Below are 57671 nucleotides of genomic sequence, written 5' to 3' on the forward strand. Positions count from 1 at the left end.
TGACCGCGGCCCGCGACTGACGCTGCTGAGAATCAGGGGGACACCGGATAGCGGATACACGGTGTCCCCCTCTTCTTGACCTCTTCCGCTCCGTCAGGACGGAATCCTGCGGTCGCCCACAGGGCTTTCTGCTTCGACGCCGACCGCCGTCCCGGTTAAGGCGAGGGACAGGGAGACTGCCCGACGGTCTTACACCAGCTCCACAGACATCACTTCCCGCCGGCCCGGCGGTAGACCCGGCACCCGGCCGGGTGTGGGCAGCCCAGGCTGTGGCGCCGCGCCGTGCCATCACTCACATGAGGGATTCGGCTCCATGTACAAACTCTTCTTCAATCTGGTGTTCAAACGGATGGACCCGGAACAGGCCCACCACCTGGCCTTCCGCTGGATCCGTCTCGTCGCGCGCGTCCCCGGCTTGCGGACCTTCGTCGCCGCCGTGCTCGCCCCCCGCCACAAGGAACTGCGCACCGAGGCCCTGGGGCTGCGTCTGCACAGCCCCTTCGGCCTCGCCGCCGGCTTCGACAAGAACGCCGTCGGGATCGACGGCATGGCGATGCTCGGCTTCGACCACGTCGAGATCGGCACGGTGACCGGGGAACCGCAGCCGGGCAACCCCAGGAAGCGGCTGTTCCGCCTGGTCGCCGACCGGGCCCTGATCAACCGCATGGGCTTCAACAACGAGGGCTCGCTCGCCGTCGCCGCGCGCCTGGCCTCCCGTACGCCCGTCTTCAGGACGGTCGTCGGCGTCAACATCGGCAAGACCAAGGCCGTCCCCGAGGACGAGGCCGTCGCCGACTACGTGAAGTCCGCCGAGCGGCTGGCGCCGTACGCCGACTACCTGGTCGTCAACGTCTCCTCCCCGAACACGCCCGGACTGCGCGATCTGCAGGCCGTGGACCACCTGCGCCCGCTGCTCGCCGCCGTCCGCGAGGCCGCCGACCGTACGGTGCCCGCCCGCCGGGTGCCGCTGCTGGTGAAGATCGCCCCCGACCTCGCCGACGAGGACGTCGACGCGGTCGCCGACCTCGCCGTGGAACTCGGCCTGGACGGCATCATCGCCACCAACACCACCATCGCCCGCGAGGGCCTCGGCCTGACGTCCTCGCCCGCCCTCGTCCAGGAGACCGGCGGCCTCTCCGGTGCCCCCCTCAAGGCACGCTCCCTGGAGGTGCTGCGCCGCCTCTACGCGCGCGTGGGCGACCGGATCACCCTGGTCGGCGTCGGCGGCGTCGAGAGCGCCGAGGACGCCTGGCAGCGCATTCTGGCCGGTGCCACGCTGGTCCAGGGGTACAGCGCGTTCATCTACGAAGGCCCCTTCTGGGGCCGTGCCATGCACAAGGGGCTCGCCGCGCGGCTGCGCACCAGCCCGTACGCCACGCTCGCCGACGCGGTGGGCGCCGATGTGAGGACGACGGTATGACCGGCACGGAACCCTTCGGCGCGCGGCTGCGCCGCGCGATGGACGAGCGCGGCCCGCTGTGCGTGGGCATCGACCCGCACGCCTCCCTGCTCGCCGAGTGGGGCCTGAACGACGATGTGGCGGGCCTGGAGCGGTTCAGCCGCACCGTCGTCGAGGCGGTCGCCGGCCGGGTGGCCGTGCTGAAGCCGCAGAGCGCCTTCTTCGAGCGCTTCGGCTCGCGCGGTGTCGCCGTCCTGGAGCGGACGGTCCAGGAGGCGCGGGCGGCCGGCGCGCTGGTCGTCATGGACGCCAAGCGCGGTGACATCGGCTCCACCATGGCCGCCTACGCCGAGTCCTTCCTGCACAAGGACGCGCCCCTGTTCTCCGACGCGCTCACCGTCTCGCCGTACCTCGGCTACGGCTCGCTCAGCCCGGCCGTCGCGCTGGCCCGGGAGACCGGCACCGGGCTGTTCGTGCTGGCGCTGACGTCCAACCCGGAGGGCGGCGAGGTCCAGCACGCGATCCGTGCCGACGGGCGCACCGTCGGGGCGACCGTGCTCGGGCACCTGGCCGTCGAGAACGCCGGCGAGGAGCCGCTCGGGTCCTTCGGCGCGGTGGTCGGCGCGACGCTCGGCGACCTCTCCTCGTACGACCTGGACATGGGCGGGCCGATCCTCGCGCCCGGTATCGGCGCGCAGGGGGCCACGGCGGCCGATCTCCCGGCGGTCTTCGGCGGCGCGGTGCGCAACGTGGTGCCGAACGTCAGCCGGGGAGTGTTGCGCCACGGTCCCGACACGGTCGCTCTGCGTGACGCCGCGGAGCGGTTCGCGGAGGAGATCAGGGCCGCCGTGGCAGCGGCCTGAACCGGCCGACGAGGGAATCCATGGTCGCCGGACTCTGGATACATCCTCAAATCCAGGGGATTATGTCTTAAATGTCCGGCCTGACGGAGGCTGACCAGGACTTTTCCGCAGTTCTCGCTGACTCCGGCGGAGTTGGCCGCTAGTCTCCGACGGAGAGTGAACGGGCGACGGTGTCGTTCGTGACTCCCCAGGTGTGGGGCGACTAGGTTCCTCACCGGTCCGTATCCGACAGTTCGACATCCGAGGTGACGTAGGCGTGGCTCTTCCGCCCCTTACCCCTGAACAGCGCGCAGCCGCGCTCGAAAAGGCCGCCGCGGCTCGCCGGGAGCGGGCCGAGGTCAAGAATCGACTCAAGCACTCCGGCGCCTCGCTTCACGAGGTCATCAAGCAGGGTCAGGAGAACGACGTCATCGGCAAGATGAAGGTCTCCGCCCTGCTGGAGTCCCTGCCGGGCGTGGGCAAGGTCCGCGCCAAGCAGATCATGGAGCGGCTGGGCATCTCCGAGAGCCGCCGCGTGCGTGGTCTCGGGTCCAACCAGATCGCCTCCCTGGAGCGCGAGTTCGGCAGCACCGGTTCCTGAGTACGGGGCGTTCCGGGACCGGCGTCCCGGACATCCCGTGATTGCTGGAATAATCGCTGCATGACTGAACGTCCGCGGCTGACCGTGCTCTCCGGCCCCTCCGGGGTCGGCAAGAGCACGGTCGTCGCCCATATGCGCAAGGAACACCCCGAGGTCTGGCTCTCGGTGTCGGCGACGACCCGGGCGCCCCGCCCCGGGGAGCAGCACGGAGTCCACTACTTCTTCGTCACCGACGAGGAGATGGACAAGCTGATCGCCAACGGCGAGCTGCTGGAGTGGGCCGAGTTCGCCGGCAACCGTTACGGCACTCCCCGCGCGGCGGTGCTGGAGCACCTGGAGGCGGGGGTGCCCGTGCTGCTGGAGATCGACCTCCAGGGCGCGCGGCAGGTCCGCGAGTCCATGGCCGAGGCCCAGTCGGTGTTCCTGGCTCCTCCCTCCTGGGAGGAGCTCGTGCGCAGGCTCACGGGCCGGGGCACCGAGTCGCCCGAGGTCATCGAGCGCCGGCTGGAGGCCGCGAAGACCGAACTGGCCGCCGAGCCGGAGTTCGACACCACCCTGGTCAACACCTCCGTCGAGGACGTGGCCCGCGAGCTGCTAGCCTTGATGAACGTCGTGTGATCGTGAGCAATCGTTCACCCATCGCGCCGACTGAATCTTTCCCATCCATCGGAAGGTAGAGCGTGTCCTCTTCCATCTCCGCGCCCGAGGGCATCATCAACCCGCCGATCGACGAGCTCCTCGAGGCCACGGACTCGAAGTACAGCCTCGTGATCTACGCGGCCAAGCGGGCCCGCCAGATCAACGCGTACTACTCGCAGCTCGGCGAGGGTCTGCTCGAGTACGTCGGTCCCCTCGTCGACACCCATGTCCACGAGAAGCCGCTCTCGATCGCCCTGCGCGAGATCAACGCGGGGCTGCTGACCTCCGAGGCCGTCGAAGGCCCCGCTCAGTAATCGGTCGGTACGTCGTATCAGCTGACTGCAGCTGACTTTTCCACAGGCCCGGCAGCACGTTGCCGGGCCTGTGGTGTCTCATGGGGGTGCTCGCACATTTCCGAGGTCCGGGGAGAGACGGTGGACAAGCCGAAGGTCGTTCTGGGGGTCAGCGGCGGCATCGCCGCGTACAAGGCCTGTGAGCTGCTCAGGCGGCTGACGGAGTCGGGACACGACGTCCGGGTCGTCCCCACCGCCTCCGCGCTGCACTTCGTCGGCGCCGCCACGTGGTCCGCGCTCTCCGGCAACCCGGTCTCCACCGAGGTCTGGGACGACGTCCACGAGGTGCCCCACGTCCGCATCGGACAGCACGCCGACCTGGTGGTCGTCGCCCCCGCCACCGCCGACATGCTCGCCAAGGCGGCCCACGGCCTGGCCGACGACCTCCTCACCAACACCCTGCTCACCGCCCGCTGCCCGGTGGTCTTCGCCCCCGCCATGCACACCGAGATGTGGGAGCACCCGGCCACCCGGGAGAACGTGGCCACCCTGCGCCGCCGCGGCGCCGTCGTGATCGAACCGGCCGTCGGCCGTCTCACCGGCGCCGACACCGGCAAGGGCCGGCTGCCCGACCCGGGCGAGATCTTCGAGGTCTGCCGCCGGGTGCTGGCCCGCGGCGTCACCGAGCCCGACCTCGAGGGCCGGCATGTCGTCGTCAGCGCCGGAGGCACCCGCGAGCCCCTCGACCCCGTCCGTTTCCTCGGCAACCGTTCCTCCGGCAAGCAGGGCTACGCCCTCGCCCGCACCGCCGCCGCCCGCGGCGCCCGCGTCACACTGATCGCGGCCAACACCGCCCTGCCCGACCCGGCGGGCGTGGACCTCGTCCGGGTGGGGACCGCCGTGGAGCTGCGCGAGGCCGTCCTCACCGCCGCGGCCGACGCGGACGCCGTGGTCATGGCCGCGGCCGTCGCCGACTTCCGGCCGGCCGCCTACGCCACCGGCAAGATCAAGAAGAAGGACGACCGGGAGCCCGAGCCCATCACCCTGGTACGGAATCCGGACATCCTCGCCGAGATCTCCGGCGACCGGACGCGCGCCGGGCAGGTGATCGTCGGCTTCGCCGCCGAGACCGACGACGTGCTCGCCAACGGCCGCGCCAAACTGAAGCGCAAGGGCTGCGATCTGCTGGTGGTGAACGAGGTGGGGGAACGCAAGACCTTCGGCTCCGAGGAGAACGAGGCCGTGGTGCTGGGCACCGACGGCAGCGAGACCCCCGTCCCGCACGGCCCCAAGGAAGCCCTGGCCGAAACCGTATGGGACCTGGTGGCCGAACGCCTCGGATGAGTGATTCATTTCGTCGTCCGGTTCCCGAAACCTCGTCCTTCGGGGCGTGGCGCCTCTGGTCAACCTCGCTCGGCATGGGCAGAATGCCCGTGCCGCAGGTCACAGCGCTCTCGCGAGACGAGACGGGGGGACCCGTGGCGAAGCGCGACCGATAAACTGTTCCACGGACGGCGTCGGGTGCAGCCCCCGCCGTCCGCCAATGATCAGCCAGCAGCCGCTGCAACCCCAGGGAGCGTTGTGTCCCGTCGTCTGTTCACCTCGGAGTCCGTGACCGAGGGTCACCCCGACAAGATCGCTGACCAGATCAGCGACACCATTCTCGACGCACTCCTCCGTGAGGACCCGACCTCCCGGGTCGCCGTCGAGACCCTGATCACCACCGGTCTGGTGCACGTGGCCGGCGAGGTCACCACCAAGACGTACGCGGACATCGCGACGCTGGTGCGCAACAAGATCCTGGAGATCGGCTACGACTCCTCGAAGAAGGGCTTCGACGGCGCCTCCTGCGGCGTCTCGGTGTCCATCGGCGCGCAGTCCCCGGACATCGCGCAGGGCGTCGACGCCGCCTACGAGGCCCGCGTCGAGGGTGACGAGGACGAGCTGGACCGGCAGGGCGCCGGCGACCAGGGCCTGATGTTCGGCTACGCGACGGACGAGACGCCGACGCTGATGCCGCTGCCGGTCTTCCTCGCGCACCGCCTGTCCAAGCGCCTCTCCGACGTGCGCAAGAACGGGACCATCCCCTACCTGCGCCCCGACGGCAAGACCCAGGTCACCATCGAGTACGACGGTGACAAGGCGGTCCGTCTGGACACCGTGGTCGTCTCCTCGCAGCACGCCTCCGACATCGACCTGGAGTCGCTGCTCGCCCCCGACATCCGCGAGTTCGTCGTGGAGCCGGAGCTGAAGGCGCTCCTGGACGAGGGCATCAAGCTCGACACCGAGAACTACCGGCTGCTGGTGAACCCGACCGGCCGCTTCGAGATCGGCGGCCCGATGGGCGACGCCGGCCTCACCGGCCGCAAGATCATCATCGACACCTACGGCGGCATGGCCCGCCACGGCGGCGGCGCCTTCTCCGGCAAGGACCCCTCCAAGGTGGACCGTTCGGCCGCGTACGCGATGCGCTGGGTCGCCAAGAACGTGGTGGCGGCCGGCCTGGCCGCCCGCTGCGAGGTCCAGGTGGCGTACGCCATCGGCAAGGCGGAGCCGGTCGGCCTGTTCGTCGAGACCTTCGGCACCGCCACGATCGACACCGAGAAGATCGAGAAGGCCATCGACGAGGTCTTCGACCTCCGTCCGGCCGCGATCATCCGGGACCTCGACCTGCTGCGCCCGATCTACGCCCAGACCGCCGCCTACGGCCACTTCGGCCGTGAGCTGCCCGACTTCACCTGGGAGCGCACCGACCGCGTGGACGCCCTGCGCAAGGCGGCGGGGCTGTAGGTCCGGCCGCCCCGCGGTTCTCCCGAGGCCCGGCACCCCTTTTCGAGGGGCCGCCGGGCCTCGGCGCGTACGGAGCCGCTCCGCCGCAAAGGCCCGCGCACTCCACGGGAGCAAGCCCTACGCTGTGAGTGCGGCGACGCCACGGCCCGGTGCGAAGGGCACGGATACTTCCGGGTGACAACCCTCGCAGGTTCGAATCCTGCTGCCGGTCCCGGACCGGTATGGCCGAGTGGTCCAAGGCAGAAGCGCCCTCGGGCGTTCGTGATCCGTACCCGGCTCGTCCTCGGGCCGGCGTCGCTGTCAGTGGCGTTTGGTAAGAATGCAGGCGTGAGCAGCGAGAACGGACAGTCGGACGGCGGTGCGGAGGGCGCGCCGCCCGAGCAGCTCGCGCTCATCCGGGAGAGCGTGCGCAAGGCCAAGGCGCCCCGGGCCAAACCCCGTACCTGGCGCGGCGCCGCGCTCGCCAAGGAGCTGCCCGTCGCCCGGGTCCTCGTCGACAAGGGCGTGCTCCACCTCGACCGCTACTTCGACTACGCCGTGCCCGAGGAGCTGGACGCCGACGCGCAGCCGGGGGTGCGGGTGCGGGTGCGGTTCGGGGCCGGACGGCACCGGGTGCGCGAGGGCCGGCGCGAGGGCGGCGGGCTGATCGACGGGTTCCTCGTCGAGCGGCTCGCCGAGTCCGACTACTCGGGTCCCCTGGCGGCGCTGGCGCAGGTGGTCTCGCCCGAACCGGTGCTGGACGAGGAGCTGCTGGGCCTCGCCCGCGCGGTCGCCGACCGGTACGCGGGCAGCCTCGCCGATGTCCTCCAGCTCGCCGTGCCGCCGCGCAACGCCCGCGCCGAGCAGCGGCCCTCGCCCGACCCGCTGCCGCCGCCCCCGGCGCCCGTACCCGGCTCCTGGGAGCGGTACGAGCAGGGGCCCGCCTTCCTGGAGTCGCTGGCCTCGGGAGGCACCCCACGGGCCGTGTGGAACGCGCTGCCGGGGCCGGGCTGGAGCGAGGAACTGGCCCGGGCCGTCGCCGCGACCCTGGCCTCCGGGCGCGGCGCGCTGGTCGTCCTGCCGGACGGAAGGGCCGTGGCCCGCGCCGACGCGGCACTCACCGGACTGCTGGGGGAGGGCCGGCACGCGGTCCTCACCGCCGACGCCGGACCGGAGAAGCGGTACGCGCGGTGGCTCGCCGTGCGGCGGGGATCCGTACGGGCCGTCATCGGGACGCGGGCGGCGATGTTCGCACCGGTGCGGGACCTCGGACTCGTGGCCGTCTGGGACGACGGCGACGACAGCCACAGCGAGCCGCACGCCCCGCAGCCCCACGCCCGTGAGGTGCTGCTGCTGCGGGCGGCGCAGGACAGGTGCGGCTTCCTGCTGGGCAGCCGGCACTGCACCGTGGAGGCCGCCCAGCTCGTGGAGACCGGCTGGGCCCGGCCGCTGGTCGCCGGGAGGGAGCGGGTGCGGGCCGCCGCGCCGCTGGTGCGGACCGTGGGGGACGGGGACCTCGCGCGTGACGAGGCCGCCCGCGCGGCGCGGCTGCCGAGCCTCGCCTGGCAGGCAGCCAGGGAGGGGCTGCGGCACGGGCCGGTGCTCGTGCAGGTGCCCCGCCGTGGATACGTGCCGCGGATGGCGTGCGCCGGCTGCCGGACCCCCGCGCGGTGCCGGCACTGCTCCGGGCCGCTGCAGGCACAGGGGGCCGACGAGCTGCGGTGCGAGTGGTGCGGGCGCGAGGAGAGCGGCTGGCACTGCCCCGAGTGCGGCGGGTTCCGGCTGCGGGCCCAGGTGGTCGGGGCCCGGCGGACCGCCGAGGAGCTGGGCCGCGCCTTCCCCGCGGTCCCGGTGCGCACCTCCGGGCGCGAGCACGTGCTGGACACGGTGCCCGGGACACCCGCGCTGGTGGTGAGCACCCCCGGCGCGGAGCCGGTGGCCGAGGGCGGATACGCGGCGGCGCTGCTGCTGGACGGGTGGGCCATGCTGGGCCGGCCCGACCTGCGGGCCGGGGAGGACGCGTTGCGCCGCTGGATCGGCGCGGCGGCACTGGTCCGGCCGCAGTCCGAGGGCGGCACGGTGGTCGTGGTCGCCGAGCCGACCCTGCGGCCCGTGCAGGCGCTGGTCCGGTGGGACCCGGTCGGGCACGCGGTACGGGAACTGGCCGAGCGGGGCGAACTGGGATTCCCGCCGGTGTCCCGGATGGCGGCGGTGTCGGGGCCCGGCGAGGCGGTGGCCGAGTTCCTCCGCGCGGTGGAGCTGCCCGCGCGGGCGGAGATCCTGGGCCCGGTGCCCCTGCCGGTCACCCCGGCGGGCCGCCCGCGCCGGCCGGGCGCGCCGCCCCCCGGCGAGCACTGGGACCGGGCACTGGTCCGGGTGCCTCCCGGCAACGGCGCCGCGCTGACCGCCGCGCTGAAGTCGGCCCAGGCGGCACGTATGGCCCGCGGCGGGAACACCCCAGTGTGGGTCCGCGTCGACCCTCCGGACATCGGCTGAGGACACCGGCGGGCCCTTGTCGGGGTGTGCACGCCCTCCCGGGGGCGGGGATGCTCCTGTGTGGGTCCGTGTCGCCGCCTCCGGAGGGTCGGCTGCCGAGGACATCGGCCGGACCCGCCGGGACGTGCCCCGCCCTCCCGGGGGCGGTGCGTCCGGGAGGGCGGAGTGCGGTGCGGCGAGCGGGGGCTCAGCCGTTGCGGGGGGAGGGCAAGGCCGTCGAGCGCGGCTCGTCGCGGAGGGACGGACTGCCGGCCGTGGGCTGGGTCGGCATGGAGTGGGCCGCGGGGCCCGCCGGCACCGTGGTGACGCCGGCGACCGCGTTCACCGCGCGTGCGCCCGGCACCTCCGCGGCGGCCTCGCCGGCCGCCGACGCCTGGGCGGCGGCACGGCGGGCGCCGTAGCGGCGGTGGACCGCCTGCTTGGTGACCCCGAGCGCCGAGCCCACGGCGTCCCACGAGAAGCCCAGGGAACGGTCGAAGTCCACGGCCGCCGTGACCAGGGTCTCGACACTGTCCCGCAGCTCCTGGGCGAGACGGACCGTGGGGGCGGGGGCGCGTCCGTAGACGACGAAGCCCGTGGAGGGCCCGGAGCGGCGCGGGCGGTAGACGTTGCCCAACTGGGCGGTGAGCGTGCGCAACGCGTCCACCTGCCGGCGGACCCGCTCGATGTCCCGCACCAGCAAGTGCAGGCTGGCCCGAGCCTGGGCGTCGTGGGTTGCGTGGTCGGCCATGAACAAGCCTCTCGAACCGGCGTGAAAGGAATCGAGCCCGTGTCGGGGCCCGTGGTCAACTCTTCGCTGACCAACGCGGGAGCGCTCCGCAGGTCACGGGGTGGGGGCGTGGCGGCATATGCGTACGCCCCCGGTGGAGGTGTGCGCCTCGGCCTCCGGCCTCGGCGGGTCTCCCGTCCGCGCACCCCCCGTTTCCGGTGGGCCGAGAGGCGGACGTCTCCCGTGGGGCCGCGTCGCCGTCGGCGGCTTTCCCTTCGTACGTCCCCGCGATGCGTGCCCGTACGTCCCCGTGGCACACGCCCCATAGACTGGTGCGCTGCCGTGTCCGTCCCCGCCCGAGAGGCCCCAAGCACCCCATGAAGCTCGTCTTCGCCGGTACCCCCGAGGTCGCCGTTCCCGCACTGGACGCTCTTCTCGCCTCCGGGCGGCACGAGGTGGCCGCCGTCGTCACGCGGCCCGACGCGCCCGCCGGGCGGGGGCGCAGGCTGGTTGCCTCCCCCGTCGCCGAGCGGGCGGAGGAGGCCGGGATCGAGGTGCTGAAGCCGGTGAGGCCCAGGGACCCCGAGTTCCTGGAGCGGCTCGAGGAGATCGCGCCGGACTGCTGCCCCGTCGTCGCCTACGGCGCCCTCCTGCCCAGGGCCGCCCTCGACATCCCCGCCCGGGGCTGGGTCAACCTGCACTTCTCGCTGCTGCCCGCCTGGCGCGGCGCCGCACCCGTGCAGCACGCCGTCATGGCCGGCGACGAGATCACCGGCGCCGCCACCTTCCTCATCGAGGAGGGCCTCGACTCCGGGCCCGTCTACGGCACCATCACCGAGGAGATCCGCCCCACCGACACCAGCGGCGACCTGCTCACCCGGCTCGCCTTCGCCGGCGCCGGGCTGCTCGCCGCCACCATGGACGGCATCGAGGACGGCACCCTGAAGGCCGTACCGCAGCCCGCCGACGGCGTCAGCCTCGCCCCCAAGGTCACCGTCGAGGACGCCCGCGTCGACTGGAACACCCCGGCGCTGCGTGTCGACCGCGTGGTGCGCGGCTGCACCCCCGCGCCCGGCGCCTGGACCACCTTCCGGGGCGAGCGGCTGAAGATCGTCCAGGCCGCCCCCGTACCGGACCTGACCGACCTCGCGCCCGGGCAGCTGTCCGCCGGCAAGAACAACGTGTACGTGGGCACCGGTTCGTACGCCGTGGAGCTGCTGTGGGTGCAGCCTCAGGGCAAGAAGCCGATGCGGGCGGCGGACTGGGCGCGCGGGGTGCGGATCACCGCCGGGGAGACCGTCGGCGCCTGACGCCCCCGGATCTCCACGACGTAGGCTGGAGAGCGCACTTCACCCCACATCCGGAGCACCTTTTTCGTGAGTGACCAGCCCCGTCGGCCCCGCAGGCCCGCCAAGCCCTACCGCCGGCCCCAGAAGGACCCCGTCCGCATCCTCGCCTTCGAGGCCCTGCGGGCCGTCGACGAGCGGGACGCGTACGCCAACCTCGTCCTGCCCCCGCTGCTGCGCAAGGCGCGCGAGAACGGCGACTTCGACGCGCGCGACGCGGCGCTGGCCACCGAGCTGGTGTACGGCACGCTGCGCCGCCAGGGGACGTACGACGCGATCGTCGCCGCCTGCGTCGACCGGCCGCTGCGCGAGGTGGACCCGCCGGTGCTGGACGTGCTGAACCTCGGCGCGCACCAGTTGCTGGGCACGCGCATCCCGACGCACGCCGCCGTGTCCGCCACGGTCGAACTGGCCCGGGTGGTGCTCGGCGACGGCCGCGCCAAGTTCGTCAACGCCGTCTTGCGTAAGATCGCGCAGGACGACCTCGACGGCTGGCTGGAGCGGGTCGCGCCGCCCTACGACGAGGATCCCGAGGACCACCTCGCCGTGGTGCACTCGCACCCCCGCTGGGTCGTCTCCGCGCTGTGGGACTCCCTCGGCGGCGGACGCGCCGGCATCGAGGAGCTGCTGCGGGCCGACAACGAGCGGCCCGAGGTGACCCTGGTCGCCCGTCCCGGGCGGGCGACCGCCACCGAACTGCTCGACGAGGAGGCCGCGGTCGCCGGCCGCTGGTCGCCGTACGCGGTGCGGCTCACCGAGGGCGGGGAGCCGGGCGCCGTCCCGGCGGTCGCCCAGGGCCGGGCCGGGGTGCAGGACGAGGGCAGCCAGCTCGTCGCGCTCGCGCTCGCGAACGCGCCCGTCGAGGGGCCCGACCGGATGTGGCTGGACGGCTGCGCCGGACCGGGCGGGAAGGCCGCGCTGCTGGGCGCGCTCGCCGCCGAGCGGGGCGCCGTGCTGCTGGCCTCCGAGAAGCAGCCGCACCGGGCCGGCCTGGTGGCGAGGGCGCTCGCCGGGAACCCGGGGCCGTACCAGGTCGTCGCCGCCGACGGGACGCGCCCGCCGTGGCGGCCCGGCAGCTTCGACCGGGTGCTGGTCGACGTGCCGTGCACCGGCCTCGGCGCCCTGCGCCGCCGCCCCGAGGCGCGCTGGCGGCGCCGCCCGGAGGACCTGGACGGCTTCGCCCCCCTCCAGCGCGGTCTGCTGCGCACCGCTCTGGAGTCCGTACGGGTCGGCGGTGTCGTCGGCTACGCCACCTGCTCCCCGCACCTGGCCGAGACCCGGGCCGTGGTCGCCGACCTCCTCAAGCAGTTCCCGGAGGCCGACCTGATCGACGCCCGGCCGCTGCTGCCCGGCGTACCGGATCTCGGCGAGGGCCCCGACGTACAGCTGTGGCCGCATCTGCACGGCACCGACGCGATGTACCTGGCCCTCATCCGCCGCACCGGCTGACGCCCGTCTCCCGGCCGCCACACCACTGGGTCCGCGTCCGGGAACCGGGGCAGGGACGTCGCCGGCACCGACCGCACGACGAAGGCGTCCGGGAGCGCGCCCGGGGTGACCGCGCCACCGGTCGCGGCGACCGGGCCGAGGCACCGGGCGGGGTTCGTTCCGGCGGTCGGTGGTGCCGGACGGGTTCGTCCCGGTGGCCGGCGGCACCGGCACGCCCGGTACGGCGGTCGAACCGGGGCGAGCACGGCCGGCCCGCGCGGGACCGGTGCGGGCAACGCCCGCGGGACATGGCACGCTTGGTGCATGGCCCCGCAGATCAGTCCCAGCATCCTGTCCGCCGACTTCGCCCGCCTCGCCGACGAGGCGAAGGCGGTGGCCGGCGCCGACTGGCTCCACGTCGACGTCATGGACAACCACTTCGTCCCGAACCTCACGCTCGGCGTGCCGGTCGTGGAGTCGCTCGCCCGTGCGACGGACACCCCGCTGGACTGCCATCTGATGATCGAGGCCCCCGACCGGTGGGCGCCCCAGTACGTGGAGGCGGGGGCCGGTTCGGTCACCTTCCACGTGGAGGCGGCCACCGCGCCCGTGCGGCTCGCCCGGGAGATCCGCGCCAAGGGCGCCCGTGCCTCCATGGCGCTGCGGCCGGCGACCCCCGTCGAGCCGTACGAGGACCTGCTCCCCGAGCTCGACATGCTGCTGATCATGACGGTCGAGCCCGGCTTCGGCGGGCAGGCGTTCCTCGACATCATGCTTCCGAAGATCCGCCGTACCCGCGAGCTGATCCGCAAGCACGGTCTGGAGCTCTGGCTCCAGGTCGACGGCGGGGTCTCGGCGTCCACCATCGAGCGGTGCGCCGACGCCGGCGCCGACGTCTTCGTCGCGGGTTCCGCCGTGTACGGGGCGGCGGACCCGGCCGAGGCGGTACGTGCGCTGCGCAACCAGGCCGAGGCCGCGACGGCCAAGGCGTCGTGGGCATGCGACCACTGAGCATCAGGAACATGAACGGCGCCCGGGAGGGCTGATCGACCGCGCCGGATCTGCAAGGATGAACGGCGAATCCAGAGTGTGAACAGCAGTGAGGAGATCGCCGTGTCGGGTATGTCGGCGGGCCGGTCAGCCATGCGGATGGGACCCGCTGAGCTGGTGCAGGCGGCGGCCATGGCCCGCCGCTTCTACCTCGAGGGCAAATCCAAGATCCAGATCGCCGAGGAGTTCGGCGTCAGCCGCTTCAAGGTGGCCCGGGTCCTGGAGACCGCCCTCGAACGGGATCTCGTACGGATCGAGATCCGCGTGCCGGCCGAGCTGGACGCGGAGCGCTCCGACGCGCTCCGCGCCCGGTACGGCCTGAGGCACGCCGTCGTGGTCGAGTCCCCGGCCGAGGCCGAGGAGACACCCGACCCCGAGAACCTGGGAGAGGTGGCCGCCGACCTGCTCGGCGAGCTGGTCAACGAAGGGGATGTGCTGGGCCTGGCCTGGGGCCGCTCCACCATCCACATGGCGGCGGCCCTGGACCGGCTGCCGCCCTGCACGGTGGTGCAGCTCACGGGCGTCTACGACGCCGGGACCGCCGAGCGTGGCTCGGTGGAGGCCGTGCGGCGCGCCGCGCAGGTGTCGGGCGGCGACGCCCACCCCATCTACGCGCCGATGCTGCTGCCGGACGCGGCCACCGCCCAGGCGCTGCGCCACCAGACCGGGATCGCGCGGGCCTTCGAGTACTTCGACAAGGTCACCGTCGCCTGCGTCTCCATCGGTTCCTGGGAGCCGGGCATCTCCACGGTGCACGACATGCTCAGCGACGAGGAGCGGGCGCACTACGCCTCCCTCGGGGTCGCCGCGGAGATGTCCGCGCACCTCTTCGACGCGGAGGGGCGCCGGGTCGGCCGGGACCTGGGGGAGCGGTGCATCACGGTCAAGACCGACCAGCTGCGCCGGGTGCCCGAGGTCGTCGCGATCGCGGGCGGACAGCGCAAGGGGCCCGCGATCGACGCCGTACTGCGCTCCGGTCTGGTCACCAGCCTGGTGACGGACACGTCGGCCGCGGACTACCTGATGACGGCGGGGCCCACCCCGCGGTCCGCCCTCAACCGCGCGGACCCGGACGGCGCCTGACGGCGGGTGAGGCGGGGCGGGCCCGGCGGCACCGGCCGCACGGTGCCGCGCGACAGGCACTGCTCCCGTGTCCCGCCCGCTGTCCGCTCGCTCCGCCGGCCGCCCGCTCGTCCGCCGGTGACGACGGGCCGGCGCCCGCGTGGACCGGCGGCACGGACACCGTCCGGGCGGCCGGCCCGCCCGCCGAGGGATGCCGCACCCCGGAGCTCGTCGACGCGGGCGGCCCCGTCCCGTACGACCGGGAGGGCGCCGTCTCCGGCGGCTTCGGGGGTTCGCGGCCCCGGTACGGACGCGGTTGCTCCCACCGACCGGTTCGGCCGCGACCGGGGCGCCCCGCCGACTCCCTCTCCGGTCGCACCGTCCGGAGAGGGGGAGCCGCGGAGCGGGCGCCGCTGACCGTCGTACGCGGCGGCCGCGTCCCGCGGAGCGGGCGGCCGCGCGGGACGTGTCCGCCGGGGCGGCGTACCGGACGCCGTCGCCCACCGCGCCCCGACCCTTGGAGGATCCTCCGAGCAGGGCTCTGACCAGCCTGGACGATCTGCCCGGGGCGGGCGTTCCGGTCGTCATGGGACAATGAAGTACGTGCTCTTCCCCCTGGCTGACCTGTCCGGGGGCCACCTCTGATCGACTGGGATGTGCAGCACGTGCGTTTCCTCAACGACATCCGGCCCGCGTACGACCTGACGTACGACGACGTCTTCATGGTGCCCAGCCGCTCCGCGGTCGGCTCGCGGCAGAGCGTGGACCTCAGCTCGCCGGACGGCACCGGCACCACCATCCCGCTGGTCGTCGCGAACATGACCGCCATCGCGGGCCGCCGCATGGCCGAGACGGTGGCCCGGCGCGGCGGACTCGTCGTCATCCCGCAGGACATCCCGATCGAGGTGGTCGCCGAGGTCGTCTCCTGGGTCAAGGGCCGCCACCTCGTCCTGGACACCCCGATCGTGCTGGCCCCGCACCAGACCGTCGCCGACGCGCTCGCCCTGCTGCCCAAGCGCGCGCACAACGCCGGTGTCGTCGTCGACGGGGACCACAAGCCGGTCGGCGTGGTCACCGACACCGACCTGTCCGGCGTGGACCGCTTCACCCAGCTCGAAGAGGTCATGTCCAAGGACCTGATCCTCATCGACGCGGACACGGACCCGCGCGAGGCCTTCAACACCCTCGACGGAGCCAACCGCCGCTACGCCCCCGCCGTGGACAAGGACGGCCGTCTGGCGGGCATCCTGACCCGCAAGGGCGCCCTGCGCGCCACCCTGTACACCCCGGCCACCGACGAGCGGGGCAGGCTCCGCATCGCCGCCGCCGTCGGCATCAACGGCGACGTGGCCGGCAAGGCCCGGCAGCTGCTGGACGCCGGCGTCGACACGCTCGTCATCGACACCGCGCACGGGCACCAGGAGTCGATGATCGGCGCGCTGAAGCTGGTCCGCGACCTCGACCCGCGGGTGCCGATCGTCGCCGGCAATGTCGTCGCCGCCGCGGGCGTCCGCGACCTGATCGAGGCCGGCGCCGACATCGTCAAGGTCGGCGTGGGCCCCGGCGCCATGTGCACCACCCGCATGATGACCGGCGTCGGCCGGCCGCAGTTCTCCGCCGTCCTGGAGTGCGCCGCCGAGGCGAGGAAGTACGGCAAGCACGTGTGGGCCGACGGCGGTGTCCGGCACCCGCGCGACGTGGCGATGGCGCTCGCCGCCGGCGCGTCCAACGTGATGATCGGCTCCTGGTTCGCCGGGACCTACGAGTCCCCGGGCGACCTCCAGCACGACGCGGACGGCCGCCCCTACAAGGAGTCCTTCGGCATGGCCTCCGCACGTGCCGTGCGCAACCGCACCTCCGAGGAGTCGGCGTACGACCGTGCCCGCAAGGCGCTGTTCGAGGAGGGCATCTCCACCTCCCGCATGTTCCTCGACCCCGCCCGGCCCGGCGTCGAGGACCTGATCGACTCGATCATCGCGGGCGTCCGCTCCTCCTGCACCTACGCCGGGGCCGGATCGCTCGAGGAGTTCGCCGAGAAGGCCGTCGTCGGCGTCCAGAGCGCCGCCGGCTACGCCGAGGGCAAGCCGCTGCACGCCAGCTGGAGCTGACGGCCCCTCACCACCGCCCGGCCCCCGCCGGCCCCTCACCACCGCCCGGCCCCCGCCGGCCCCGTCCCGGGGGCCGGCGGGGGCCGGTGCGCAACGGTCGAAAGCCCCCGCGCAACGAACATCCGCGTCCCCGCCCGCAACGCAATGATCTTGCGGGGGTGCGCAAGGTTGCTGCATTTCAGGAGCAACGAAGAACCTCGTAGGGTTACGCGCTGTACGTGTGTGGCGGGGACTCCGCTCGACGGGTCCCGGCTGTCGCGGGACGCCGTCGGTCCCCTGCCTCGGAAGACCGGCAGCGACAAAGGAGTCAGCGCGTGCTCGACCAAGGCGCACCCCCGCACAACGGCCGCCCCGCCGCCCCGCCGTCCCCGGGCCCCCTCGCGCGCCTGATGCGCCGCAAGCCCGTGGAACACCTGGTCGCGGAGGGTGGCCAGGGTGAGGGCGGCTCCCTGCGGCGGTCCCTCGGGCTGTGGCAGCTGACCATGATCAGCATCGGTGCCACCCTCGGCACCGGCATCTTCGTCGTCCTCGGCGAGGCCGTTCCCAAGGCCGGTCCGGCCGTCACGCTCTCCTTCGTCATCGCCGGTCTGACGGCCCTCTTCTCCGCCCTCTCCTACGCCGAGCTGGCGGGCACCATCCCGGTCTCCGGTTCCTCCTACTCGTATGCGTACGCAACGATGGGCGAGCTGGTCGCCTGGGTCTGCGGCTGGTGCCTGATGCTGGAGTACGGGGTCTCGGTCGCCGCCGTCGCCGTCGGCTGGGGCGAGTACCTCAACGAACTCCTCGACGGCACCATCGGCGTCACCATCCCGGACGCGCTCTCCGCCCCGCCCGGCGACGGCGGCGTCTTTAACCTTCCCGCGCTGATCGTCGTCCTGCTCGCCATGGCGTTCCTGATGGGCGGCGCCCGCGAGTCCGCCCGCGCCAACACGATCATGGTCGTCGTGAAGATCGGCGCGCTGGTGCTGTTCTGCGCCATCGGCGTCCAGGGCTTCCGCTCCGGCAACTACGAGAACTTCATGCCGCTCGGCATGGCCGGCGTCAGCGCCGCCGGGGCGACGCTCTTCTTCTCGTACATCGGCTTCGACGCCGCCTCCACCGCCGGCGAGGAGGCGAAGAACGCCCAGCGCGACCTGCCCCGCGCGATCCTGCTGTCGCTCGTCATCATCACCGCGCTGTACGTCCTGGTCGCCGCCGTCGCCGTGGGCGCCAAGCCCTGGCGGCAGTTCACCGACTCCGAGGCCACGCTCGCCCAGATCATGCGCGAGGTCACCGGGCAGGGCTTCTGGGGCACCCTGCTGGCGTTCTGCGCCGTCATCGCCATCGCGAGCGTCGTCCTGACCGTGCTCTACGGCCAGACCCGCATCCTGTTCGCCATGGCCCGGGACGGACTGGTGCCCAAGGTGTTCGGCAAGGTCAGCCCGAAGACCGGCACCCCCCGCGCCAACACCCTGATCGTCTCCCTCTTCTGCGGCGTGCTGGCCGCCGCCATCCCGCTCGGCCAGCTCGCCGACGCCACCAGCATCGGCACCCTGTTCGCCTTCGCGCTGGTCAACGTCGCCGTCGTGGTGCTGCGCCGGACGCGTCCGGAGATGCCCCGCACCTTCCGCGTGCCGCTGTCCCCGCTCGTGCCGGCCCTCGGCTTCGCCTTCTGCCTGTGGATGATGGGCAGCCTGTCCACGATCACCTGGGTGGTCTTCGGTGTCTGGATGGCCGCCGGGCTCGTGTTCTACTTCCTGTACGGCCACCGCCGCTCCCGGCTCGCCGCCCCCGCCGCACCAGAAGCGAAGTGAACCACCCGCAGTGCTGAACGATCTCGACGAACGCATCGTGCACGCCCTCGCCGAGGACGCCCGCCGCTCCTACGCGGACATCGGCCAGCTCGTCGGCCTGTCCGCACCCGCCGTGAAACGGCGCGTGGACCGGCTGCGCGCCACCGGGGCCATCACCGGGTTCACCGTACGGGTGGACCCGGCTGCCCTCGGCTGGGAGACGGAGGGGTTCGTCGAGATCTACTGCCGCAGCAACACCTCCCCGGAGACCATCCAGCGGGGACTGGAGCGCTACCAGGAGGTCGTGGCCGCCTCCACCGTCACCGGTGACGCGGACGCGGTCGCCCAGGTCTTCGCCTCCGACATGCGCCACTTCGAGCGGGTCCTGGAACGCATCGCGGGCGAGCCGTTCGTCGAGCGGACGAAGTCCGTGCTGGTGCTGTCCCCGCTGCTGCGCCGGTTCTCGTCGGGATCGCCCGCGTAGGGAGGCCCGTCCCGGCGTACGCTGACTCCATGCGGAGTCAGGATGATTCCGGACATATGCGGACCGTCTCCCCGGCTGATCCGTGCTTCCCCGTGTTCGTCGACTCCACCGGCAGACGCGCGCGGATGCTCCGGCGCACCGGATACGGCGTGGCCGGGCTGGCGGCCGCGTACCTGATGGTGCTGGTACTGAGCCTCATGGGGGCGACCCCGTTCGCCCCGGGCGTCCTGCTGCCGCCCCTGCCCGGAGAGGCCACGGCCCCGTCGGTGCCGGACCGGGAAGGGGGACCGGACGACGGACCCCGGCCGCCCGGCGGTGTACTCGACCCGGGGCGGAGCGACGCCGGCACGGAGGTGGGCCCGGGCTCCCCGCTGGTTCCCCTGTTCACGCCGCCCGACGGTCCGCTCCTCACCCCCGCGGCCCCGCTCGTCCCCGGTGGACCGGTGCCCCCGGTCCCGGCCGAACCGGATTCCCCCACGACCGGCGTTCCGCCGGCACCGCAGGAGCCCGACGCCCCCGCCCCCGACGATCCGTCCGCACCCGGTCCCGGCACCGGAAGCGAAGCCGCCCCTGAACCGCCCCCGGACGGTCCGCCCCCGGGGACGGACGAGCCGCCCGCCCCGGAGCCCCCGCCGGACACCCCCCCGCCCACCCCACCCCCCGGCCCGTCCGAGCCGCCGCAGGCACCCTCCGACTCCCCGGGCGGTGACGCGCCCGTGACCGGGACCCCCTGATGCGCCGCCGGCCGGTCCGTCCCCCGCCGGCGACACCCGGGCCGCGGCGGACCCGGGCGCCCCTGCCGTCCCGGCACCGCTTCCGCGTCGTCGTCCCACTCGTCCTGCTGGCCTTCGTCGTCTCGGTGCTCCTGGTCGAGGGATACACGACCCGGGGCTTTTCCGGGGACCAGGAGGGACGCGCCGGGAAACCGGCCGCCGGCGTCCCCCGGGAGGTCACCGGCGGAGGCCCGGTCGTCGACACCACCCAGGACCCCCCGCACACCTACCGGGCACCGGACAGAACGGTGGTCCTGACCTTCGACGACGGTCCCGACCCCGTCTGGACACCCCGGATCCGGGCCGTCCTCGACCGCCACGGCGCGCCCGGCACCTTCTTCGTCACCGGCCGGCAGGCCGTGCGCCACCCCGGAATCCTGAGGGACCTGATCCGCTCCGGTCACGAGATCGGGGTGCACACCTTCTCCCACCGGGACCTGGCCACCCTGTCCGCGGCCGAGACCGACCGCGAACTGGCGTTGACCCAGCTCGCCCTCGCCGGAGCCGGGGGCGTCAACAGCTCGCTCCTGCGGATGCCCTACTCCTCGACCACCACCGCCCTGGACGGGCCGGCCTGGTCCGTCGCCCGGCGTCTCGGCGAGAAGGGCTACGTGCTGGCGTTCGTCGACCAGGACACCAGGGACTGGCGGCGTCCGGGCGCGCGGGCGATCGCCGACGCGGCCACACCGCACGTGCCGGGCCGGGGAGCGGTCGTCCTCCTGCACGACTCGGGCGGGGACCGGTCGCAGACCGTCCGGGCGCTGGACATCCTGATCCCCCGGCTCCAGGCCCAGGGCTACCGCTTCACCACGGTCGCCGGCCTCGTCGGCACCGACGGCCTCACCAGCCCCGTCGACACGGGAACCCGGTGGAAGGGCCGGGCGTTCGTGGCCGCCGTGGCCGTGTCGGACACGGCGGTGTCGGCCGTGGGCGTGCTGCTGCTGGTCGTCGGGGCGCTCGTCCTCGCACGGTGCGCGCTGATGCTGGTCCTCGCCCACCACCACGTCCACCGTCGCCCGCCCCCCGGCGCCGGCCGGCCCGTCACCCGGCCCGTCAGCGTCGTCGTCCCCGCGTACAACGAGAGACTGTGCATCGCCAAGACGCTCCGCTCGCTCGCCGCGAGCGATCACCTCGTGGAGATCATCGTCGTGGACGACGGTTCCGACGACGGCACCGCCGACGTCGCCGAGTCGCTCGGTCTCCCGGGGACCACGGTGCTCCGCCGGCCGAACGGCGGCAAGGCGTCGGCCCTCGACGCCGGCGTCCGGCGGGCCTCCCACGACCTCGTCGTCATGCTCGACGCCGACACGGTCTTCGCCCCCTCGACCGTCCACCGCCTCGTCCAGCCGTTCGCCGACCCGGCCGTCGGCGCCACCGCCGGCAACGCCAAGGTGGGCAACCGCCGCGGCCTGCTGGGCCGTTGGCAGCACATCGAGTACGTGATGGGCTTCAACCTGGACCGCCGCACCTACGACCTGCTGCGCTGCATGCCGACCGTCCCCGGCGCGGTCGGGGCCTTTCGCGTCACGGCCCTGCGGGACGCCGGGATGATGAGCGGCGACACCCTCGCCGAGGACACCGACATCACCATGGCCCTGCACCGGGCCGGGTGGGAGGTCCGCTACACCGAGGACGCGCTCGCCTGGACCGAGGCGCCGGCCACCCTGCGGCAACTGTGGCGTCAGCGCTACCGCTGGAGCTACGGCACCCTGCAGGCCGCGTGGAAGCACCGGCACGCGCTGGTCGAGCGCGGCCACGCGGGACACTTCGGCCGCCTGGGGCTGCCCCTGCTGGCCGTCTTCCAGATCCTCACCCCGCTCCTCGCCCCGCTGATCGACCTGCTGACCGTCTACGGCCTGGTCTTCGGGAACCCGCTCCGCACGATGCTGGCGTGGGCCGGTGTGCTGGCCGTGCAGACCGTCTGCGCGGCCTACGCCTTCCGCCTCGACGGTGAGAGCCTCCGGCCGCTGTGGACGCTCCCGCTGCAGCAGATCGTCTACCGCCAGCTCATGTACCTGGTGCTCGTCCAGGCCTGCCTCACCGCGGTCAACGGGTACCGGCTGCCCTGGCAACGCCTCAAGCGCAGCGGCGACGTCGTGCTGCCGCCCCGGCTCCCCGCCCGGGAACGGTGAGGTGAGCTCCGACCGCGGAAACACCGGGCGGGACCCCGTACGGCCGGTCTAGCATGAGGTCATGACCTGGCGACATTGATCCACCGGCCGCGCCTCCCGAGGACCGCCTCGGCCGCCGTACGTCCTCGACGTCCGGTGTCCGAACCGCCCCTACGGGAAGGTCTCATGACTCTCACGCCCACGCGTGCCTCCGACGTCCGCGTGCGACGGCTGACGACCACGCTGTACGGCTACGCGTTCCTCGAAGACTTCGTCCTGCTCTACCCGGTGTACGCGCTGCTGTTCAGCGACACCGGCCTGTCCGTCGGGCAGATCTCCTCCCTGTTCGCCCTCTGGTCGGTCACCGGTGTGCTGCTGGAGGTCCCCTCCGGTGCCTGGGCCGACGCCGTCTCGCGCCGGCTGCTGCTGTGGCTCGGCCCGCTGCTCACCGCCACCGGCTTCGCCCTGTGGGTGCTCGTCCCGTCGTACGGCGCCTTCGCCCTCGGCTTCGTGCTGTGGGGCGCCGGCGGGGCGCTCGGCTCCGGTGCGCTGGAGGCGCTGGTCTACGACGAACTGGAACGGCTCGACGCGGCCGGCCGCTACGCCCGGATCATGGGCCGGGCCCGTGCGGCCGGGCTGGTCGCGGTGATGGCGGCGATGGGACTCGCCGGCCCCGTGCTCACCTGGGGCGGTCACACCGCCGTCGGGGCCGCCAGTGTGCTGGTGTGCCTGCTGGCGGCGGCCACGGCGCTCCGGTTCCCCGAGCACCGCTCGCCGAAGACCGGGCACGAGAACTGGACGGCGACCCTGCGGGCCGGGCTCGCCGGGGCCCGCGCCGACCGGTCCGTACGCGGGGCGTTGCTGCTCGTTCCGGCCGTCGGCGCGGTATGGGGCGCCCTCGACGAGTACACGCCCCTGCTGGTGCGGGAGACCGGGGCCGCCGACGGGACCGTTCCCTACCTGCTCCTGCTGATCTGGGCCGGCGCCACCGCCGGAAGCCTGCTGGCCGGTGAGGGCGAGCGGCTCGGCACGGCCGGGCTCGCCGCGCTGCTGGCCGGCTCCGGTCTCGCCCTGGCCGCCGGAGCGGCCGACGGCACCCCCTGGGGGCTGGGGCTCGTCGCCCTCGCCTTCGGCGGCTTCCAAGCGGCGACGGTGCTGGCCGACGCCCGTCTCCAGTGGCGCATCGAGGACACCGGCCGGGCCACCCTCACCTCGGTGGCGGGCCTGGGCACGGAACTGGCGACGGTGGCGGTCTACGGCGGCTACGCGCTGATCGCCTCGGGCGGCGCCCACAGCACCGCTTTCGCGGTGTTCGCGCTGCCCTACCTGGCGACGGCGGCCCTGCTGCTCACCGGGGCCATCAGGACACGCCGTACGTGAGGACCCGCCGTAGCGCCCGCGGCGGGCGGCCGGTCCGGGGCCGTCCGTCCCCGGACCGACGCGGATCACGTTCCTCGAAGGGGCCACAGGCCGCGGACACACCGACCACTGAGGACGACCACCCCCGCCCCGACCCCTTCCTGCCGCAGGCGGCTGTGCCCGCGTAACCGCGGGCGACTGTGCCGCATGCCGCCGCTCCCGCGGGCAGTCGCCTGCCGCGTCAGCCGCGTCAGCCGCGTCAGTCGCGGGCAGTCGTGCCGCTGGGGCGGCACGGGTGGGCGCGACGGCACCCCGCAAGCGCCGGGCCGCGCAACCTCACCCCCCGGGCCGCACCGACGCCGGGGCACCTCACACAGCGCCGCCCTCCGAACCCACCGCGGAAGCGACAAGCACCGCGCAACGAATCGCCGCCACCCCCACCCCGCACGCAACAAACCCCTCACCGACGCGCAACGGCTCCGTCTTGTCCCCCCGAGCCGCCCGCCCGTACGGTCTATCCGACCCCCCGAAACCCCCGCGTACCGGTGAGGAACACGCATGCGCACCGCCCTGCTCCAGAGCTCCGGCCGCCCCGGATCCGTCGTCGAGAACCTCAAGGTCCTCGACGAGGCGGCCGGCCGTGCCGCCGCCGCGGGCGCCGGGCTGCTCGTCACCTCGGAGCTGTTCCTCACGGGGTACGCGATCGGCGACGACCTCGGCCGGCTCGCCGAGCCCGCCGACGGCGACGCGGCGGACGCGATCGCGGAGACCGCCACCCGGCACGGCCTCGCGATCGCCTACGGCTACCCCGAGCGGGACGGCGAGCGCGTCTTCAACTCCGTACAGCTCATCTCCGCCGTCGGCACCCGCCTCGCGAACTACCGCAAGACCCACCTCTACGGCTGCTTCGAGCGGGACCACTTCACCCCGGGAGAGCGAACCGTCGTACAGGCCGAGCTCGACGGCCTCACCATCGGCCTGATGATCTGCTACGACGTCGAGTTCCCGGAGAACGTGCGCGCCCACGCGCTGGCCGGCACCGACCTCCTCCTGGTGCCCACGGCACAGCTGCACCCGTTCCAGTTCGTCGCCGAGTCCGTCGTACCGGTGCGGGCGTTCGAGAACCAGATGTACATCGCGTACGTCAACCGGGTCGGCCAGGAGGGCGAGTTCGAGTTCGTGGGCCTGTCCACGCTCGCCGCCCCCGACGGAATCGCCCGCGCCCGGGCCGGCCGTACCGAGGAACTCGTCGTCGCCGACGCCGACCCCGTCCTCCTCGCCGCCTCCCGTGAGGACAACCCGTATCTGGCCGACCGCCGCCCCGGCCTCTACGGGTCCCTCGTCTGAACCCCGCCCCCACCCCCGCTTCACCCGTGCAAGGAGTCCGTACCCCATGACGTCCACCGTGCCCAACGCGATCGAGCACGCCGACGAGCAGCAGCCGCCGATCACCATGTTCGGCCCGGACTTCCCGTACGCGTACGACGACTTCCTCGCCCACCCGGCGGGCCTCGGACAGATACCGGCGACCGAGCACGGCACCGAGGTCGCCGTCATCGGCGGCGGCCTGTCCGGCATCGTCGCCGCGTACGAGCTGATGAAGATGGGCCTCAAGCCGGTCGTGTACGAGGCGGACCGGATCGGCGGGCGGCTGCGCACCGTCGGCTTCGACGGGTGTGACGACTCCCTGACCGCCGAGATGGGCGCGATGCGCTTCCCGCCGTCCTCCACGGCGCTCCAGCACTACATCGACCTGGTCGGACTGCACACCCGTCCCTTCCCCAATCCCCTCGCCGAGGCGACGCCGTCGACCGTCGTCGACCTCAAGGGCGAGTCGCACTACGCCGAGACCCTCGACGACCTGCCCCAGGTCTACCGGGACGTCGCCGACGCCTGGGGCAAGTGCCTCGAAGAGGGCGCCGACTTCTCCGACATGAACCGCGCCCTGCGCGAGCGCGACGTCCCCCGCATCCGGGAGATCTGGGCGAAGCTGGTCGAGAAGCTCGACAACCAGACCTTCTACGGCTTCCTCTGCGACTCCGAGGCCTTCAAGTCCTTCCGCCACCGCGAGATCTTCGGCCAGGTCGGCTTCGGCACCGGCGGCTGGGACACCGACTTCCCCAACTCCATCCTGGAGATCCTCCGCGTCGTCTACACCGAGGCCGACGACCACCACCGCGGCATCGTCGGCGGCTCCCAGCAGCTGCCCCTGCGCCTGTGGGAGCGCGAGCCGGAGAAGATCGTCCACTGGCCGTACGGCACCTCGCTGAAGTCCCTGCACCAGGACGGCGAACCCCGCCCGGCGGTCACCCGGCTCAACCGCACCGCCGGCAACCGGATCACGGTGACGGACGCCGACGGGGACATCCGCACCTACCGGGCGGCGATCTTCACCGCCCAGTCCTGGATGCTGCTCTCGAAGATCGCCTGCGACGACTCGCTCTTCCCGATCGACCACTGGACCGCGATCGAGCGCACCCACTACATGGAGAGCTCCAAGCTCTTCGTGCCGGTGGACCGGCCGTTCTGGCTGGACAAGGACGAGGAGACCGGCCGGGACGTCATGTCGATGACGCTCACCGACCGCATGACGCGCGGCACGTACCTCCTCGACGACGGCCCCGACAAGCCGGCCGTCATCTGCCTCTCCTACACCTGGTGCGACGACAGCCTGAAGTGGCTGCCGCTGTCCGCGAACGAGCGGATGGAGGTCATGCTGAAGTCGCTCGGCGAGATCTACCCCAAGGTCGACATCCGGAAGCACATCATCGGCAACCCGGTGACCGTCTCCTGGGAGAACGAGCCCTACTTCATGGGCGCGTTCAAGGCCAACCTGCCCGGCCACTACCGCTACCAGCGCCGTCTGTTCACCCACTTCATGCAGGAGGCGCTGCCGGAGGACAAGCGGGGCATCTTCCTCGCCGGCGACGACATCTCCTGGACGGCCGGCTGGGCGGAGGGCGCCGTCCAGACCGCGCTGAACGCCGTCTGGGGCGTCATGCACCACTTCGGCGGCGAGACCGACCCGACCAACCCGGGCCCCGGCGACCTCTACGACGAGATCGCCCCGGTGGAGCTCCCCGAGGACTGAGCCCGCCTCCCCGCCGCGGGGTCAGTCCGGCAGCGGGGTGAGCAGCATGCGGCCGGCGAAGCCCACCGCCGTGTCCAGGCGTTCGGTGAACTCCCCGGCGATGTCCGGCAGTCCGCGCAGTGCCCACAGGGCGCGGGCCGCCGTCCAGGCCGCGTCCCGGGCGCGTTCCAGGCTCCACGCGCCCAGCAGATGGGTCAGCGGGTCGGCGATCCGCAGCAGTTCGGGGCCCGGGGTCAGCTCTTCGCGGATCCGGTCCTCCATCGAGAGGAGGAGTTCGCCCACCTGGTCGAACTCGTCCTCCAGGTCGACGGGTTCGCAGGTGAGCGTACGGCAGGTGTCCACGACGGCGAGGGCGAGATCGTGGCCGATGTGCGCGTTGACGCCCGCGAGGGCGAACTGCAGCGGACGTACGCCGGGGTGCCGGCGGAACTGGAACAGCGGGCGCCAGCAGGCCGGTGGCAGCCGCTCCCGCGACACCGCGTCCACCGCCGCCAGATAGCGCTCCGCGAACCGTACGTCCAGCGCGATCGCCGCCCGCGCGTCCGGGAACCGGCCCGCGTCGATCCGCCAGTCCACGGCCTCCGTGACGGTGAGGTAGACACGGTTGAACACCGCGACCCCGTCCCGCGCGGGCAGGGCCGCGTCGAGCGCGCGCATACGGGAGACGACCCCGTCCACAGGTGTGAGGACTTGTTCGCGTTGCGGCATGAGCGCAGAGTCGCACCTTTAGGGTGGAACCAGTGGCGGCGGGCCCGGCGCTTCCCCGGAACGGGGGAACGTGCCCGTCGTGGGGGAGGGGGAGCAGTACTGTGTCAGGCCCGCGTGCCCAGCGCCTGTCCGCGCGGAGGGCCGAGCGCCGGCGTGTCGTCCGGCGCGGCGCGATGGTCGCGGCGGCCTCCGTGGTGGTCGCGGTCGGCACCGTCACGGGGATGATGTCGGCGGTCGGCGACGGACGCGGCATGGACGAGGCACGCCCCGCGGTGACCTCCTCGTCCCGCCCGGAACCGCTGCACGTCGTGCCGTCACTCCCGCCCTCGCCTTCGCCGTCGGCGACGACGTCCCCTTCTCCCACGGCCGGTCCGGCGGAGAAGGCGAGCCCGAAGGCGTCCGCGTCCGGGACCGGGAAGAAGCGGCGGACCGCCCCCGTGTCCACCCGCCTCTACCGCCACCCCGACTCCCAGGTCCTGGACTGGGTGCGGTCCCACCCCGGCGACCCGCGCCGCGCGGTCATCGAGTCCCGGATAGCCGACCAGCCGGCGGCCGTGTGGTTCGCGGACCACTCCCCGGAGACGATCACCTCCCGGGTGCGTGCCGTGACGTCGGGCGGCGCGGCACGGGGCCGGACACCGGTCCTCGTGCCGTACGCGATCCCCGACCGCGACTGCGGCGGGTACTCCGAGGGCGGGGCACCCGATCTGGCGGCCTACGACGCCTGGATCGACCGGTTCGCCGCCGGACTGGGCGGCGGCGAGGTCATCGTGATCCTGGAGCCCGACGCGATCGCCCAGTCCGAGTGCCTCTCCGTCGGGCGGCGCGCCGACCGCTTCGCCTCGCTGGCCCGGGCCGGCCGGGTGCTGAAGGAAGCCAACCCCCGGGCGCGGGTCTACTTCGACGCCGGGCACTCCGGCTGGCGCGCGCCCACCGAGCAGGCCGCCCTGCTGCGGCAGGCCGGGGCCGCCTCGGCCGCCTCCTCCGACGGCGTCTTCAGCAACGTCTCCAACTTCCATGACACCGCCGACGAGGTCGCCTACGACCGTGCCGTGCTCGACGCCCTCGGCGGACCGCCGGGCCTCGGCGCGGTGATCGACACCAGCCGCAACGGCAACGGCGCCCCGGCGGACGGCGCGTGGTGCGACCCGGCGGGCCGCAAGATCGGCCGGACCCCGACGCTGAGCACCGGGGAGGCCGGCATCGACGCCTACCTGTGGGTGAAGCTGCCGGGGGAGTCCGACGGCTGCAAGGGGGCGCCGGGCACCTTCACCCCGTCGTACGCCTACGACTTGGCGCGCTGATCACCCTCGGTGTCTTCGGTGTCGTAGGAGGACGTGCCCTCGTCGAGCAGCGGCTCCTGCGTCTTGAGGTGGGCGGGCGCGAAGACGCGCAGCGCGTGGTAGCCGGTGATGACGACCAGCGTGCCGAGCGCGATGCCGCTGAGCGAGAAGGTGTCGGTGAACTCCATCGAGACGTTGCCGACGCCGATGATGATGCCCGCGGCGGCCGGCACCAGGTTCAGCGGATTGCGCAGGTCCACCTTGGCGTTGGTCCAGATCTGCGCGCCGAGCAGGCCGATCATGCCGTACAGGATGACGGTGATCCCGCCGAGGACCCCGCCCGGGACGGCCGCCACGACCGCGCCGAACTTCGGGCACACGCCGAACAGCAGGGCGAAGCCGGCGGCGGCCCAGTAGGCGGCCGTGGAGTAGACGCGGGTCGCGGCCATCACGCCGATGTTCTCGGAGTAGGTGGTGTTGGGCGGGCCGCCGACCGCGGTGGACAGCATGGAGCCGACGCCGTCGGCGGAGATGGCCGTGCCGAGCTTGTCGTCGAGGTCGTCGCCGGTCATCTCGCCGACCGCCTTGACGTGCCCGGCGTTCTCGGCGATCAGCGCGATGACCACCGGCAGGGCGACCAGGACCGCCGACCACTCGAAGGACGGGCCGTGCAGGGTCGGCAGCCCGATCCAATCGGCCTGGCCCACGCCGGACAGGTCCAGGCGCCAGTGGTCGGTGACCTTGCCGCTCGCGTCCGCCGAGTGGATCTTCCCGAAGACCCGGTCGAGCGCCCAGGACAGGGCGTATCCGAAGACCAGTCCGAGGAAGATCGCGACGCGGGACCAGAAGCCGCGCAGGCAGACCACGGCGAGCCCGGTGAACAGCATCACGGACAGGGCGGTCCACTGGTCCTGCGGCCAGTAGGTGGAGGCGGTCACCGGTGCCAGGTTGAAGCCGATCAGCATCACCACCGCGCCGGTCACGACCGGCGGCATCGCGGCGTGGATGATCCGCGCCCCGAAGCGTTGTACCGCGAGACCCACCAGGAACAGCGCGGCCCCCACCACGAACACCGCGCCGGTGACGGTGGCGCTGGAGCCGCCCTGGGCCCGGATGACCGCGGCGACGCCGACGAAGGAGAGCGAGCAGCCCAGGTAGCTGGGCACCCGGCCGCGCGTGGCCAGCAGGAAGACGATCGTCGCGACGCCCGACATCATGATCGCGAGGTTGGGGTCGAGGCCCATGAGCACCGGCGCGACGAAGGAGGCGCCGAACATCGCCACGACGTGCTGGGCGCCCAGTCCCGCCGTGCGGGGCCAGGAGAGCCGTTCGTCGGGGCGGACCACCGCGCCGGGGGCCGGGGTGCGTCCGTCGCCGTGCAGTTTCCACCGGACGCCGAGATTCATGAGCTGTCGCTTTCGTCGTACGTGCAGCGTGTCCGGACCATTGTGCGGGCTGGGCAGCGGTGCTTCGTACAGGCGGACGGGCATGGCCGACCCGGCTGAGCGTCTGCTTAGGATGAGGAAGCGCCGCTGTTCGATGTAAGCGGCATTCATCCCGTACGTCCCAGGAGTCCCGCCCGTGACCGCCGAAGCCCCGCTCGCCCCCGCCCTGCTCCACGGCCGGCTGATCCCCGTGACCGTCCACTTCGACGACCTCGACGCGCTGGGACTGCTGCACAACGCCCGCTATCCGCTGCTCGTCGAGCGGGCGTGGACCGAGCTGTGGCAGGAGAAGGGCGTCCGCTTCGACGGCGACTGGGCGGCGGCCGGCGACGCCTGCAACGCGGTCCGGGAGCTGCGCATCGGCTACGAGGCCCCGGTGACCCGCGCCGGTACGTACGCGGTCCACCTGTGGCTGGAGCGGCTCGGCAGGACCGGACTGACGTACGGCTTCCGCTTCTGCTCGCAGGACGGGGCGGTGACCTACGCGCGGGGCAGCCGGGTGCTGGTGCGGCTGGACGCCACGACCCTGCGCCCGGCCCCCTGGAGCGAGACGTTCAGGGACGGGGCTCGGGAACTGCTGCTTCCGGACGCGTGACTTTCGTACGGTCTCCCGCGCGCAGCACGCCCGCGAAGCCCGCGATGCCGCACGACAACACCGTCACCAGGACGAACGACACCATCAGACTGGTCGCCTGGGCCAGCAGGCCGATCGCGCTCGGGGCGACCAGGCCCGAGGTGTAGGTGATGGTCGCGACGCCCGCGATGGCCAGGCTCGGGTTGGAGCCGCTGCGGCCGGCGGCGGCGAAGCACAGCGGCACGACCACCGCGATGCCGAGCCCCATCAGCGCGAACCCGCCCATCGCCACCGCGGGGTGCCCGGCGAACACGATCAGCAGTCCGCCCAGCAGGGCGACGGCGCCGCTCGCGCGGACCGTGCGCACGGCGCCGTAGCGGTCCACCACGTGGTCCCCGGCGATCCGGGCGAGGGCCATGGTGAGCGTGAAACCGGTGGTGCAGGCGGCCGCGAGACCGGCCGAGGTCTCCAGCTGGTCGCGCAGGTAGACCGCCGACCAGTCCAGGCTCGCGCCCTCCGCGAACACCGCGCAGAAGCCGATCGCGCCGATGAGCAGCGCGGAGCGGGGCGGCAGCGCGAACCGCGGCGGCGGCTCCTCGTCCTCGGCGGGCTGCAGGTCGAGCACCCAGGTGCAGGCGGTCACGCCCGCCACCGTCAGGGCGGCGGCCGCGAGCGCGTGGTGCAGCCGGGCGTCCGTGCCCAGGTGGGCGGCGAGCGTGCCGGCCGCCGAGCCGACCAGGGCGCCGGCGCTCCACATGCCGTGCAGCCCCGACATGATCGACTTGTCGAGCCGGTTCTCCACCTCCACACCCAGCGCGTTCATCGCCACGTCGGACATGCCGGCCGTGGCACCGTAGACGAACAGGGCCAGGCAGAGGGTGAGCAGGTTCGGGGCGATCGACGGCAGGATCAGCGCGAGCGTCCACAGCGCGATCAGACCGCGCAGCGCCGTGCGGGCACCGAAGCGGTGGCTGACGCTTCCCGCGAGCGGCATCGCGAGGGACGCCCCGAGCGCGGGGAAGGCGAGCGCGAGGCCCAACTGCCCGGCGCTCACCCCGGCATGGTCCTGGATCCAGGGGACGCGGGTGGCGAACGAGCCGGTGACGGCGCCGTGCACGGCGAACACGGCGGCCACGGCGTACCGCGCCCGCCTCACATCGCGCTGCTGATGGACCACTGCGCTCATCGTCCCGCCCCTCCCGGCCGTCGGTTTCCGTCTGCGCCGCCGTAAACTATCAGGAACCCTGCCTGAAAGATATGGGGTATCCGGGGACGGAGCATGCGCCGGCCGGCCCCGCCGATCTGGAAGGATCCCGGCATGGCCGCATCCCCGAGCACCGCCAGAGCCATCAACGACCGGCTCGCCCTGCGTCTGCTCCAGCAGGAAGGCCCGCTGACCGCAGGGCAGTTGAAGCAGCTGACCGGACTGTCCCGGCCGACCGTCGCCGACCTCGTCGAGCGGCTCACCGCCGCCGGGCTCATCACGGTGGCCGGCGAGGCGGGGGAGCAGCGGCGCGGCCCCAACGCCAAGCTCTACGGCATCGTCGCGGACCGGGCGCACCTGGCCGCGCTGGACGTCCGCACCGAGGGCGTCGCCGTGGTCGTCTCCGACCTCGTCGGCGAGGTGCTGGCCGAGGCCGCCCTGCCCATCACCGGGGAGGCGGGCACCGGACCGGCGGTCGAACAGGCGGTCGCGCTGGTCGAGCGGACGGCGAAGGAGGCGGGCGCCGACCGGCTGCACACCGTCGGGATCGGCGCCCCCGGGCTGATCGACCCCGCGAGCGGCGAACTGCGCGACTCCACGGGCCTGCCCGAGTGGCACCGGCGCCTGGTCGCCGTACTCCAGGAACGGTTCCCCGAGGCCCGGGTCAGCGTGGAGAACGAGACCAACCTCGCCGCGCTGGCCGAGCAGCGCGACGGCGCGGCCCGTGACCGGGACACCTTCGTCCTGCTGTGGCTGGGCCACGGCACCGGCGCCGCCGTGATCCTCGACGGCACCCTGCGCAGGGGTGCCTCCGGCGGTACGGGCGAGATCGGCTTCCTCCCGGTCCCGGGCACCCGCGGTCTGCCCTCGGCCACCGACTGCGCGGGCGGCTACCACTCCCTGGTGGGGGCGGCGGCGGTCGCGGAGCTGGCGGAGGAGTACGGCGTCGTGGCGGAGCCGGGCATCGAGCCGCCGGCGGCGGGCGCGGTACGGACGGCCGTCGCGTCGGCCGGGCCCGCCTCCCCGGAGGCACGCTTCCTCGACACCCTGGCCGACCGGATCGCGGTGGGCGTCGCCTCGGTGGTCGCGCTGCTCGACCCCGGCCACGTGGTCCTGGGCGGCGAGATCGGCCAGGCCGGCGGCGAGGCACTCGCCGCGCGGGTACGGGACCGCCTGGCCGCCCTGTCCCCCCTGCCCGCCGACGTACGGCCCAGCACCCTGGGCGGCGGCGCGGTACTCCGCGGAGCCCTCCTGACGGCCCGCGACCGCGCCCAGGACGAACTGTTCGGCGTACCCGGACACTGAGGCAGCGCCCCGAAGAGCGCGGGACCGTACCGACGTGCGGCCACGGCAGCGCCCTGAAGGGGCGCGGGGCCGTGTTGACGTGCGGCTACCGCCGCGTGGGCGCGACCAGCCACGACGGCGCCACGGACGACAGACGACACCGCACCGCACGTCCGGCAGGACGCCCGGCTCCCGGCCGTCGGACGTCGTCGGCCGGACCGGTGCTCACCCCGTCCGGTCGCGGACGGACGTCCCGCTCACCGGCGGTCGCCGCGCGGCGCTCACCGCGCACCGCTTCGCCAGGTACTCGTCGAACGTGCCCTTGCCGACCGCTCGCTCCGGGGCGAGGTGGCCGCCCGCGCGGAAGGCGTCGTAGGACGCGCCGCGCAGCGGGACCTTCACCACCGCGCGGCGGCGGCCCGTGGCCTTCAGATACGCGCGGGCCAGGGAGTCGAACGTCCGGACCTCCGGACCGCCCATGTCGTCGACGCGGCCAGCCGGCGCGCCCTGGGCCAGCTCGGCCAGGCGGTCCGCGACCTCCGTGACGTCGACCGGCTGGTTCTTCACCCGGGCCGGCAGCAGCAGGACCGGCATCCTGGCCATGACCTGAAGGACCGTGAACACCAGGTCGTGGAACTGGGTGGCGCGCAGCACCGTCCAGCCCAGCCCCGACTCCTCGACCAGCCGCTCCACGGCCAGCTTGGACTTGTAGTAGCCGAACGGCACCCGGTCGACACCGACGATCGAGATGTACACGAGGTGTCCGGCCCCGGCCCCCCGGGCCGCCGCGATCAGGTTCCGCGCGGCCTCCTCGTCGCCACCGCGCGGTGACGACGCGCAGTGCACGATCGTGTCCACGCCCGTGACGGCCTCGTCCAGCGCCGGCCCGCCTTCGCGCAGATCGACGGCGTACGGCTGAGCGTGCCGGCTGAGCCCCCGCACCTCGTGTCCGCCCGCCCGCAGCCGTGCGACGACGTGCCGGCCGAGCGTTCCGGTACCGCCGGTCACCAGGATCGTGCTCATGCTGTTCCGTCCCTCCGGGTATCCGGCGCTCCCCGACGGAGCGCCCCGCGTCTGGGACGGATCGACCACCGCCGGATGTGACATCGGTCCGGGGACCCGCCCCGTACGGAGTCCAGCTTCTCCGGGTCCGGTACTGGGCGCATCCGCGCGTGGTGAGGCCCGGCGGCGGGCAAGGGCCGTCGTCACCGCCGCCGGGCCGGTTCTCCGGGAGGGTCAGCAGGCTCCCTGGTCCCGCCAGACCCCCCATTCGCCGGGCGGCGTCGCGCCCGGTGCCGGCGACTGCCATGCCGGCAGCTTCAGTGACACCCGGTGGAAGTCGCCCTTCAGGCCGCCCACATTGCCGCCCGTGTGGTCGCTGCTGATGACCTCGGTGCCGAAACCGGACCGGTCGGAGGCGTTCCCCGGAGCCGAGGTCGCGTAGTCGAATGGCCGGCGGCGTGCGAGACGGTGGCAGGGGGACGGCACAGGGGGGTTCCTCTCCGGGGAAGGTGGCTCGGACCTTAAGAGGACTAGACCAAAGCGTCAATAGGTATGGGCCAATTGGGCGGGCTGTCAAGGAGGCTTCCCGGCGGGGGAGTTGCTCCTCGCGGGACCCTCGGCGGTCTCCGTGTCACTTCCTGTGAGCCACTCCACACTCCTCGCCCGCATGGAGTGCGGCCGGCCGTGGCAGACTGGCCCCGTACCAGTAGCAGCGCACTCCGGGGTCGGTGAAAGTCCGAACCGGCGGTTACAGTCCGCGACCCGGTCGCCTCCAGCGACCGGTTGACCAGGTGAAATTCCTGGACCGACGGTTAAAGTCCGGATGGGAGGCAGTGCGCGGCGGGCGGGCATCCATGCGCGTCGCCGTACCGGTTCGCCCTCCGGGCGGACTTTGTCCGGCGTCGCCCCGGTGTCGTCGCCTGCGGTTTCTGTCGTCATCGACAGCCCCGGAGTCCGTGCCCGAAGAGGCAGGAGGACCCGGGAAGTGTTCACCGGAATCGTCGAAGAGCTGGGCGAGATCACCGCCGTCGAAACCCTCGACGACGCCTGTCGCTTCCGGCTGCGCGGCCCCGTCGTCACCGAAGGCGTGAAGCACGGCGACTCCATCGCCGTCAACGGTGTCTGCCTCACGGTCGTCGAGCACGAGGGCGACGAGTTCACCGCCGACGTCATGGCGGAGACCCTGAAGCGCTCCAGCCTCGGCGTCCTCGCCGTCGGCTCCCGCGTCAACCTCGAACGCCCCACGGCCGTCGGCTCCCGCCTCGGCGGCCACATCGTCCAAGGGCACGTCGACGGCACCGGCGAGATCCTCGGGCGCGAGCCGTCGGAGAACTGGGAGATCGTGAAGATCTCCCTCCCCGCCGGCCTCTCCCGCTACGTCGTGGAGAAGGGCTCCATCACCGTCGACGGCGTCAGCCTCACCGTCGTCGACGCCGGGCCCGACTTCTTCACCGTCAGCCTGATCCCCACCACGCTCGCCCTGACGACCCTGGGCCTCAAGCAGCCCGGCGACCCGGTCAACCTCGAGGTGGACGTCATCGCCAAGTACGTCGAGCGGATGCTCGGCGACCGCGTCGCCGGTGAGGGGGCTTCCCGGTGAACTGGCTCAACTCCGAGGCCTTCACCCTCTTCGGCCAGCACATCAAATGGTCGGACATGCTCGGCAACGTGATCGGTCTGATCGCCCTCGCGCTCGGCTGGCGCCGCTCCCTGTGGACCTGGCCCGCCCAGTTCGTCTCCGGTCTGATCCTCTTCGCCGCCTTCTCCACCGCCCACCTCTCGGGCAGCGCCGGCAAGCAGGTCGTCGTCATGCTGGTCGCCGCCTGGGGCTTCTGGCAGTGGAACCGCGGCCGGCGACAGGCGCAGGACGGCTCCGTCGCCGTACGGTTCGCGACCAACCCCGAACGGCTTCTCCTCGTGGGCGCCGCGGCCGTCGGCACCCTCGCCGTCGGCGGGCTGTTCACCCTCTACCCGTCCCTGTCCTGGGACCCCTGGCCGGACGCCTACATCTTCGTCGGCACCATCGTCGCCATGTACGCGCAGGCCCGCGGCATGGTCGAGTTCTGGTTCGCCTGGCTGCTCGTCGACCTCGTCGGCGTCCCCCTGAACTTTGCCAACGGCTTCGCCTTCTCCGGCTTCGTCTACGTCATCTACGGCGCGCTCGTCCTGTGGGGACTGCGCGACTGGTGGCTGCGCTCCCGCGACGCGCGGCCCACTCTGGAAGGAGCGCCCGCATGAGCACGGCACCGATCCTGTACAGCACCGACGGCGTCGAGGACCTCCTGCTCGACCCGGTCGAGCAGGCGATCGCCGACATCGCGGCCGGCCGCCCGGTCGTGGTCGTCGACGACGAGGACCGCGAGAACGAGGGCGACCTCGTCGTCGCCGCCGAGAAGGCCACCCCCGAGATCGTCGCCTTCATGATGAGCGAGTGCCGCGGCCTGATCTGCGCCCCCATGGAGGGCGAGGAGCTGGACCGGCTGCGCCTCCCGCAGATGGTCGACGACAACACCGAGTCGATGAAGACCGCGTTCACCGTCTCCGTCGACGCCTCCGCCGCCCACGGCGTGACCACCGGCATCTCCGCCGCCGACCGCGCCACCACGCTCCGACTGCTGGCGAGCGGCACCGCCGAACCCACCGACCTCGTCCGCCCCGGACACGTCTTCCCGCTGCGCGCCCGCCCCGGCGGCGTGCTCGTGCGCAACGGTCACACCGAGGCCGCCGTCGACCTGGCCCGCCTCGCCGGCCTGCGCCCGGCCGGCGCCATCGTCGAGATCGCCGGCGAGGACGGCACCATGCTCCGGCTGCCCGAGCTGATCCCCTTCGCCCGCAAGCACGGCCTGACGATCATCTCCATCGAGGACCTGATCGCCTACCGCCGCTCCGCCGAACCCACCGTCCGCCGCGAGGCCGAGGTCCGTCTGCCGACCTCCCACGGCACCTTCACCGCGTACGGTTACCGCTCCACCGTCGACGGAATCGAGCACGTCGCCCTCGTCCACGGCGACCTCGGCGACGGTGAGGACGTCCTCGTCCGCCTCCACTCCGAATGCCTCACCGGCGACGTCTTCGGCTCCCGGCGCTGCGACTGCGGCCCCCAGCTCGACGCCTCCCTGGAGCGCATCCAGGCCGAGGGCCGCGGAGTCGTGGTCTACCTGCGCGGACACGAGGGACGCGGCATCGGCCTGATGTCCAAGCTGCGCGCCTACGAACTCCAGGAGCGCGGCCGGGACACCCTCGACGCCAACCTCGAACTCGGCCTGCCCGCCGACGCCCGCGACTACGGCGCCGGCGCGCGGATCCTCGCCGACCTCGGTGTCCGCGGCGTCCGCCTGATGACCAACAACCCCGACAAGTCCGACGCGCTCGCCCGCCACGGCATCGAGGTCACCGGACGCGAGCCGATGCCCGTCACCGCGAGCGAGCACAACCTCCGCTACCTGCGCACCAAGCGGGACCGGATGGGCCACGACCTGCCCTGGCTGGACACGCCGACCGTGCCCGCCTGCGGCAACCAGTAACGACAGACAGCGAGGAGAGACGTGAGCGGCAAGGGTGCACCGGAACTGTCCGTACGCGACGTGGGCGACCTGCGGGTCGCCGTCATCGCCGCGCAGTGGCACGAGAAGGTGATGGACGGACTGGTGGACGGCGCCCTGCGCGCCCTGCACGACCTCGGCATCGACGAGCCGACCCTGCTCCGGGTCCCCGGAAGCTGGGAACTCCCCGTCGTCGCCAAGGTCCTGGCCGGCCGCGGCTACGACGCGGTCGTCGCCCTCGGCGTCGTCATCCGGGGCGGCACGCCCCACTTCGACTACGTGTGCCAGGGCGTCACCCAGGGCCTCACCCAGGTCTCGGTCGACACCGGTGTCCCCGTCGGTTTCGGCCTGCTCACCTGTGACGACGAGGAGCAGGCCCTGGACCGCGCCGGGCTGCCCGGCTCCAGCGAGGACAAGGGGCACGAGGCGGTCACCGCCGCGGTGGCCACCGCGGCCTGCTTGCGTTCGGTATCCGAGCCCTGGCGGTGAGCAGCCCCCGTCACCGCGTAGGGTAAGGACCACCATGTCCAAGAAGACGTTCGAGGAGCTGTTCACCGAGCTCCAGCAGAAGGCCGCCCACGGCGACCCCGCCACCTCCCGCACCGCCGAGCTGGTCGACAAGGGCGTCCATGCCATCGGCAAGAAGGTCGTCGAGGAGGCCGCCGAGGTCTGGATGGCCGCCGAGTACGAGGGCAAGGAAGCGGCCGCCGAGGAAATCTCGCAGCTGCTCTACCACGTCCAGGTGATGATGGTCGCCCGCGGCATCTCCCTCGACGACGTCTACGCCCACCTGTGAATCCCCGCGTCCACGACACACCCCCTCACACGAAGGAAGCCGACCTCATGCTGCGCATCGCCGTCCCCAACAAGGGTTCCCTGTCAGGCCCCGCGGGGGAGATGCTGCATGAGGCCGGCTACCGGCAGCGCCGCGAGTCCAAGGAACTGCGGATCGTCGACCCGGCGAACGAGGTCGAGTTCTTCTACCTCCGCCCGCGTGACATCGCCATCTACGTCGCCTCCGGACAGCTCGACATCGGCATCACCGGCCGCGACCTGCTGATCGACTCCGGCGCCGACGCCGAGGAGATCCTCCCCCTCGGCTTCGCCCGCTCCACCTTCCACTACGCCACCAAGCCGGGCACCCTCGGCGGCCTGGCGGACCTGAAGGGCAAGACGATCGCCACCTCCTACGAGGGCATCGTCGCGGGACACCTCGCCGACCACGGCATCGACGCCTCCGTCGTCCACCTCGACGGCGCCGTCGAGACCGCCATCCAGCTCGGTGTCGCCCAGGTCATCGCGGACGTCGTCGAGACCGGCACCTCGCTGCGCAACGCCGGCCTGGAGATCACCGGCGAACCGATCATGAAGTCCGAGGCCGTCGTCATCCTCCCCCGGGCTCGAACACACTCGCCCGGGGGGACCCCCACCACCGGAGCGGACGGCGAGGAGCCCAAGGTGCGGCAGTTCCTGCGCCGCCTCCAGGGAGTCCTGGTCGCCCGGACGTACGTGATGATGGACTACGACTGCCGCGTCGAACAGCTCGAGAAGGCCGTCGCCCTCACCCCGGGCCTGGAGTCCCCCACCGTGTCCCCGCTGCACAACGAGGGCTGGGTCGCCGTCCGCGCGATGGTCCCCGCCAAGGAGGCCCAGCGGATCATGGACGACCTGTACGACATCGGCGCCCGCGCCATCCTCACCACGGCCATCCACGCCTGCCGCCTCTGACCGGACCCGGAGCACCACGATGTCCGACACGACCGCGGGCCGGCTGCCCGACCTGCCCGTCACCTTCCGCCCGGGCCGCACCCGCGCGGTGCTGCTCACGGCCGGTGCCGCGCTCTTCGTGGTCATCACCCTGATCGCGCTGCTGCTGGAGCAGCTCAGCCCGGGGGAGCGGATCAGCTTCGTGTTCACCGCCGCGCTGCTGGCCGGCGTGCTGCTTCTGCTGGCCCGGCCGAAGGTCGTCGCCGACGAGACGGGCGTCACCGTCGTCAACATCGTGAGCCGGCGTCGCCTGGAATGGGCGGAGATCCTTCAGGTGAACCTCCGTTCCGGTGATCCCTGGGTCTTCCTCGACCTCAGCGACGGCACCAGCCTGCCCGCGCTCGGCATCCAGCCGGGCATCGCCAGACAGCGGGCCGTCGCCGACGCGCGGGCCCTGCGGGCGCTCATCGAGGTCCGCTCCACGGCCGGGCCCGAGGCACCCCGGAGCTGACCCGGAGCCATCCCTCGGGGACGGCCCGGGGCCCGGCTCCGGGAGACATCGGGGACGTCCACCTGCCACAGTCGCCCATGTCTTGATTAATCTGGTGGGCACAGGCGCGACGACCGCGCCTGTGCCCCTGCCGCCCCGCCCGGTGCACAGGGGCTCCAGCTATCCGAGGAGTGACCCTCTCCGGCGATGGACGGATCGTCCTGTAGTACCTGCGCCGCCCCCTGCCGACATAGCGCGGACCCGCGTCTCCAGGTCCGCGCGCATGCGGAGGCGGCGGCATCATGACCACCTCCTTGCTGCTTCTGGCAGCCGCTTTCCTGCTGATCCTGGCCAACGGATTCTTCGTGGCCGCCGAGTTCGGCCTGGTCACCGTCGAGCGACCGGACGCCGAGGAGGCCGCCGCGGGCGGCGACCGGCGTGCCCGCCGGGTCGTCGAGTCGCTCAGGGAGCTCTCCTTCCAGCTCTCCGGCACCCAGCTCGGCATCACCATCACCTCCCTCGTCGTCGGCATGCTGGCCGAGCCGGCGCTCGCCGGACTGCTGCACGGCCCCTTCACCGGCATCGGTGTCCCCGAGGGCGCCGTATCCGGTGTCTCCGTGGTCGTCGGCATGCTGCTGGCCTCCGCCGTGCAGATGGTGATCGGCGAACTCGTGCCGAAGAACTGGGCCGTGTCCCGCCCCCTGCAGGTCGCCCGCTTCGTGGCCGGCCCGCAGCACGTGTTCGCCCGGCTCTTCCGCCCGGTCATCGCCGGGCTGAACGCCGTGGCCAACCGTCTGGTGCGGGCCCTGGGCATCGAGCCCACCGAGGAACTGGCCTCCGCCCGCACCCCCGGCGAACTCGTCTCCCTGGCCCGGCACTCCGCCCGGGCCGGCGCCCTGGAACAGGACACGGCGGACCTCTTCGTCCGCACCCTGTCCCTCGGCGGACTGACCGCACAGCACGTCATGACACCGCGTGTGAAGGTCAGCGCCCTGCAGTCCTCGGCGACCGCCGAGGACGTGGTCAACCTGACCCGGGCCACCGGTCTGTCCCGTTTCCCCGTCTACCGGGAGCGGATTGACGAGATCGTCGGCATGGTGCACCTCAAGGACGCCCTCGCGGTGTCCGTGCACGACCGGCTGCGCACCCCCGTGGGCCGCATCGCCCGCCCGGCGCTGCTCGTCCCCGAGACCCTGCCCGTACGACCGCTGCTCACGCGGCTGCGCAGCGAGCAGCCCATCGCGGTCGTCGTCGACGAGTACGGCGGCACGGCCGGCGTCGTCACGCTGGAGGACATCGTCGAGGAGATCGTCGGCGAGGTGCGCGACGAGCACGACGGACAGGACGTCCCCGAACTCGCCCCCGCCCCGCCCGAGGACGGCAACCCCGCCTGGGACGTGGACGGCGGCGCCCGGGTCGACCTCCTGCGGCGCATAGGCATGGAGGTGCCCGAGGGCCCGTACGAGACGGTGGCCGGCCTGGTCGCCGATCTGCTCGGCCGGATCCCGGCCGTCGGCGACCGCGCGGAACTGCCCGGCTGGCGGCTTTCGGTCCGCAGGGTCGGCCACTACCGCGCCGAACGTGTCCGCCTGGTCAGAACGGCCCCGCTGCCGCTGGTGGAGGTGGCCGGATGAGCGTGCTGCAACTCCTCTTCGCCGCGCTGCTCGTGCTCGCCAACGGCTTCTTCGTCGGCGCCGAGTTCGCGCTGGTCTCGGTCCGCCGCAGCCAGGTCGAACCGCTCGGCACGGCCCGCGCCCGTCGGGTGCTGTACGGCCTGGAGCACCTGCCGCAGATGATGGCGGCGGCCCAGTTCGGCATCACCGTCTGCTCGCTGACCCTGGGCGCGGTCGCCGAACCGACGGTCGCCCGTCTGCTGGAGCCGGTCTTCGCGTGGATGCGCCTGCCGCACGGCATGATCCACCCGCTCGGCTATGTCATCGCGCTCGCCGCGGTGGTCTTCTTCCACCTCGTCATCGGCGAGATGGTCCCGAAGAACCTGGCGATGGCGGCCCCCGAGAAGGCCGCGCTGTGGCTGAGCCCCGGCCTGGTCTGGTTCGCCCGCCTGTGCAGGCCGGTCACGATCGCGCTCGGCGCCTGCGCCCAGGCCGTCCTGCGGCTGTTCCGCGTCGAACCGAAGGACGAGGTCGAGGCCGTCTTCACCAGCGAACAGCTCAACCGGCTGGTGGAGGACTCCGGTCAGGCGGGCCTCCTCGACCCCGAGGAGGCCGAGCGCCTGGAGGACGCGCTGGAACTGGGCTCCCGCCCGGTGACGGACGTCCTGCTGGACCGCGAGTCACTGGTGACGGTCACGCCCGCGGTCACCCCCGGGCAGATCGTGGAGCTCACCGCCCGCACCGGGTACTCCCGGTTCCCGGTGGCCGCGGACAGCGGTGCCTTCATGGGCTACCTGCACGTCAAGGACGTACTGGACCTGGAGGACTCCGACCGCGCCGTCCCGCAGCGCCTGTGGCGCCCGATGACGACCCTCCGCCCCGAACTCCCCCTGGACGACGCCCTCACGGTGATGCGCCGCGCGGCGACCCACCTGGCCCAGGTCTCCGACCCCTCCGGCAAGGTCCTGGGACTGGTGGCCCTGGAGGACGTCCTGGAACTCCTGGTGGGCGAGGTACGCGACCCGGCCCACCGAGAGGTGACCCCAGTGCCTCAAGGGCCTGGGAGGTACCCCCAGGGCGGCACGGGTGGGCGATGGGGGTCCCCCCGCTCGAGCGAAGCCGAGAGTGGGGGAGGCACCCCTCCAGCGGGGCGAGCTGACACCCCCCCGCCAGCCCACCCACCGGGGCCTCACAGCCCCGGTGGGTCCGCCGGCCCCCGCCCCGACAGCACCTCCCCGTACGCCTGCATCAAATCCGGCAATCGCAACGTAGCCAGATCATCCCGAGTCAGCGCCCCCGGATACACCGACAACCGCAAATCCCGATAAGCACAGCTCTTCTCGTACAGCGTCCGCAGGAACCGCCCGTTCCCCAGCTCGTCGATCCACCCCTGGTCCACCACGTGCCCGGCGATCGACCGCAGCTCGTCCAGCGCCTCCTCGTCCCACACATCCCCGTTCTCCCCCGCCAGCACCTCCCCGATCGAGGTCAGCTCCAGCGGCCGGTACGAGGGAAAGTCCACCCGGGTCGTGAACCGCGACGACAGCCCGGGGTTCGCGGCGAGCAGCCGGTCCATCCCCTCCGGATACCCGGCAAGGATCACCACCAGGTGATCCCGGTTGTCCTCCGCCCGTTTCAACAGCACCTGCAGCGCCTCGTCCCCGTACGCGTCCCCCTTGCCGTACCCGGAGTTGGACAGCGAGTACGCCTCGTCCACGAACAGCACCCCGCCCAGCGCGGAGTCGATCAGCTCGTTGGCCTTCACCGCGGTCTGCCCCAGATACTCACCGACCAGATCCGCCCGCTGGGCCTCCACCAGATGGTCACCACCGAGCAGCCCGAGGGCGTAGAACACCCGGCCGAGGATGCGGGCCACCGTCGTCTTCCCCGTCCCGGACGGCCCGGAGAAGACGAAGTGGCGTTTCGGCGGCTGCACCGGCAGCCCCTGCCCGGCCCGCAGCCGCGCCATGTTCAACTGTGCCGACAACGCCTTGACCTGCCGCTTCACCGGCTCCAGGCCCACCATGCGCTCCAGTTCGGCGAGCGCCTCCTCCAGTAAGGCGGGGTCCGTGGGCCCGGTGGGCAGCGGTGACGCCCCGGAACCCGTCCGCTCCCGCACAGCCGGAGCGGTGACCGGGGGCAGCGGACCCGGCACGGGCTCGGGCTCGGACAGCCGCAGGTCGCGTCCCTCGGTGCCGAACAGCGGATCGAGCATGTCGGGGCCGTCCATGACGTCCTGCCCGGTCCCGGTGAGCGTGATCGCGGCGAGATCGGCGGAGTCGTCGTACCCGTCGCCCTCGGCGATCGCGGCGAGCCGGGCGGAGGTGTCCATGAAGGCGGGATCGACCCGGTGCACGGCCCGGTACAGGGGGAGTGCGGCAGCGCTGCGGCCGGTCCCCTCGTGGGCGCGGGCCAGCCAGTAGCGCAGCTCCTTGCGCTGCGGCTGTTCGCTGCGGCACCGCATCAACGCCGCCGACAGCAGCGGTTCGGCCTGCCCGTACATCTCCAGCCGCACCCGTGCCATGCCGCCGAACAGGCCGGCCTCGATGCCCAGCAGCGGGTCCTCGACGAGGGAGTCCGTGTACCGGACCAGCTGCTCCCAGTCCTTGACCAGGTAGGCGCGGCAGGCGTGCAGAAAGCGGACCTGCGGATCGGTGTCCACCGGGGGCAGTCCGGCCAGCGCCCGGTCCAGCTCGGGGACGTGGCGTCCGTCCAGCCAGTGGGAGGCGTGCGCCAGCAGCAGATCGCGGGGGCTCTCCAGCACCGGCTGCACCCACCAGCCCAGCCAGTACCAGGAGTTGAGGGTGCGGCGGTGGCGGGCGCGCTGTTCGCCGAAGCGCTCCCGGTGCCGGAACATCCTGAGCAGCGCGGTCGTCGTGTCGACGCGCAGCGCGTGCAGTCCGAGCCAGCCGTCGGCCATCCCCGGGTCGATCCGCACCGCGGCCCGGAACTCCTCCTCCGCCTGCGGATAGGCGCCCATCGTGTAGGCGTCCACGCCCCGCAGCCAGGCGAGGTCGGCCGGGGTTTGCGGGCCCTGCGTGCCGAAGTCCATCACGTCCCCCACGAACCGTGCCCCCGTCGGTGTGCCGGCCGGCCCTCGTCCGTCGGCTCCCGTTGGTCGAACCGCTGTACCGCGGACCGGAGTTGGAAGGTGCGCGAAGTAGCGTCCACAGGTCGCACCGAGGGCATCGTACCCGCGGCGGCGGTACGTCCGTAGGGTGCCGTACCCGCCGAAGGGCGAGGTGGGAGGGGGAGCGCGGACCCTGTGCGGTGACCCAGAGTGATCGTCATATGCCGCTGAGCGTCCGAAAAGCGTGAAGAGGGCAGAACGAAGCCCCCGATCACGGGGGAACAACCGGGGGCTTCGCGTCTGCCGGCGGCTCCGAAGGGCCGCACATTGAGAACGTAAGACCTGTACGCGCCCCCGGTCAAGCGGAGTTGGGGCACTCCGGCAACTTGTCCGGGACCGCTCTTCACAGGTTCACCACAACGCGGGTGAGTCATCACCCTGCGTGAGTGGAGGGGGTGATTCACCCGTCCCGGCGGGCCCGGGAAGCAGCTCGTATCCCTTAGGGCGCTGCCGCACCAGAAGCCCCGCGAAGGGGCGTGAGGGGTCACCCGCGAAGTGCTCGTGTTCCGCGCGGACCCAGCCGTCCCAGAACTCCCGCTGCTCCGCGCCGTCGCGGGCCCGCCCCCGCGACCAGGACTCCTCCGGGGAGAGGTCCATCCACAGCAGCAGCGCCAGATACGGGCGCAGGGCCCGGCGCCCCGCGCCGACGCCCTCCACGACGATCACGGGGGCGGGCGGCAGTGGGCGGGGCGGTCCGAAGCGGCGGGTCCGCCAGTCGTAGGGGGAGTAACGCGCGGTCTCGCCGCGGCCGAGCGGCTCGATCACCTGGCTCAGCAGCCGCCCGGTCCAGTCGAACAGTTCGGCGTGGCTGGCGATGTCGTCGAGCCGCAGCACCGGGGCGCCCTCCAGTGCCTCGGCCAGCCGTACGGCGAACGTCGACTTCCCCGAGCCGGCGTGCCCGTCGACGCCGACGAGCCGGACCGGGCCGCACGAGGGGGTGAGCCGGCGGATGCGGGAGGCGAGATCGTGAATGGCTGGTTCCTGGGGGAGAGGAGGGAGGGCTTACCGGAGCACTCTAGGCCCTCGGGCGGACGGCCTCCGGACGGACGGGCCCTCGGCCGGGCGGGTCCACCGGGGGCCCGCCATTGGTCGAGTCCCATGTCGGCCGGGCGTGGTACGGCCGGGGTGCTGGCAGGATCCGCCCGGCTGCGTTCATAGTGGGCGCACGACCGTTCCAGCCGGCGGACGCACGCCGTCCGTCCGGCCGTGCTGTGGTCCCGTCCCGACTCCGACACCTGGGGGTCCCCCACCCATGAGCAGAGCCGAACTGCCGTCCCGCAGATCCCTCCTGGCCGCGGCGGTCGTCACCGCCGTCGCCGGGAGCGCGGGCCCGGCGTCCGCCGGAACCCCGACGGCCGGCACCCCGGCCGGACACGCCACCGACACCGCCGCCCGCCCCGTCGACAACCGGTTCTGGACCTCGTACACCGACTGGCGCGGCGGCACCGCCGTCGGGACCCGTGCCGTCGCCGGTGTCCGCCCCGGCCTTCTGATCGCGAGGCCCGCCGGCACCACGGACTACACCGACCCGCACACCGGCCGCACGGCCGCCTGGGAGTACGCGACCTGGACCTCGCCCGTGCACCGCCTCGGGGTTCCGGCGACGGAGGTCATCGCCTCCTGGAACGCGCACACCCCCGCGGGAACCTGGCTCCAGACCGAGCTGAAGGGCACCTACTCCGACGGCACGGACACCCCTTGGTACGTCATGGGCCGCTGGGCCGCCGGCGATCAGGACATCCGGCGCACCTCGGTGGACGGCCAGAGCGACGGGAAGAGCACCGTCTGGACGGACACGCTCTCCGTGGACGACGCGGCCTCGGGCCTGCGCGTCGTCGCGTACCGGCTGCGGCTGACCCTCCACCGCCGCCCCGGCACCCGGCTCACCCCGACCGTGTGGCGGCTCGGCGCGATGGGCTCCGACGTCCCCGACCGGTTCACCGTCCCCGCCTCCCGGCCCGGTCTCGCCAAGGAGCTGATCGTCCCGCGCTACTCGCAGGAGATCCACAAGGGCCAGTACCCGGAGTACGACAACGGCGGCGAGGCCTGGTGCAGCCCCACCTCCTCGCAGATGATCATCGAGTACTGGGGCGGCCGGCTCACCGAGGAGCAGCTCTCCTGGGTCGACCCGTCCTACGCCGACCCGCAGATCTGCCACGCGGCCCGGTACACGTACGACCACCAGTACGCCGGCTGCGGCAACTGGCCGTTCAACGCCGCCTACGCGGCCACCTTCGACGGACTGGCGGGCGTGGTCACCCGCCTCGGCTCCCTCACCGACCTGGAGACGCTGGTCGCCGCGGGCATCCCGGCCATCACGTCGCAGTCGTTCCTGGCGCAGGAGCTGACCGGGGCGGGGTACGGCACCTCCGGGCACCTGATGACGGTGATCGGCTTCACCGCCGACGGCGATGTGATCGCCAACGACCCCGCCTCGGACGACAACGCGGCCGTGCGCCGTGTCTACCGGCGGCGCGAGTGGGAGAACATCTGGCTGCGGACCAAGCGGTACAACGCCTCCGGGAAGGTGGTGTCCGGCACCGGAGGGGTCTGCTACCTCTACTTCCCGGCCCGGCCGACCCCGCGGCAGCGCAAGGCGCTCGCGGCGGTGGGCGTGCGCTGAGCCGGCCCGCCGGCGGCCCCGGACGGGCCGGGGCCGCCGGACGCCTGTGACCGACGTCTCGGTCGCACAAGCCGTTCACGGTGGCAAAGTGGACGTCAGTCACAGGGGGAGTCCACCGCACCACGGAGACCGGCGAGAAGACATGACCACGAACGCAGCCACCGTCACCCGCGCCCGCACCGGCGGCCCCCGGGAGGACGGCCCGAAGATCCTCGAACACGCCATGGGATGGACCCTCGTCGTGGTCCTCGCGATGTTCGTGACCCAGCTGGGACTGCTGTAACCCCAGGCCGCGGGGTCACCGGCCCGAGCCTTCAGGACGACCTGACATACTGCGGCGGGATGTCCCACCGCCCGCAGGAAGACCTGGGTCGACATTGAACATCAGCCGGCAGTCCGCCGTACGCCCCGCGGCGCGCGGTACCGAGCGTTCGTCCGCGCGCCGCGCCGAACTCATCGCCATCGGGCGGAGGCTGTTCGCGGACACGTCGTACGACGCGCTCTCGATGGACGACATCGCGCGTCAGGCGCAGGTCGCCAAGGGGCTCATCTACTACTACTTCCACTCCAAGCGCGGCTACTACCTGGCGATCATCGAGGACTCGGTGGCCGGCCTGGTCGGCTTCGCCGCGAGCGGTGCCGGACTGCCGCCCGTGGAGCGGGTGCACCGCACCGTCGACAGCTATCTGCGGTACGCCGAGCACAACCAGGCCGCCTACCGCGCGATCGTCAGCGGCGGCGTCGGCTTCGACACCGAGGTGCACGCCATCCGGGACGGAGTGCGCGAGGCCATCGTCGCGACCATCGCCGAGGGCGCCTACGGCCGTACGGACATCGCGCCGGTGGCGCGGATGGGGCTGCTGGCCTGGGTGTGCAGCGTGGAGGGCGCCGCGCTCGCCTGGATCGACCGCGGTGAACTGTCCCGCGAGACCATGACCGAGCTGCTGGTGAAGACGCTCGGCGGGGCCATGCGCGCCATCGAGGAGCTGGACCCCGCCCACCCGGCCCCGGCGCCCGCCCGCCGCGACACCTGAGACGGGCCCCGGCCCCTGATCGGTTTCCCGTTCCGGGTGCCGCCTCTCGGCGGAATGTTCCGTTCGGCGAGGGCGTGGAAACTTTTTCGAGTGAGCGGTCGTTAACTGGTGACTTGCTGCGGCCGATCGGGCATACTCGCAGCGCACAGCCGCTGGTCAGCAGCTTCCGAGACCCGGAAGTGCGAGCATCGGCCAGGCACCGATACGACCCCGGCGGAGCCGCCCCCACCCAAGGCGCACGCCGATGTGCCCGAACAGGGAGGAGAGCGTCGCCATGCCCGACCGCGCCCCGCAGCCGGTGGACCGGCAACTGCCCACGGACGAGGCCCGGGACCTCATCTCGCTCGTCCGCGACATCGCGCAGCGCGAGGTCGCCCCGCGGGCGGCCGAGGAGGAGGACGCGGGCCGCTTCCCCCGCGAACTGTTCACCCTGCTCTCCGAGTCCGGCCTGCTCGGCCTCCCCTACGACTCCGAGTACGGCGGCGGGGACCAGCCGTACGAGGTCTACCTCCAGGTCCTCGAAGAGCTCGCCGCGGCCCGGCTCACCGTCGGCCTCGGCGTCAGCGTGCACACCCTGGCCTCCTACGCGCTCGCCGCCTTCGGCGCCAAGGAGCAGCAGGCCGAGCATCTGCCCGCGATGCTCGGTGGCGGCCTGCTCGGCGCCTACTGCCTCTCCGAGCCCGCCTCGGGCTCGGACGCGGCCTCGCTGCGCACCAAGGCCGTGCGCGAGGGCGACGACTGGGTGATCACCGGCACCAAGGCGTGGATCACCCACGGCGGCATCGCCGACTTCTACACCGTCATGGCCCGTACCGGCGAGGAGGGCCCGCGCGGCGTCACCGCGTTCCTGGTGCCCGGTGACGCCGAGGGGCTGAGCGCCGCCGTGCCGGAGAAGAAGATGGGGATGAAGGGCTCGCCCACCGCCCAGGTCCATCTCGACGGCGTCCGGGTCCCCGACGCGCGGCGTATCGGCGAGGAGGGGCAGGGCTTCGCGATCGCCCTGTCGGCGCTGGACGGCGGCCGGCTCGGCATCGCCGCCTGCGCGATCGGCCTGGCCCAGGCGGCGCTGGACGAGGCGCTCGGCTACGCGGCCGAGCGGCGGCAGTTCGGCAAGCCGATCGCCGACTTCCAGGGACTGCGCTTCATGCTCGCCGACATGGCCACGCAGATCGAGGCGGGGCGCGCGCTGTATCTGACGGCGGCCCGGCTGCGCGACGCGGGGCGGCCGTTCGCCAAGCAGGCCGCCATGGCCAAGCTGCACTGCACCGACACGGCGATGCGGGTCACCACCGACGCCGTGCAGATCCTCGGCGGCTACGGCTACACCGCGGACTTCCCCGCCGAGCGCTACATGCGTGAGGCCAAGGTCCTGCAGATCGTCGAGGGCACCAATCAGATCCAGCGGATGGTCATCGCCCGCCACCTCGCGGGCCCGGAGACCCGCTGAGCGGGTCGAGCCCCCGCCAGGGCGCGGTGAGCCGGGTCCACTCCGAGTCGTGCCGCCCGGGCAGCGTGCGGCCCCGGTCCGCCCAGGTCCGCATCAGATCGCGGTAGATCGGCGGATCCGGGAGCCGGGGCGGCGCGAGTGCCACCGCCTCCGCGGGCGGCGGCACGAAGACGCGGCGTTGACGCCCGGTCGTCGAGTGCGTGGGGGTCGTCATACCCGGGCAACGCGGGAGCGGCCGGACGGGTCACCGCCCCCCCGGAACAGGACGTGCGTTCGCGGCCGTCCCGCGCGGACGGGGGCGGCGGACCGCGTCGCCCCCGCACCGGTGCGCGCTCAGGCGGCGTGCCGCCGCATCGCCGGGACCCGGATCGGACGCGAGCCCGGACCGCCGACGTGCGAGAAGGGCTGGGTGCGCCAGTCGAGTCCCTGAGGGAGCGTCAACAGCAGGGCCGTGTCCTGCTCCTGGGGAGTGACGGACTCGTCGGCCGGCCGCGCCTCGGCGGCCCGGCGGCCGGTGCCGGCGCAGACCGTGAGCCCGAACGGGTTCCACGGCGAGGCGCACAGCGCGTGCTCCGGCAGGGTGTCCTCGTCCGCGAGCAGGGCGATGGGCTGCGCGCAGTCCGGGCAGACGACCCGGTACATCTCGAAGGTGTCGTAGGCGTCGAGTTCCTCGTCCGGGACGTCGGGTTCGACGTACTCCGGGTCGAGCTCGACGACCGGCTGCTGCCGCTTGGACGTGGTACGACCAAGGCGCTTAAGACTCTGCATTGGGTTCTCCCCCTCGGGCTGGGCCGTGAAGGCACTGCGGCCTCGACCACAGCAAGCACTTCCCGTCCCCCCTTCGGGGTAATCACGGGAACATCACGGAGACCGCCCGAAGGGTGTGTCGTTCGTCACATGCCAGGTGCGGGTGCCCGGTGCGGGGGCTTTGTCCCCCCGGACCGCGCGCGGTGGCCTCCGGCACATCACGAACCAGGCATGACCTGGACGGCTCAGGTGTCCGAGGAGATCAAGCGCACTGTAGGTTCTTGCGCCATGGAGGAGCTGGACCGACAGATCGTGCAGCTGCTCGTCAAGGACGGGCGGATGAGCTACACAGACCTGGGCAAGGCCACGGGCCTGTCCACGTCGGCCGTGCACCAGCGGGTGCGCCGGCTGGAACAGCGTGGCGTCATCCGCGGCTATGCCGCGGTCGTCGACCCGGAGGCCGTCGGCCTGCCCATGACCGCCTTCATCTCGGTCAAACCCTTCGACCCCAGCGCCCCCGACGACATCGCGGACCGCCTCGCCGGAGTCCCCGAGATCGAGGCCTGCCACAGCGTCGCGGGCGACGAGAACTACATCCTCAAGGTGCGCGTGTCCACACCGCACGAACTGGAGGAACTGCTCGCTCGCGTACGCTCGCTGGCAGGCGTCTCCACCCGCACGACGGTGGTCCTCTCCACCCCGTACGAAGCCCGTCCGCCGCGCATCTGAACGCCGCGCCACTCCCAGCCCGTTCGGCTGGGATTCAGCCCCTCCGGGGGTGCCCCCTTCGGGGGAGTTCGAGGAGCGGGGGTCCGGGGCAGCGCCCCCGGAGGGACGGGAAAAGGGAAGGGGCGGCGGGGGCGATCACAATGGACCGGCGGGGAACGGACGGGACGCGTCGCCCCCGGAGACGGCCCTGCATGCGGAGCGCCCCGCACGACGCGCGAAACTGTGGAACATGAGTGAACGCACCGCCCCACCCCGCACCCTCCTGCTCCGCCGCGGCGAGGTCCACAGCCCCGCCGACCCCTTCGCGACCGCGATGGTCGTCGAGCGCGGCCAGGTCGCCTGGGTCGGCTCCGAGGGCGCCGCCGACTCCTTCGCGGACGGCGTCGACGAGGTGATCGACCTCGACGGCGCGCTGGTCACCCCCGCGTTCACCGACGCGCACGTCCACACCACGGCCACCGGCCTCGCCCTCACCGGCCTCGACCTGTCCACCGCCCCCTCGCTGGAGGCCGCACTGGCCCGCGTACGGGAGTTCGCCGCCGCCCGCCCGCACGACCGGGTCCTCCTCGGCCACGGCTGGGACGCCGCCCGCTGGCCCGGCGGCCGTCCCCCGACCCGCGCCGAACTCGACGAGGCCACCGGAGGCCGTCCCCTCTACCTGAGCCGGATCGACGTCCACTCCGCGGTCGTCACCACGGCGCTCCTCGACCTCGTCCCGGTCGTGGTCACCCGCGAGGACCGCCCGCTCACCGGGGACGCCCACCACGCGGTGCGCGCCGCCGCCCTGGCCGCCGTCACGCCGGCCCAGCGCGCCGAGGCCCAGCGCGCCGCCCTCGCCCACGCCGCCTCCCTCGGCATCGGCACGGTCCACGAGTGCGGGGGCCCGGAGATCTCCTCCGAGGACGACTTCACCGGGCTGCTGCGGCTCGCCGCCGAGGAGAGCGGCCCGCGCGTCGTCGGCTACTGGGCCGAACAGGACGTCGCCAAGGCGAAGGAACTGGGGGCGATCGGCGCCGCGGGCGACCTGTTCGCCGACGGTGCCCTCGGCTCGCACACCGCGTGCCTGCACGAGCCGTACGCCGACGCCGCTCACACCGGTACCGCCCACCTGGACGTCGCGGCCGTGGCCGCCCATGTCGTCGCCTGCACCGAGGCGGGCCTCCAGGCAGGCTTCCACGCCATCGGTGACGCCGCCGTGAGCACCGTCGTGGACGGTATGCGGGCCGCCGCCGGCACACTCGGCCTCGCCCGCGTCCGCGCCGCCCGGCACCGCGTCGAGCACGCCGAGATGCTCACCCCCGAGACCGTCGCCGCCTTCGCCGAACTCGGCCTGACCGCCTCCGTCCAGCCCGCCTTCGACGCCCTGTGGGGCGGCGAGGACGGCATGTACGCACGGCGCCTGGGAGCGGAGCGGGCCCGTACCCTCAACCCCTTCGCGGCGCTGCTGCGCGCCGGCGTCCCGCTCGCCTTCGGCTCCGACAGTCCGGTCACCCCCCTCGACCCCTGGGGCACGGTCCGGGCCGCCGCCTTCCACCGCACACCGGAGCACCGCGTCTCCGTGCGCGCCGCGTTCACCGCGCACACGCGCGGCGGCTGGCGGGCGGTCGGACGCGACGACGCGGGCGTCCTGGTGCCCGGCGCGCCCGCCGACTACGCCCTCTGGCACACCGGTGAACTCGTCGTCCAGGCACCCGACGACCGGGTGGCGCGCTGGTCCACCGACCCCCGCTCCGGCACCCCCGGCCTGCCCGACCTCGCCCCCGGCCGTGACCTGCCGGTCTGCCTGCGGACCGTGGTCGGCGGGCGCACGGTGTTCGTACGGCCGGGCGAGTGATCCACGCGGGCGGCGCGGTGACGATCATGTGCCGCGCCCTTCTCCCGCGACCTGCGCCTCCTCCTCGCCGACCAGGTATGCGAACCGCATCGCGCAGGCCGGACGACTGTTGACAGGCGGCCGCGGGAGGCCGGTAGGTTCGGCCGGGTCCACCACCGACGCCCGACCGGAGAACGTCCGGCCACTCGTGTCGGTACCGCTGGGTCAGGGACGGTGCGCCGCACCGGGGCACCGTCCCCGGGAACCAGGCCCAGCGGCGGCACGGTACCGAGGGACGGGCCGACCGGCCGGGGAGGTGCGACCCCCGGATGGGGCCCGGGCGTTCAGTAGACAACGGCTCCAGGCCGATCCGCAGCCGGCGGGTCCCGGGCCGGCCCGAAGGGCGCCGGGCCCCCATCCGCTGTCCCGCGCTCTCTCCCGCACGCCCAAAAAGTATGTTCCTACCCGATCTTCGGTAAACGACACCACCATATGAACGTCCCGTCACGTCGGCGCGGGCCGTGCCCACTATGGTGGGACCCTGCGCACAGGACATGAAGGGGCAGCAGTGAACGACGGCGACGGGACCCTCGCGGCAGGATCCCAGGGGCGGAACTTCGGCCCGCTCGGCACGGCTCTGGTGATCATCCCGACCTACAACGAGGCGGAGAACATCAAGGCGATCGTCGGCCGGGTGCGCGAGGCCGTTCCCGAGGCGCACGTTCTCGTGGCCGACGACAACAGCCCCGACGGCACGGGCAAGCTCGCCGACGAACTGGCCGCCGGGGACGACCACGTCCAGGTGCTGCACCGCAAGGGCAAGGAAGGCCTGGGCGCGGCCTATCTCGCGGGTTTCCGCTGGGGCATGGAGCACGGCTACGGCGTACTGATCGAGATGGACGCCGACGGCTCCCACCAGCCCGAGGAGCTGCCCCGTCTGCTGACCGCCCTCAAGGGCGCCGACCTGGTGCTCGGTTCGCGCTGGGTGCCCGGCGGCCGGGTGGTGAACTGGCCGAAGTCCCGTGAGGTCATCTCGCGCGGGGGCAGCCTCTACTCGCGCGTGGCGCTCGACCTGCCGCTGCGCGACATCACCGGCGGCTTCCGCGCCTTCCGCCGCGAGACGCTGGAGGGCCTGGGCCTCGAGGACGTGGCCTCCCAGGGGTACTGCTTCCAGGTCGACCTGGCCCGCCGCGCGGTGAAGGCCGGCTATCACGTCGTCGAGGTTCCCATCACGTTCGTCGAGCGCGAGCTCGGCGACTCCAAGATGAGCCGCGACATCCTCGTCGAGGCGCTGTGGCGGGTCACGGCGTGGGGTGTGGGGGAGAGGGTCGGCAAGGTCCTCGGACGCGGCGACGACAAACAGCGGCCCGACTTGGACGTCAAGCAGCCCGAGCCGGACGTCAAGCGGTCCGAAGCGTAGGCGTACGACCGTCTGTTCAGCCCGGGGGTCCCGGTGATCCCGCTTATCCCGCGCTGAGCCGGGCCCAGGCACACTGGGAGCATGACGACTGGCGCTCAGACCCCGTATCCCGCCCGGCCCCGGCGCTCCCGGCTGCGCACCTTCCTGCCGCTGGGTGTCGCCGCATGGCTCGTGCTGGAGATCTGGCTGCTCACCATGGTCGCCGGGGCGTCGAACGGACTGGTGGTCTTCCTGATCCTGGTGGCCGGCCTCGTCCTCGGCTCGGCCGTCATCAAGCGGGCCGGTCGGCGGGCCTTCAGGAACCTGACCGAGACGCTGCAACAGCAGCAGGGCGGGATGCTGTCCGAGGCCCGGCCGAACAGCGAGGGCAGCGGCCTGACGATGCTGGGCGGCCTGCTCCTGATCATCCCCGGCGTGATCTCGGACGCGGTGGGGCTGCTCCTGCTGGTGCCGCCGGTGCAGAAGGCCGTGAGCCGTCACGCCGAGCGGACCTTCGAGCGCAAGCTCCGCGAGACCGCGCGGGGCTCCCTCGGAGATGTCTTCCAGCAGGCCCGTATGCGCCGGCCCGACGGCAAGGTCGTCCAGGGCGAGGTCGTCCGGGACGAACCCGGAGGCGCTCCGGGGGACACCCCGCAGGGACCGCGCCCGCCACTGACCCGCTGAGGGCGGCCGGGCCCGCACGCACACAGGACCGCGGGCGCCGTACGAGATGTACGGCGCCCGCGGTCCTGTGTGCCGCTGTGCGTGTGTGGCCTCGCCCAGGTCCCCGGCGGGATCAAGCCGACTTTCGGCTGTCCCTGGGGTGAACCGCGATGTTCATCGCACCGGAGCGCAGAACGGCGAGACGCTCCTCGAGGACCTCTTCGAGTTCCTCTCGGGTGCGCCGCTCCATCAGCATGTCCCAATGCGTACGCGCGGGCTTGGCCTTCTTCTCCTCGGGGCCGTCGCCGTCCACCAGGAGTGCCTGGGCACCACAGACCTTGCACTCCCACTCCGGCGGGATCTCCGCCTCGACCGAGAAGGGCATCTCGAAGCGGTGCCCCTTCTCGCATGCGTACTCCACGGCCTGGCGCGGGGCCAGGTCGATGCCGCGGTCCGTCTCGTAGCTGGTCACCACGAGGCGCGTGCCGCGAAGAGCTCGCTCACTCATGAATCGTGCCTCCCGGGCTTGTCGCCCACAGGACAGGTGTCGCTGTCGTCGTCATCCGGTCAACGTCCGGGCGGCGGTAAAGATTCCCGTCCCGAGTTCCGATCCGGGTCATGCGTCGCCGTCGTAGCCGCAGCCTTGTCAACCAGTGCAGTACCCCCCGACGTCCGGTTTGTCACACCCATAAGGAGATGCGACTCAGCGTTCGGCATCTTTGACGCGCAGTAACGGTACGCCTGGCAGGCCAAACGCGTACACTACAGCCCTTTCGCGCTCAGCGCTAAATCCGTTCGGGAACCGGGTTGCCCGCTTCGCTGATCGCCCGCCGCACCGGCACCCGCGCGAGCAGGACGAATCCCAGGACGAAGAAGCCCACCAGGGAGATGATCGCGTCCCGGTAGCTGCCCGTGAGCTGGTAGGTGAGGCCGAACAGCAGCGGCCCCAGCCAGCTCGTCCCGCGGTCGCTCACCTCGTACGCGGAGAAGTACTCGGCCTCCTTGCCGGGCGGTACGAGATGGGAGAAGAGCGAGCGGGACAGCGCCTGGCTGCCGCCGAGGACCAGACCGATTCCGGCCGCCAGCACGAAGAACCACACAGGGGCTTCAGCGGGCAGGAAGTACCCGGCGGCCAGGGTCAGGGTCCAGGCGGCCAGGGAGCCGAGGATCGCGCGCTTCGCGCCGTACCGCCGGGCCAGCCGGCCCAGTGCCAGCGCGCCCGCCACCGCCAGTACCTGGACCAGCAGCACGGCCGTGATGAGCGTCGACTGTCCGAGCCCCAGTTCCTCGGAGCCGTACACCGAGGCCTGGGTGATCACCGTCTGGATGCCGTCGTTGTAGACCAGGTACGCCAGCAGGAACGCCAGCGTCAGCGGGTGCCGGCGCATGTCGCGGACGGTCGCCGCGAGCTGCCGGAAGCCCGGCAGGGCCGCCTCCCGCGCGGGAGCGCGGCGGTCGCGCAGCCGGCGCAGCGGCACCAGCGCGAAGGCACCCCACCACAGACCGGCCGACGCCAGGCAGACGCGCACCGCCGTCCCCTCGGAGACGCCGAAGCTTTCGTGACCGGTGTAGAGGACGAGGTTCAGGACGAGGACCAGGGACCCGGCCGCGTATCCGAAGGCCCACCCGCGCGAGGAGACCGCGTCGCGCTCCTCGGGCGGGGCGATCTGCGGGAGGTAGGAGTTGTAGAGCATCATCGCGACCGACTGCGCCGCGTTCGCCACCACCAGCAGCAGACCGCCGAGCAGATAGCGTTCGCCGCCGAGGAAGAACATGCCCGTCGTCGCCGCGGCCCCGGTGTACGCGGCGGCCGCGAGCAGCGGCTTCTTGCGGCCGGTGCGGTCGGCGGCGGCCCCCACCAGCGGCATCACCAGCACGGCCAGGATCACCGACAGGGAGACCGAGTAGGCGAAGAAGGAGCCCGCGCGCACCGGTATGCCCAGCGGGTGGACGAACCCGTCCGCGTCCGCCGCGGCCTCGGCGACCGAGGTCAGATAGGGGCCGAGGAACACGGTGAGCACGCTCGTGGAGTACACGGAGCACGCCCAGTCGTAGAAGTACCAGCCGTGCTGCTCGCGCCGCCGGCCGGTGGCCTCGTCCCCCGCCGCTGACCGCACGGTGTCGGTGTCCACCCGTGCCCTCGCTTCCCCGTGAGCGCGCGGAGGCGGCCGGGCGCGGGGTCTCAGACCCAGACGCCGCGGTCCTCCATGACCTTGCGCAGTGTGTCGATGTGATCGGTCATGATGCCATCCACCCCGAGGTCCAGGAGCCGGTGCATCCGCTCCGCCTCGTTGACCGTCCACACGTGCACCTGGAGCCCGAGCGCGTGGGCGGTCCGTACGAATCGGCGGTCGACCACCTGGATGCCCGACTGCCGCTCGGGGACCTGGGCGGCGACGGCCGACCGGCGTACCGCGGCCGGCAGCCCCCAGGACCGCAGCCGCAGGTTCAGCACGCCCCGGGTGCCGTAGGAGGTGGCCAGCCGGGGACCGGCCAGCCGCTGGGCGCGCACCACGCGGGCCTCGGAGAACGAGCCGAGGCAGACCCGGTCCCAGGAACCGGTGCGCCCGACGAGGTCCAGGAACGGCAGGAGAGCCGGTTCGGCCTTCACGTCGACGTTCCAGCGCACCTCGGGGAAGGTCTCCAGGAGTTCCTCGAACAGGGGGACCGGTTCCTCGCCCGCCACGCGCGCGTGCGCCACGTCCCGCCACGGCAGATCGGCGATCCGGCCCGCGCCGTCCGTCACCCGGTCGAGGGTCGCGTCGTGGAAGGCGACGAGCCGGCCGTCGCGCGTGGCGTGGACGTCGGTCTCGATGTACCGGTAGCCGGCCTCGACGGCGCGCCGGAACTGCCGGACGGTGTTCTCCAGGCCGTCCGCCGCCCCGCCCCGGTGGGCGAAGGC

51 protein-coding genes, 2 pseudogenes and 1 riboswitch (2 of these 54 running past the window's edge) are annotated in these 57671 nt (G+C 72.8%); of the genes and pseudogenes, 41 read left to right on the forward strand and 12 right to left on the reverse strand.

All coding sequences use genetic code 11. The features are described from left to right. The 9 genes from carB to IH50_RS0127400 form a co-directional block, all read left to right on the forward strand. Window positions 1-20: the end of a carbamoyl-phosphate synthase large subunit gene (carB, locus tag IH50_RS0127360; RefSeq protein ID WP_030867764.1), read on the forward strand. The gene continues 3289 nt to the left of window position 1, outside the view; 20 of the gene's 3309 nt are visible here — the last part of the coding sequence; its start codon lies off the left edge, out of view; the stop codon is at window positions 18-20. A gap of 293 nt (window positions 21-313) precedes the next feature. Continuing rightward, on the forward strand, window positions 314-1420 hold the full coding sequence (locus IH50_RS0127365) for a quinone-dependent dihydroorotate dehydrogenase (protein ID WP_030867767.1): 1107 nt from the start codon (window positions 314-316) through the stop codon (window positions 1418-1420). Continuing rightward, window positions 1417-2262, forward strand: a complete 846-nt coding sequence (gene pyrF / locus IH50_RS0127370) for an orotidine-5'-phosphate decarboxylase (protein WP_030867769.1) — start codon at window positions 1417-1419, stop codon at window positions 2260-2262. Before IH50_RS0127365 ends, pyrF begins: the two co-directional genes overlap by 4 nt. 256 nt (window positions 2263-2518) lie before the next feature. Further along, window positions 2519-2842: an integration host factor gene (locus tag IH50_RS0127375; protein ID WP_003977346.1), complete on the forward strand. Its 324-nt coding sequence runs from the start codon at window positions 2519-2521 to the stop codon at window positions 2840-2842. Between the two features lie 60 nt (window positions 2843-2902). Continuing rightward, complete coding sequence (gene gmk / locus IH50_RS0127380) at window positions 2903-3460, forward strand: guanylate kinase (RefSeq protein WP_030867773.1); 558 nt, start codon at window positions 2903-2905, stop codon at window positions 3458-3460. 62 nt (window positions 3461-3522) lie between these two features. Beyond that, complete coding sequence (gene rpoZ, locus IH50_RS0127385) at window positions 3523-3795, forward strand: DNA-directed RNA polymerase subunit omega (RefSeq protein ID WP_003988945.1); 273 nt, start codon at window positions 3523-3525, stop codon at window positions 3793-3795. A gap of 120 nt (window positions 3796-3915) precedes the next feature. Beyond that, on the forward strand, window positions 3916-5118 hold the full coding sequence (gene coaBC, locus IH50_RS0127390) for a bifunctional phosphopantothenoylcysteine decarboxylase/phosphopantothenate--cysteine ligase CoaBC (protein WP_030867775.1): 1203 nt from the start codon (window positions 3916-3918) through the stop codon (window positions 5116-5118). A gap of 237 nt (window positions 5119-5355) precedes the next feature. Beyond that, window positions 5356-6564, forward strand: coding sequence for a methionine adenosyltransferase (metK, locus tag IH50_RS0127395; protein WP_030867780.1), 1209 nt, complete (start codon window positions 5356-5358; stop codon window positions 6562-6564). A 327-nt stretch (window positions 6565-6891) separates the two neighbouring features. Further along, window positions 6892-9039 (forward strand): primosomal protein N', encoded by a 2148-nt coding sequence (locus IH50_RS0127400; RefSeq protein WP_030867783.1) that lies wholly within the window; start codon window positions 6892-6894, stop codon window positions 9037-9039. Window positions 9040-9226: 187 nt separating this feature from the next. On the opposite strand, the gene IH50_RS0127405 is transcribed toward IH50_RS0127400, so the two are convergent. Beyond that, window positions 9227-9769: a hypothetical protein gene (locus tag IH50_RS0127405; RefSeq protein ID WP_030867785.1), complete on the reverse strand. Its 543-nt coding sequence runs from the start codon at window positions 9767-9769 to the stop codon at window positions 9227-9229. Between the two features lie 356 nt (window positions 9770-10125). Between IH50_RS0127405 and fmt the strand changes: the two genes are divergently transcribed. From fmt to IH50_RS0127465, 12 genes are all read left to right on the forward strand, one after another. Continuing rightward, window positions 10126-11058, forward strand: coding sequence for a methionyl-tRNA formyltransferase (gene fmt / locus IH50_RS0127410; RefSeq protein ID WP_030867788.1), 933 nt, complete (start codon window positions 10126-10128; stop codon window positions 11056-11058). A 66-nt stretch (window positions 11059-11124) separates the two neighbouring features. Then, on the forward strand, window positions 11125-12543 hold the full coding sequence (locus IH50_RS0127415; protein WP_030867790.1) for an RsmB/NOP family class I SAM-dependent RNA methyltransferase: 1419 nt from the start codon (window positions 11125-11127) through the stop codon (window positions 12541-12543). 303 nt (window positions 12544-12846) lie between these two features. Then, the gene (gene rpe / locus IH50_RS0127420; RefSeq protein ID WP_030867794.1) at window positions 12847-13533 is read left to right on the forward strand and encodes a ribulose-phosphate 3-epimerase; all 687 of its coding nucleotides are present in this window, start codon (window positions 12847-12849) and stop codon (window positions 13531-13533) included. 78 nt (window positions 13534-13611) lie between these two features. After that, window positions 13612-14655, forward strand: a complete 1044-nt coding sequence (locus IH50_RS0127425; RefSeq protein WP_078914111.1) for a sugar-binding transcriptional regulator — start codon at window positions 13612-13614, stop codon at window positions 14653-14655. Between the two features lie 644 nt (window positions 14656-15299). Beyond that, on the forward strand, window positions 15300-16742 hold the full coding sequence (locus IH50_RS0127430; RefSeq protein ID WP_030867798.1) for a GuaB1 family IMP dehydrogenase-related protein: 1443 nt from the start codon (window positions 15300-15302) through the stop codon (window positions 16740-16742). A gap of 314 nt (window positions 16743-17056) precedes the next feature. Continuing rightward, window positions 17057-18535, forward strand: coding sequence for an amino acid permease (locus IH50_RS0127435; RefSeq protein ID WP_030867800.1), 1479 nt, complete (start codon window positions 17057-17059; stop codon window positions 18533-18535). Between the two features lie 10 nt (window positions 18536-18545). Further along, window positions 18546-18998 (forward strand): Lrp/AsnC family transcriptional regulator, encoded by a 453-nt coding sequence (locus tag IH50_RS0127440; protein WP_030867804.1) that lies wholly within the window; start codon window positions 18546-18548, stop codon window positions 18996-18998. A 29-nt stretch (window positions 18999-19027) separates the two neighbouring features. Continuing rightward, the gene (locus tag IH50_RS0127445) at window positions 19028-19732 is read left to right on the forward strand and encodes a hypothetical protein (RefSeq protein WP_158801304.1); all 705 of its coding nucleotides are present in this window, start codon (window positions 19028-19030) and stop codon (window positions 19730-19732) included. Continuing rightward, window positions 19732-21903, forward strand: a complete 2172-nt coding sequence (locus IH50_RS0127450) for a bifunctional polysaccharide deacetylase/glycosyltransferase family 2 protein (protein WP_030867808.1) — start codon at window positions 19732-19734, stop codon at window positions 21901-21903. The genes IH50_RS0127445 and IH50_RS0127450 overlap by 1 nt, the downstream gene beginning before the upstream one ends. Window positions 21904-22068: 165 nt before the next feature. Next, entirely contained in the window at window positions 22069-23262 is a 1194-nt protein-coding gene (locus IH50_RS0127455) for an MFS transporter (protein WP_030867809.1), read from the forward strand. Between the two features lie 537 nt (window positions 23263-23799). Further along, the gene (locus tag IH50_RS0127460) at window positions 23800-24588 is read left to right on the forward strand and encodes a carbon-nitrogen hydrolase family protein (RefSeq protein WP_030867811.1); all 789 of its coding nucleotides are present in this window, start codon (window positions 23800-23802) and stop codon (window positions 24586-24588) included. 46 nt (window positions 24589-24634) lie between these two features. After that, window positions 24635-26332: a flavin monoamine oxidase family protein gene (locus IH50_RS0127465; protein ID WP_030867814.1), complete on the forward strand. Its 1698-nt coding sequence runs from the start codon at window positions 24635-24637 to the stop codon at window positions 26330-26332. Window positions 26333-26353: 21 nt separating this feature from the next. Here the strand turns inward: IH50_RS0127465 and IH50_RS0127470 are convergent, their stop codons facing one another. After that, on the reverse strand, window positions 26354-27040 hold the full coding sequence (locus IH50_RS0127470) for a DUF5995 family protein (protein WP_030867816.1): 687 nt from the start codon (window positions 27038-27040) through the stop codon (window positions 26354-26356). A 173-nt stretch (window positions 27041-27213) separates the two neighbouring features. Between IH50_RS0127470 and IH50_RS0127475 the strand changes: the two genes are divergently transcribed. After that, complete coding sequence (locus tag IH50_RS0127475; RefSeq protein WP_030867818.1) at window positions 27214-28344, forward strand: glycoside hydrolase family 6 protein; 1131 nt, start codon at window positions 27214-27216, stop codon at window positions 28342-28344. On the opposite strand, the gene IH50_RS0127480 is transcribed toward IH50_RS0127475, so the two are convergent. After that, window positions 28326-29729: a uracil-xanthine permease family protein gene (locus IH50_RS0127480; RefSeq protein ID WP_030867823.1), complete on the reverse strand. Its 1404-nt coding sequence runs from the start codon at window positions 29727-29729 to the stop codon at window positions 28326-28328. The two genes, IH50_RS0127475 and IH50_RS0127480, sit on opposite strands and share 19 nt — an antisense overlap. A 175-nt stretch (window positions 29730-29904) precedes the next feature. Between IH50_RS0127480 and IH50_RS0127485 the strand changes: the two genes are divergently transcribed. Then, entirely contained in the window at window positions 29905-30363 is a 459-nt protein-coding gene (locus tag IH50_RS0127485; protein WP_030867826.1) for an acyl-CoA thioesterase, read from the forward strand. Here the strand turns inward: IH50_RS0127485 and IH50_RS0127490 are convergent. Next, window positions 30323-31528 (reverse strand): MFS transporter, encoded by a 1206-nt coding sequence (locus IH50_RS0127490; protein WP_030867829.1) that lies wholly within the window; start codon window positions 31526-31528, stop codon window positions 30323-30325. The two genes, IH50_RS0127485 and IH50_RS0127490, sit on opposite strands and share 41 nt — an antisense overlap. Before the next feature lie 132 nt (window positions 31529-31660). Here IH50_RS0127490 and IH50_RS0127495 point away from each other — a divergent pair, with 132 nt between their 5' ends. After that, on the forward strand, window positions 31661-32851 hold the full coding sequence (locus IH50_RS0127495; RefSeq protein ID WP_030867832.1) for an ROK family transcriptional regulator: 1191 nt from the start codon (window positions 31661-31663) through the stop codon (window positions 32849-32851). Between the two features lie 204 nt (window positions 32852-33055). Here IH50_RS0127495 and IH50_RS0127500 read toward each other — a convergent pair whose 3' ends face one another. Both IH50_RS0127500 and IH50_RS0127505 read right to left on the reverse strand, forming a co-directional pair. Continuing rightward, window positions 33056-33853, reverse strand: coding sequence for an SDR family oxidoreductase (locus IH50_RS0127500; RefSeq protein ID WP_051767463.1), 798 nt, complete (start codon window positions 33851-33853; stop codon window positions 33056-33058). Between the two features lie 258 nt (window positions 33854-34111). Further along, window positions 34112-34279 (reverse strand): annotated as a pseudogene (locus IH50_RS0127505) (chitinase C-terminal domain-containing protein); the annotation flags it as partial. Between the two features lie 263 nt (window positions 34280-34542). Then, a riboswitch (FMN riboswitch) is annotated at window positions 34543-34673 on the forward strand. Window positions 34674-34817: 144 nt separating this feature from the next. Here IH50_RS0127505 and IH50_RS0127510 point away from each other — a divergent pair. The 9 genes and pseudogenes from IH50_RS0127510 to IH50_RS40125 all read left to right on the forward strand — a co-directional run. Next, window positions 34818-35432, forward strand: coding sequence for a riboflavin synthase (locus tag IH50_RS0127510; protein WP_030867838.1), 615 nt, complete (start codon window positions 34818-34820; stop codon window positions 35430-35432). After that, a complete protein-coding gene (locus tag IH50_RS0127515) occupies window positions 35429-36070 on the forward strand; it encodes a nicotinamide mononucleotide transporter family protein (RefSeq protein WP_030867842.1) in 642 nt (213 codons plus the stop codon). The genes IH50_RS0127510 and IH50_RS0127515 overlap by 4 nt, the downstream gene beginning before the upstream one ends. Continuing rightward, the gene (locus IH50_RS0127520; RefSeq protein WP_030867844.1) at window positions 36067-37356 is read left to right on the forward strand and encodes a bifunctional 3,4-dihydroxy-2-butanone-4-phosphate synthase/GTP cyclohydrolase II; all 1290 of its coding nucleotides are present in this window, start codon (window positions 36067-36069) and stop codon (window positions 37354-37356) included. Before IH50_RS0127515 ends, IH50_RS0127520 begins: the two co-directional genes overlap by 4 nt. A gap of 21 nt (window positions 37357-37377) precedes the next feature. Then, a complete protein-coding gene (ribH, locus tag IH50_RS0127525) occupies window positions 37378-37863 on the forward strand; it encodes a 6,7-dimethyl-8-ribityllumazine synthase (protein ID WP_030867847.1) in 486 nt (161 codons plus the stop codon). Between the two features lie 34 nt (window positions 37864-37897). After that, on the forward strand, window positions 37898-38170 hold the full coding sequence (locus IH50_RS0127530; protein ID WP_029383007.1) for a phosphoribosyl-ATP diphosphatase: 273 nt from the start codon (window positions 37898-37900) through the stop codon (window positions 38168-38170). A gap of 47 nt (window positions 38171-38217) precedes the next feature. Then, window positions 38218-39102, forward strand: coding sequence for an ATP phosphoribosyltransferase (gene hisG, locus IH50_RS0127535; RefSeq protein ID WP_030867851.1), 885 nt, complete (start codon window positions 38218-38220; stop codon window positions 39100-39102). Between the two features lie 19 nt (window positions 39103-39121). Continuing rightward, window positions 39122-39592, forward strand: coding sequence for a PH domain-containing protein (locus IH50_RS0127540; RefSeq protein ID WP_030867854.1), 471 nt, complete (start codon window positions 39122-39124; stop codon window positions 39590-39592). A gap of 281 nt (window positions 39593-39873) precedes the next feature. Beyond that, window positions 39874-41205 (forward strand): hemolysin family protein, encoded by a 1332-nt coding sequence (locus IH50_RS0127545; RefSeq protein WP_030867857.1) that lies wholly within the window; start codon window positions 39874-39876, stop codon window positions 41203-41205. Beyond that, a pseudogene (locus IH50_RS40125) lies at window positions 41202-42233 on the forward strand (hemolysin family protein); the annotation flags it as partial. The gene IH50_RS0127545 and the pseudogene IH50_RS40125, both read left to right, overlap by 4 nt. A 140-nt stretch (window positions 42234-42373) precedes the next feature. On the opposite strand, the gene IH50_RS0127555 reads toward IH50_RS40125, so the two are convergent. Beyond that, on the reverse strand, window positions 42374-44236 hold the full coding sequence (locus IH50_RS0127555; RefSeq protein WP_030867861.1) for an AAA family ATPase: 1863 nt from the start codon (window positions 44234-44236) through the stop codon (window positions 42374-42376). A 429-nt stretch (window positions 44237-44665) separates the two neighbouring features. After that, on the reverse strand, window positions 44666-45286 hold the full coding sequence (locus IH50_RS0127560) for a uridine kinase family protein (protein WP_078914112.1): 621 nt from the start codon (window positions 45284-45286) through the stop codon (window positions 44666-44668). Between the two features lie 280 nt (window positions 45287-45566). Here IH50_RS0127560 and IH50_RS0127565 point away from each other — a divergent pair, with 280 nt between their 5' ends. The 4 genes from IH50_RS0127565 to IH50_RS0127580 all read left to right on the forward strand — a co-directional run bounded on the left by IH50_RS0127565 (window position 45567) and on the right by IH50_RS0127580 (window position 49418). After that, window positions 45567-46937 carry a peptidase C39 family protein gene (locus IH50_RS0127565; RefSeq protein ID WP_030867867.1) on the forward strand — a complete coding sequence of 457 codons (1371 nt, stop codon included), beginning with the start codon at window positions 45567-45569 and terminating at the stop codon, window positions 46935-46937. A gap of 142 nt (window positions 46938-47079) precedes the next feature. Further along, on the forward strand, window positions 47080-47220 hold the full coding sequence (locus IH50_RS41140; protein WP_107062155.1) for an SCO1431 family membrane protein: 141 nt from the start codon (window positions 47080-47082) through the stop codon (window positions 47218-47220). Window positions 47221-47314: 94 nt separating this feature from the next. Continuing rightward, entirely contained in the window at window positions 47315-47971 is a 657-nt protein-coding gene (locus tag IH50_RS0127575; RefSeq protein ID WP_030867869.1) for a TetR/AcrR family transcriptional regulator, read from the forward strand. 274 nt (window positions 47972-48245) lie between these two features. Further along, window positions 48246-49418, forward strand: a complete 1173-nt coding sequence (locus IH50_RS0127580) for an acyl-CoA dehydrogenase family protein (protein WP_030867870.1) — start codon at window positions 48246-48248, stop codon at window positions 49416-49418. Between the two features lie 333 nt (window positions 49419-49751). On the opposite strand, the gene IH50_RS0127585 is transcribed toward IH50_RS0127580, so the two are convergent. Further along, window positions 49752-50186 (reverse strand): hypothetical protein, encoded by a 435-nt coding sequence (locus IH50_RS0127585; RefSeq protein WP_030867872.1) that lies wholly within the window; start codon window positions 50184-50186, stop codon window positions 49752-49754. 267 nt (window positions 50187-50453) lie between these two features. Here IH50_RS0127585 and IH50_RS0127590 point away from each other — a divergent pair, with 267 nt between their 5' ends. The 4 genes from IH50_RS0127590 (at window position 50454) to fxsA (ending at window position 54790) form a co-directional block, all read left to right on the forward strand. After that, the gene (locus tag IH50_RS0127590) at window positions 50454-50894 is read left to right on the forward strand and encodes an Lrp/AsnC family transcriptional regulator (protein ID WP_030867874.1); all 441 of its coding nucleotides are present in this window, start codon (window positions 50454-50456) and stop codon (window positions 50892-50894) included. A gap of 229 nt (window positions 50895-51123) precedes the next feature. Further along, window positions 51124-52728, forward strand: coding sequence for an amidohydrolase (locus tag IH50_RS0127595; RefSeq protein ID WP_030867876.1), 1605 nt, complete (start codon window positions 51124-51126; stop codon window positions 52726-52728). Between the two features lie 547 nt (window positions 52729-53275). Next, window positions 53276-54127, forward strand: a complete 852-nt coding sequence (locus IH50_RS0127600; RefSeq protein ID WP_037872953.1) for a polyprenol monophosphomannose synthase — start codon at window positions 53276-53278, stop codon at window positions 54125-54127. A gap of 81 nt (window positions 54128-54208) precedes the next feature. Further along, on the forward strand, window positions 54209-54790 hold the full coding sequence (gene fxsA / locus IH50_RS0127605; RefSeq protein ID WP_030867880.1) for an FxsA family membrane protein: 582 nt from the start codon (window positions 54209-54211) through the stop codon (window positions 54788-54790). Between the two features lie 112 nt (window positions 54791-54902). Here fxsA and IH50_RS0127610 read toward each other — a convergent pair whose 3' ends face one another. From IH50_RS0127610 to IH50_RS0127620, 3 genes are all read right to left on the reverse strand, one after another. After that, window positions 54903-55277, reverse strand: coding sequence for an RNA polymerase-binding protein RbpA (locus tag IH50_RS0127610; RefSeq protein WP_003977404.1), 375 nt, complete (start codon window positions 55275-55277; stop codon window positions 54903-54905). 277 nt (window positions 55278-55554) lie between these two features. After that, window positions 55555-56901 carry an MFS transporter gene (locus tag IH50_RS0127615; protein WP_030867883.1) on the reverse strand — a complete coding sequence of 449 codons (1347 nt, stop codon included), beginning with the start codon at window positions 56899-56901 and terminating at the stop codon, window positions 55555-55557. A gap of 50 nt (window positions 56902-56951) precedes the next feature. Beyond that, window positions 56952-57671: the 3' portion of a glycerophosphodiester phosphodiesterase gene (locus IH50_RS0127620; protein ID WP_030867885.1), read on the reverse strand. Its footprint extends 48 nt past the window's final position; 720 of the gene's 768 nt are visible here — the last part of the coding sequence; the start codon falls outside the window, past its right edge; its stop codon occupies window positions 56952-56954.

This window comes from Streptomyces sp. NRRL S-37 (assembly GCF_000721605.1).
In the GTDB taxonomy this organism is placed as follows: domain Bacteria; phylum Actinomycetota; class Actinomycetes; order Streptomycetales; family Streptomycetaceae; genus Streptomyces.

What these genes read in the sequence shown, in the direction of transcription:
- IH50_RS0127450 (WP_030867808.1), top strand. Translation starts at nt 19,732, where the DNA reads ATGCGCCGCCGGCCGGTCCGTCCCCCGCCGGCGACACCCGGGCCGCGG.
- IH50_RS41140 (WP_107062155.1), top strand. Translation starts at nt 47,080, where the DNA reads ATGACCACGAACGCAGCCACCGTCACCCGCGCCCGCACCGGCGGCCCC.
- IH50_RS0127465 (WP_030867814.1), top strand. Translation starts at nt 24,635, where the DNA reads ATGACGTCCACCGTGCCCAACGCGATCGAGCACGCCGACGAGCAGCAG.
- hisG (WP_030867851.1), top strand. Translation starts at nt 38,218, where the DNA reads ATGCTGCGCATCGCCGTCCCCAACAAGGGTTCCCTGTCAGGCCCCGCG.
- IH50_RS0127470 (WP_030867816.1), bottom strand. Translation starts at nt 27,040, where the DNA reads ATGCCGCAACGCGAACAAGTCCTCACACCTGTGGACGGGGTCGTCTCC.
- IH50_RS0127545 (WP_030867857.1), top strand. Translation starts at nt 39,874, where the DNA reads ATGACCACCTCCTTGCTGCTTCTGGCAGCCGCTTTCCTGCTGATCCTG.
- IH50_RS0127585 (WP_030867872.1), bottom strand. Translation starts at nt 50,186, where the DNA reads ATGCAGAGTCTTAAGCGCCTTGGTCGTACCACGTCCAAGCGGCAGCAG.
- IH50_RS0127565 (WP_030867867.1), top strand. Translation starts at nt 45,567, where the DNA reads ATGAGCAGAGCCGAACTGCCGTCCCGCAGATCCCTCCTGGCCGCGGCG.
- gmk (WP_030867773.1), top strand. Translation starts at nt 2,903, where the DNA reads ATGACTGAACGTCCGCGGCTGACCGTGCTCTCCGGCCCCTCCGGGGTC.
- pyrF (WP_030867769.1), top strand. Translation starts at nt 1,417, where the DNA reads ATGACCGGCACGGAACCCTTCGGCGCGCGGCTGCGCCGCGCGATGGAC.
- IH50_RS0127580 (WP_030867870.1), top strand. Translation starts at nt 48,246, where the DNA reads ATGCCCGACCGCGCCCCGCAGCCGGTGGACCGGCAACTGCCCACGGAC.
- IH50_RS0127405 (WP_030867785.1), bottom strand. Translation starts at nt 9,769, where the DNA reads ATGGCCGACCACGCAACCCACGACGCCCAGGCTCGGGCCAGCCTGCAC.
- IH50_RS0127595 (WP_030867876.1), top strand. Translation starts at nt 51,124, where the DNA reads ATGAGTGAACGCACCGCCCCACCCCGCACCCTCCTGCTCCGCCGCGGC.
- fmt (WP_030867788.1), top strand. Translation starts at nt 10,126, where the DNA reads ATGAAGCTCGTCTTCGCCGGTACCCCCGAGGTCGCCGTTCCCGCACTG.
- IH50_RS0127555 (WP_030867861.1), bottom strand. Translation starts at nt 44,236, where the DNA reads ATGGACTTCGGCACGCAGGGCCCGCAAACCCCGGCCGACCTCGCCTGG.
- IH50_RS0127610 (WP_003977404.1), bottom strand. Translation starts at nt 55,277, where the DNA reads ATGAGTGAGCGAGCTCTTCGCGGCACGCGCCTCGTGGTGACCAGCTAC.
- IH50_RS0127530 (WP_029383007.1), top strand. Translation starts at nt 37,898, where the DNA reads ATGTCCAAGAAGACGTTCGAGGAGCTGTTCACCGAGCTCCAGCAGAAG.
- IH50_RS0127365 (WP_030867767.1), top strand. Translation starts at nt 314, where the DNA reads ATGTACAAACTCTTCTTCAATCTGGTGTTCAAACGGATGGACCCGGAA.
- IH50_RS0127540 (WP_030867854.1), top strand. Translation starts at nt 39,122, where the DNA reads ATGTCCGACACGACCGCGGGCCGGCTGCCCGACCTGCCCGTCACCTTC.
- IH50_RS0127445 (WP_158801304.1), top strand. Translation starts at nt 19,028, where the DNA reads ATGCGGAGTCAGGATGATTCCGGACATATGCGGACCGTCTCCCCGGCT.
- IH50_RS0127460 (WP_030867811.1), top strand. Translation starts at nt 23,800, where the DNA reads ATGCGCACCGCCCTGCTCCAGAGCTCCGGCCGCCCCGGATCCGTCGTC.
- IH50_RS0127500 (WP_051767463.1), bottom strand. Translation starts at nt 33,853, where the DNA reads ATGAGCACGATCCTGGTGACCGGCGGTACCGGAACGCTCGGCCGGCAC.
- IH50_RS0127590 (WP_030867874.1), top strand. Translation starts at nt 50,454, where the DNA reads ATGGAGGAGCTGGACCGACAGATCGTGCAGCTGCTCGTCAAGGACGGG.
- IH50_RS0127475 (WP_030867818.1), top strand. Translation starts at nt 27,214, where the DNA reads ATGGTCGCGGCGGCCTCCGTGGTGGTCGCGGTCGGCACCGTCACGGGG.
- fxsA (WP_030867880.1), top strand. Translation starts at nt 54,209, where the DNA reads ATGACGACTGGCGCTCAGACCCCGTATCCCGCCCGGCCCCGGCGCTCC.
- IH50_RS0127520 (WP_030867844.1), top strand. Translation starts at nt 36,067, where the DNA reads ATGAGCACGGCACCGATCCTGTACAGCACCGACGGCGTCGAGGACCTC.
- IH50_RS0127495 (WP_030867832.1), top strand. Translation starts at nt 31,661, where the DNA reads ATGGCCGCATCCCCGAGCACCGCCAGAGCCATCAACGACCGGCTCGCC.
- IH50_RS0127480 (WP_030867823.1), bottom strand. Translation starts at nt 29,729, where the DNA reads ATGAATCTCGGCGTCCGGTGGAAACTGCACGGCGACGGACGCACCCCG.
- IH50_RS0127455 (WP_030867809.1), top strand. Translation starts at nt 22,069, where the DNA reads ATGACTCTCACGCCCACGCGTGCCTCCGACGTCCGCGTGCGACGGCTG.
- IH50_RS0127490 (WP_030867829.1), bottom strand. Translation starts at nt 31,528, where the DNA reads ATGAGCGCAGTGGTCCATCAGCAGCGCGATGTGAGGCGGGCGCGGTAC.
- rpe (WP_030867794.1), top strand. Translation starts at nt 12,847, where the DNA reads ATGGCCCCGCAGATCAGTCCCAGCATCCTGTCCGCCGACTTCGCCCGC.